At 67.3% G+C, this 56,868-nt stretch carries 53 protein-coding genes (1 of these 53 only partly in view); 34 read left to right on the top strand and 19 right to left on the bottom strand.

What is annotated here, in order from left to right; genetic code table 11:
* The 9 genes in view from pcaH to M2428_RS06105 are tightly spaced (at most 60 nt apart) and all read left to right on the top strand, a layout consistent with a single transcriptional unit that may run on beyond the window.
* Nucleotides 1-587: the 3' portion of a protocatechuate 3,4-dioxygenase subunit beta gene (gene pcaH, locus M2428_RS06145; RefSeq protein ID WP_277525514.1), read on the top strand. It extends 265 nt beyond the left edge of the window; the window shows 587 of its 852 coding nt (coding positions 266-852); its start codon lies beyond the left edge, outside the window; the stop codon is at nt 585-587.
* On the top strand, nt 580-1,164 hold the full coding sequence (gene pcaG / locus M2428_RS06140) for a protocatechuate 3,4-dioxygenase subunit alpha (RefSeq protein ID WP_277524647.1): 585 nt from the start codon (nt 580-582) through the stop codon (nt 1,162-1,164). Before pcaH ends, pcaG begins: the two co-directional genes overlap by 8 nt.
* A gap of 47 nt (nt 1,165-1,211) precedes the next feature.
* On the top strand, nt 1,212-2,696 hold the full coding sequence (locus M2428_RS06135) for a lyase family protein (protein WP_277525513.1): 1,485 nt from the start codon (nt 1,212-1,214) through the stop codon (nt 2,694-2,696).
* Nucleotides 2,689-3,507, top strand: a complete 819-nt coding sequence (locus M2428_RS06130; protein ID WP_277524645.1) for an alpha/beta fold hydrolase — start codon at nt 2,689-2,691, stop codon at nt 3,505-3,507. Before M2428_RS06135 ends, M2428_RS06130 begins: the two co-directional genes overlap by 8 nt.
* A complete protein-coding gene (gene pcaC, locus M2428_RS06125; protein WP_277524643.1) occupies nt 3,504-3,959 on the top strand; it encodes a 4-carboxymuconolactone decarboxylase in 456 nt (151 codons plus the stop codon). Before M2428_RS06130 ends, pcaC begins: the two co-directional genes overlap by 4 nt.
* Nucleotides 3,956-5,182: a thiolase family protein gene (locus M2428_RS06120; RefSeq protein WP_277524642.1), complete on the top strand. Its 1,227-nt coding sequence runs from the start codon at nt 3,956-3,958 to the stop codon at nt 5,180-5,182. Before pcaC ends, M2428_RS06120 begins: the two co-directional genes overlap by 4 nt.
* Nucleotides 5,183-5,185: 3 nt before the next feature.
* The gene (locus tag M2428_RS06115) at nt 5,186-5,875 is read left to right on the top strand and encodes a 3-oxoacid CoA-transferase subunit A (protein WP_277524641.1); all 690 of its coding nucleotides are present in this window, start codon (nt 5,186-5,188) and stop codon (nt 5,873-5,875) included.
* Between the two features lies 1 nt (nt 5,876).
* The gene (locus tag M2428_RS06110) at nt 5,877-6,587 is read left to right on the top strand and encodes a 3-oxoacid CoA-transferase subunit B (RefSeq protein WP_277524639.1); all 711 of its coding nucleotides are present in this window, start codon (nt 5,877-5,879) and stop codon (nt 6,585-6,587) included.
* A 60-nt stretch (nt 6,588-6,647) separates the two neighbouring features.
* Nucleotides 6,648-7,454, top strand: a complete 807-nt coding sequence (locus tag M2428_RS06105) for an IclR family transcriptional regulator C-terminal domain-containing protein (RefSeq protein ID WP_277524637.1) — start codon at nt 6,648-6,650, stop codon at nt 7,452-7,454.
* Between the two features lie 36 nt (nt 7,455-7,490).
* Here the strand turns inward: M2428_RS06105 and M2428_RS06100 are convergent, their stop codons facing one another.
* Entirely contained in the window at nt 7,491-7,727 is a 237-nt protein-coding gene (locus M2428_RS06100) for a hypothetical protein (RefSeq protein ID WP_277524635.1), read from the bottom strand.
* A gap of 174 nt (nt 7,728-7,901) precedes the next feature.
* On the opposite strand from M2428_RS06100, the gene M2428_RS06095 reads away from it, so the two are divergent.
* Nucleotides 7,902-8,867, top strand: a complete 966-nt coding sequence (locus M2428_RS06095; RefSeq protein WP_277524634.1) for a diacylglycerol kinase family protein — start codon at nt 7,902-7,904, stop codon at nt 8,865-8,867.
* 29 nt (nt 8,868-8,896) lie between these two features.
* On the opposite strand, the gene M2428_RS06090 is transcribed toward M2428_RS06095, so the two are convergent.
* Both M2428_RS06090 and M2428_RS06085 read right to left on the bottom strand, forming a co-directional pair.
* A complete protein-coding gene (locus M2428_RS06090) occupies nt 8,897-9,754 on the bottom strand; it encodes an ACT domain-containing protein (protein WP_277524633.1) in 858 nt (285 codons plus the stop codon).
* Nucleotides 9,755-9,837: 83 nt separating this feature from the next.
* Entirely contained in the window at nt 9,838-10,431 is a 594-nt protein-coding gene (locus tag M2428_RS06085; protein WP_277524631.1) for a DinB family protein, read from the bottom strand.
* Nucleotides 10,432-10,573: 142 nt separating this feature from the next.
* Here M2428_RS06085 and M2428_RS06080 point away from each other — a divergent pair, with 142 nt between their 5' ends.
* Both M2428_RS06080 and M2428_RS06075 read left to right on the top strand, forming a co-directional pair.
* Complete coding sequence (locus tag M2428_RS06080; RefSeq protein ID WP_277524630.1) at nt 10,574-10,990, top strand: hypothetical protein; 417 nt, start codon at nt 10,574-10,576, stop codon at nt 10,988-10,990.
* A complete protein-coding gene (locus tag M2428_RS06075) occupies nt 10,987-11,202 on the top strand; it encodes a helix-turn-helix transcriptional regulator (protein WP_277524628.1) in 216 nt (71 codons plus the stop codon). The genes M2428_RS06080 and M2428_RS06075 overlap by 4 nt, the downstream gene beginning before the upstream one ends.
* Here M2428_RS06075 and mscL read toward each other — a convergent pair.
* A complete protein-coding gene (mscL, locus tag M2428_RS06070; RefSeq protein ID WP_277524626.1) occupies nt 11,199-11,699 on the bottom strand; it encodes a large conductance mechanosensitive channel protein MscL in 501 nt (166 codons plus the stop codon). The genes M2428_RS06075 and mscL overlap by 4 nt on opposite strands.
* A 271-nt stretch (nt 11,700-11,970) precedes the next feature.
* Between mscL and M2428_RS06065 the strand changes: the two genes are divergently transcribed.
* On the top strand, nt 11,971-13,053 hold the full coding sequence (locus M2428_RS06065; RefSeq protein ID WP_277524624.1) for an FUSC family protein: 1,083 nt from the start codon (nt 11,971-11,973) through the stop codon (nt 13,051-13,053).
* Here the strand turns inward: M2428_RS06065 and M2428_RS06060 are convergent.
* Nucleotides 13,050-14,378, bottom strand: coding sequence for an aromatic acid/H+ symport family MFS transporter (locus M2428_RS06060; protein WP_277524622.1), 1,329 nt, complete (start codon nt 14,376-14,378; stop codon nt 13,050-13,052). The two genes, M2428_RS06065 and M2428_RS06060, sit on opposite strands and share 4 nt — an antisense overlap.
* A 132-nt stretch (nt 14,379-14,510) precedes the next feature.
* Between M2428_RS06060 and M2428_RS06055 the strand changes: the two genes are divergently transcribed.
* From M2428_RS06055 to M2428_RS06040, 4 genes are all read left to right on the top strand, one after another.
* On the top strand, nt 14,511-15,290 hold the full coding sequence (locus tag M2428_RS06055) for an IclR family transcriptional regulator (RefSeq protein ID WP_277524621.1): 780 nt from the start codon (nt 14,511-14,513) through the stop codon (nt 15,288-15,290).
* A 92-nt stretch (nt 15,291-15,382) separates the two neighbouring features.
* The gene (locus tag M2428_RS06050; protein ID WP_277524619.1) at nt 15,383-16,573 is read left to right on the top strand and encodes a 4-hydroxybenzoate 3-monooxygenase; all 1,191 of its coding nucleotides are present in this window, start codon (nt 15,383-15,385) and stop codon (nt 16,571-16,573) included.
* A 115-nt stretch (nt 16,574-16,688) separates the two neighbouring features.
* Nucleotides 16,689-17,081, top strand: a complete 393-nt coding sequence (locus tag M2428_RS06045; protein WP_277524618.1) for a nuclear transport factor 2 family protein — start codon at nt 16,689-16,691, stop codon at nt 17,079-17,081.
* Complete coding sequence (locus M2428_RS06040) at nt 17,078-18,178, top strand: FAD-dependent monooxygenase (protein WP_277524617.1); 1,101 nt, start codon at nt 17,078-17,080, stop codon at nt 18,176-18,178. The genes M2428_RS06045 and M2428_RS06040 overlap by 4 nt, the downstream gene beginning before the upstream one ends.
* On the opposite strand, the gene M2428_RS06035 is transcribed toward M2428_RS06040, so the two are convergent.
* The 5 genes from M2428_RS06035 to purB form a co-directional block, all read right to left on the bottom strand.
* A complete protein-coding gene (locus tag M2428_RS06035) occupies nt 18,117-18,551 on the bottom strand; it encodes a hotdog domain-containing protein (protein WP_079555099.1) in 435 nt (144 codons plus the stop codon). The genes M2428_RS06040 and M2428_RS06035 overlap by 62 nt on opposite strands.
* 95 nt (nt 18,552-18,646) lie before the next feature.
* Nucleotides 18,647-19,150 carry a GNAT family N-acetyltransferase gene (locus M2428_RS06030; protein WP_229991934.1) on the bottom strand — a complete coding sequence of 168 codons (504 nt, stop codon included), beginning with the start codon at nt 19,148-19,150 and terminating at the stop codon, nt 18,647-18,649.
* A 163-nt stretch (nt 19,151-19,313) separates the two neighbouring features.
* Nucleotides 19,314-24,167, bottom strand: a complete 4,854-nt coding sequence (locus M2428_RS06025; protein ID WP_277524607.1) for an NAD-glutamate dehydrogenase — start codon at nt 24,165-24,167, stop codon at nt 19,314-19,316.
* A gap of 140 nt (nt 24,168-24,307) precedes the next feature.
* Complete coding sequence (locus M2428_RS06020) at nt 24,308-24,979, bottom strand: histidine phosphatase family protein (RefSeq protein ID WP_277524605.1); 672 nt, start codon at nt 24,977-24,979, stop codon at nt 24,308-24,310.
* The gene (purB, locus tag M2428_RS06015) at nt 24,976-26,418 is read right to left on the bottom strand and encodes an adenylosuccinate lyase (protein ID WP_277524603.1); all 1,443 of its coding nucleotides are present in this window, start codon (nt 26,416-26,418) and stop codon (nt 24,976-24,978) included. Before purB ends, M2428_RS06020 begins: the two co-directional genes overlap by 4 nt.
* Before the next feature lie 161 nt (nt 26,419-26,579).
* Between purB and M2428_RS06010 the strand changes: the two genes are divergently transcribed.
* Both M2428_RS06010 and M2428_RS06005 read left to right on the top strand, forming a co-directional pair.
* Nucleotides 26,580-26,915: a hypothetical protein gene (locus M2428_RS06010; protein ID WP_277524600.1), complete on the top strand. Its 336-nt coding sequence runs from the start codon at nt 26,580-26,582 to the stop codon at nt 26,913-26,915.
* Nucleotides 26,915-28,432 (top strand): hypothetical protein, encoded by a 1,518-nt coding sequence (locus M2428_RS06005; protein ID WP_277524598.1) that lies wholly within the window; start codon nt 26,915-26,917, stop codon nt 28,430-28,432. The genes M2428_RS06010 and M2428_RS06005 overlap by 1 nt, the downstream gene beginning before the upstream one ends.
* On the opposite strand, the gene M2428_RS06000 is transcribed toward M2428_RS06005, so the two are convergent.
* Nucleotides 28,383-28,769, bottom strand: a complete 387-nt coding sequence (locus tag M2428_RS06000) for a phage holin family protein (protein ID WP_277524596.1) — start codon at nt 28,767-28,769, stop codon at nt 28,383-28,385. The genes M2428_RS06005 and M2428_RS06000 overlap by 50 nt on opposite strands.
* A 106-nt stretch (nt 28,770-28,875) precedes the next feature.
* Between M2428_RS06000 and M2428_RS05995 the strand changes: the two genes are divergently transcribed.
* The 4 genes from M2428_RS05995 to M2428_RS05980 all read left to right on the top strand — a co-directional run bounded on the left by M2428_RS05995 (nt 28,876) and on the right by M2428_RS05980 (nt 33,965).
* On the top strand, nt 28,876-29,994 hold the full coding sequence (locus M2428_RS05995) for a histidinol-phosphate transaminase (protein WP_277524595.1): 1,119 nt from the start codon (nt 28,876-28,878) through the stop codon (nt 29,992-29,994).
* A 147-nt stretch (nt 29,995-30,141) separates the two neighbouring features.
* Nucleotides 30,142-31,419 carry a thiamine pyrophosphate-dependent dehydrogenase E1 component subunit alpha gene (locus M2428_RS05990; protein WP_277524592.1) on the top strand — a complete coding sequence of 426 codons (1,278 nt, stop codon included), beginning with the start codon at nt 30,142-30,144 and terminating at the stop codon, nt 31,417-31,419.
* Nucleotides 31,419-32,399 carry an alpha-ketoacid dehydrogenase subunit beta gene (locus M2428_RS05985; RefSeq protein WP_277524590.1) on the top strand — a complete coding sequence of 327 codons (981 nt, stop codon included), beginning with the start codon at nt 31,419-31,421 and terminating at the stop codon, nt 32,397-32,399. The genes M2428_RS05990 and M2428_RS05985 overlap by 1 nt, the downstream gene beginning before the upstream one ends.
* 9 nt (nt 32,400-32,408) lie before the next feature.
* A complete protein-coding gene (locus tag M2428_RS05980) occupies nt 32,409-33,965 on the top strand; it encodes a dihydrolipoamide acetyltransferase family protein (RefSeq protein ID WP_277524588.1) in 1,557 nt (518 codons plus the stop codon).
* A gap of 228 nt (nt 33,966-34,193) precedes the next feature.
* On the opposite strand, the gene M2428_RS05975 is transcribed toward M2428_RS05980, so the two are convergent.
* On the bottom strand, nt 34,194-34,532 hold the full coding sequence (locus M2428_RS05975; RefSeq protein WP_277524586.1) for a hypothetical protein: 339 nt from the start codon (nt 34,530-34,532) through the stop codon (nt 34,194-34,196).
* Nucleotides 34,533-34,774: 242 nt separating this feature from the next.
* Between M2428_RS05975 and M2428_RS05970 the strand changes: the two genes are divergently transcribed.
* On the top strand, nt 34,775-36,397 hold the full coding sequence (locus tag M2428_RS05970) for an AMP-binding protein (protein WP_277524584.1): 1,623 nt from the start codon (nt 34,775-34,777) through the stop codon (nt 36,395-36,397).
* 4 nt (nt 36,398-36,401) lie between these two features.
* Here the strand turns inward: M2428_RS05970 and M2428_RS05965 are convergent, their stop codons facing one another.
* The 3 genes from M2428_RS05965 to M2428_RS05955 form a co-directional block, all read right to left on the bottom strand.
* A complete protein-coding gene (locus M2428_RS05965; protein WP_277524582.1) occupies nt 36,402-36,830 on the bottom strand; it encodes a universal stress protein in 429 nt (142 codons plus the stop codon).
* A gap of 144 nt (nt 36,831-36,974) precedes the next feature.
* On the bottom strand, nt 36,975-38,267 hold the full coding sequence (locus tag M2428_RS05960) for a PLP-dependent aminotransferase family protein (RefSeq protein ID WP_277524580.1): 1,293 nt from the start codon (nt 38,265-38,267) through the stop codon (nt 36,975-36,977).
* 179 nt (nt 38,268-38,446) lie between these two features.
* Nucleotides 38,447-39,010: an NADPH-dependent FMN reductase gene (locus M2428_RS05955; protein WP_277524578.1), complete on the bottom strand. Its 564-nt coding sequence runs from the start codon at nt 39,008-39,010 to the stop codon at nt 38,447-38,449.
* Nucleotides 39,011-39,136: 126 nt separating this feature from the next.
* On the opposite strand from M2428_RS05955, the gene M2428_RS05950 reads away from it, so the two are divergent.
* The 6 genes from M2428_RS05950 to M2428_RS05925 all read left to right on the top strand — a co-directional run bounded on the left by M2428_RS05950 (nt 39,137) and on the right by M2428_RS05925 (nt 47,325).
* A complete protein-coding gene (locus M2428_RS05950) occupies nt 39,137-39,769 on the top strand; it encodes a TetR/AcrR family transcriptional regulator (protein WP_277524576.1) in 633 nt (210 codons plus the stop codon).
* Between the two features lie 361 nt (nt 39,770-40,130).
* A complete protein-coding gene (locus tag M2428_RS05945) occupies nt 40,131-41,117 on the top strand; it encodes an ABC transporter permease (RefSeq protein WP_277524574.1) in 987 nt (328 codons plus the stop codon).
* Nucleotides 41,118-41,119: 2 nt separating this feature from the next.
* Nucleotides 41,120-42,124, top strand: a complete 1,005-nt coding sequence (locus tag M2428_RS05940; protein WP_277524572.1) for an ABC transporter permease — start codon at nt 41,120-41,122, stop codon at nt 42,122-42,124.
* Nucleotides 42,121-44,289: an ABC transporter ATP-binding protein gene (locus tag M2428_RS05935; RefSeq protein WP_277524570.1), complete on the top strand. Its 2,169-nt coding sequence runs from the start codon at nt 42,121-42,123 to the stop codon at nt 44,287-44,289. Before M2428_RS05940 ends, M2428_RS05935 begins: the two co-directional genes overlap by 4 nt.
* Nucleotides 44,290-44,374: 85 nt before the next feature.
* Nucleotides 44,375-46,072 (top strand): ABC transporter family substrate-binding protein, encoded by a 1,698-nt coding sequence (locus M2428_RS05930; RefSeq protein ID WP_277524569.1) that lies wholly within the window; start codon nt 44,375-44,377, stop codon nt 46,070-46,072.
* A 197-nt stretch (nt 46,073-46,269) separates the two neighbouring features.
* Entirely contained in the window at nt 46,270-47,325 is a 1,056-nt protein-coding gene (locus tag M2428_RS05925) for a Gfo/Idh/MocA family oxidoreductase (RefSeq protein ID WP_277524568.1), read from the top strand.
* A 95-nt stretch (nt 47,326-47,420) separates the two neighbouring features.
* On the opposite strand, the gene ald is transcribed toward M2428_RS05925, so the two are convergent.
* Entirely contained in the window at nt 47,421-48,539 is a 1,119-nt protein-coding gene (gene ald, locus M2428_RS05920; RefSeq protein WP_277524567.1) for an alanine dehydrogenase, read from the bottom strand.
* Between the two features lie 244 nt (nt 48,540-48,783).
* Between ald and M2428_RS05915 the strand changes: the two genes are divergently transcribed.
* A complete protein-coding gene (locus M2428_RS05915; protein ID WP_277524566.1) occupies nt 48,784-50,004 on the top strand; it encodes a PucR family transcriptional regulator in 1,221 nt (406 codons plus the stop codon).
* A 9-nt stretch (nt 50,005-50,013) separates the two neighbouring features.
* Here the strand turns inward: M2428_RS05915 and M2428_RS05910 are convergent, their stop codons facing one another.
* From M2428_RS05910 to ptsP, 3 genes are all read right to left on the bottom strand, one after another.
* Nucleotides 50,014-50,265, bottom strand: coding sequence for a hypothetical protein (locus M2428_RS05910; protein WP_277524565.1), 252 nt, complete (start codon nt 50,263-50,265; stop codon nt 50,014-50,016).
* 107 nt (nt 50,266-50,372) lie between these two features.
* Nucleotides 50,373-50,792, bottom strand: a complete 420-nt coding sequence (locus M2428_RS05905; RefSeq protein WP_277524563.1) for a helix-turn-helix domain-containing protein — start codon at nt 50,790-50,792, stop codon at nt 50,373-50,375.
* A gap of 93 nt (nt 50,793-50,885) precedes the next feature.
* Complete coding sequence (ptsP, locus tag M2428_RS05900) at nt 50,886-52,571, bottom strand: phosphoenolpyruvate--protein phosphotransferase (RefSeq protein ID WP_277524562.1); 1,686 nt, start codon at nt 52,569-52,571, stop codon at nt 50,886-50,888.
* A gap of 184 nt (nt 52,572-52,755) precedes the next feature.
* On the opposite strand from ptsP, the gene M2428_RS05895 reads away from it, so the two are divergent.
* Genes M2428_RS05895 through M2428_RS05885 form a run of 3 tightly spaced genes read left to right on the top strand, consistent with a single transcriptional unit; the run spans nt 52,756 to nt 56,670 of the window.
* Nucleotides 52,756-53,484 carry a TetR/AcrR family transcriptional regulator gene (locus M2428_RS05895; protein ID WP_277524561.1) on the top strand — a complete coding sequence of 243 codons (729 nt, stop codon included), beginning with the start codon at nt 52,756-52,758 and terminating at the stop codon, nt 53,482-53,484.
* A 58-nt stretch (nt 53,485-53,542) separates the two neighbouring features.
* Nucleotides 53,543-55,522 (top strand): PTS mannitol transporter subunit IICBA, encoded by a 1,980-nt coding sequence (locus M2428_RS05890; protein WP_277524560.1) that lies wholly within the window; start codon nt 53,543-53,545, stop codon nt 55,520-55,522.
* Nucleotides 55,522-56,670, top strand: a complete 1,149-nt coding sequence (locus M2428_RS05885) for a mannitol-1-phosphate 5-dehydrogenase (RefSeq protein WP_277524559.1) — start codon at nt 55,522-55,524, stop codon at nt 56,668-56,670. Before M2428_RS05890 ends, M2428_RS05885 begins: the two co-directional genes overlap by 1 nt.
* The last annotated feature ends 198 nt before the right edge of the window (nt 56,671-56,868 follow it).

Below are 56,868 nucleotides of genomic sequence, written 5' to 3'. Positions count from 1 at the left end.
TCGGGCACATGGACGTCCACGCGCTCGAGTCGGACCTCACCATCGCGCACAACGGCGAGCCGCTGGGCGAACGCATCATCGTCTCGGGCCGCGTGCTCGACGGCGACGGACGCCCCGTCGCCGGACAGCTCGTCGAAATCTGGCAGGCCAACTCCGCCGGCCGCTACATCCACAAGCGGGACCAGCACCCGGCGCCGATCGACCCCAACTTCACCGGCGTCGGCCGCTGCATCACGGGCCCGGACGGCACCTACAGCTTCACCACCATCAAACCCGGCGCGTACCCGTGGAAGAACCACCTCAACGCCTGGCGGCCGGCCCACATCCATTTCTCCCTGTTTGGCTCCGAATTCACCCAGCGGATCATCACCCAGATGTACTTCCCGGGCGACCAGCTGTTCCCGCTGGACCCGATCTACCAGTCGATCGTGGACCAGGACGCCCGCGACCGGCTCGTGGCCACCTACAACCACGAGCAGACCAAACCCGAATGGGCCATGGCCTACAACTGGGACATCGTCCTCACCGGGTCCAAGCGGACCTGGACCGAAAACGAGGCCCTCGGAGCGGAAGGCGACCATGAATAAGCCCACCCAACTGGCGCCGACACCGGCGCAGACAGTCGGACCATTCTTCGGCTACGCCCTGCCCTACGCCAAGGACCGCGAGCTCCTGCCCCCCGGTTCTCCGGGATCCATCCGGCTCCAGGGCACCGTGTATGACGGCGCGGGCCACCCGATCCCGGACGCGATCCTGGAAATCTGGCAGGCAGACGCGGACGGCAAGGTTCCGCATCACACGGGCTCCCTGGTCCGTGACGGTTACACCTTCACGGGATTCGGCCGCACAGCCGTGGGGAACACCGGCACGTTCACGTTCACCACCGTGAATCCGGGACCCACCGAAGCCGGGGCTGCGCCGTTCATCGCGGTGGCCGTGTTCGCCCGCGGCCTCATGAACCGCCTGTTCACCCGGGTCTACCTGCCGGAGGACGAGGCGGCCCTGTCCCGGGACCGGCTGCTCAGCTCGCTGGACCCGGAACGGCGCCGGACCCTGATCGCCCGCCGGGACCCCGACGGCGGCCTGAGCTGGGACATCCGCCTGCAGGGCGACGGCGAGACCGTGTTCCTGGATTTCAGGGACGCCGAGGGTCCCTCGACGTGACGTCCTTAGAAACCGACGGCGGCGCCGGCCTGGCCGGCGACTCTGGCCTGGACGGTGACTTTGGCCTGCTGAGTCCAGTGTCGGCGTCGCCGCTGGTGGCGGCGCTGACCGGGGACCGTGCGGTGCTCGCCGCCATCCTCAAGGTGGAGGCTGCCTGGGCGGCGGTCCTGGACGAAGCTGGTCTCGCCCCGGCCGGGTCCGCCGCGGTGGTGGCCGCCGCCGCGGACGTGCAGCGGTACGACGTCGCGGCCATCGCCGTCCGCGCCCAGGGCGGCGGCAACCCCGTCATCCCGCTGCTGGCCGACCTCCGGGAACAGGTCAGGAACCTGGACGCTGCCGGACTTGGCGCTGTACAGGCCGTTCACACGTCGCTGACCAGCCAGGACGTGCTCGACTCGGCCCTGATGGTGCTTGCTGCCGGGGCCGTGCGCGAACTGCTGACCGAGCTCAAGGGGGCAACGTCCGCCCTCGCCGGCCTCGCCGAGGCCCATGGGGCCACGCTTTGTGTTGCCCGCAGCCTGACCCAGCACTCGCTGCCCTACAGCTTCGGGCTGCGGGCCGCGCAGTGGTTCAACGGGCTCGCCGCCGCGGCAAGCCGGCTCGAGGCCCTCGAACTGCCGGTACAGACCGGCGGTGCCGCCGGGACCCTCGCCGCAGGCACGGTGCTCACTGCCGGCGCTGAGTTGTCTCCCTTGGACCTCGCCGACCGGCTCGCCGCCCGCCTGGGTCTCGCCACCGTGCCCGCCCCCTGGCACACCAACCGGCTGGCCGTGACCTCGCTCGGCGACGCGCTGGCGGCCGTAACGGATGCGGCCGGCAAGGTGGCCGCCGACGTCCTGTTCCTGAGCCGGCCGGAAGTGGCCGAGCTCGCCGAACCACGCGCCGCGGGGCGGGGCGTGTCCTCGGCCATGCCGCAGAAGCAGAACCCCGTGCTGTCCGTGCTGATCCGCAGCGCCGCCCTGCAGTCCCCGGCCCTGGCCGCACAGCTGCATCTCGCCGCCGCCAATTTCAACGACGAGCGCCCCGACGGCGCCTGGCACAGCGAATGGGCGGCCCTGCGCCAGCTGCTGCGCCTGGCGCTCGGCGCCGCGGCGCAGCTGCGCCAACTGGCCGAAGGGCTGGAGGTCTTCCCGGTGGCGATGCGCCGCAACCTGGACCTCGCCGGACCGCTGCTGCTCTCCGAAGCCGTCAACGCCGCCGTCGCGCCGCTTTTGGACGGGCGCAGCGCCGGGACGGGATCGGGCCGGACCGGGAAACAGCGGTTGCAGGCCGTCGTCGACACAACACTCCGGGCCCCGGCCGCGGAGCAGGCGGCCACCTACCGGGCATTGCTCCGCGCGGCTGTCCCGGACGAGCTGCTCACCGACGCCCGGCTTGAGGAGCTTTTGAACCCGGCCAACTTCCTCGGCCAGGCCGTCGACATCTCCCGACGCATTCTCGCGGCCTACCCGGAATACGCCGCCAGCCCGGCCTCACCTGAATATGACCGTGCCACCGCCCCCCACCTCCAGAATGGAGCCTCCCGTGGCTAGACCCACCGTCAAAGCAGTCCTGCTCTCGCCCCAGCGTGCGCTGGGCGAGAAACCCCTCCTCATCGTCGGGCCCTCGCTCGGAACATCCTCCTTGGTGTGGAGCCAGGCCGGCGCCCTGCTAGGCGTCGACGTCGACGTCGTCGCCTGGGACCTGCCCGGGCACGGCGTCTCGCCGGCGGCCCAGGAGACCTTCACGGTCGCTGACCTCGCAGACGCCGTGATCGGCCTGGTCGATTCGATCGCCCCGGGTGCGCGCTTCCACTACGCCGGGGTGTCCCTCGGCGGGGCCACCGGCCTGCAGCTCGCTATCAAGCACGGCGACCGGCTCAAGAGCCTCTCCGTGCAGTGCTCCGGCGCGAAGATAGGCACTCCCGAGGGCTGGCTGGAGCGCGCCGAAACCGTGCGCACCCAGGGAACCCCGGTGATGATCCAGGGCTCGGCGCAGCGCTGGTTCGCGCCCGGGTTCATGGAGAGCCAGCCGGAACTCAGCAGCCGGCTCCTGCACACCCTCCGGGACGCCGACCGCCTCAGCTACGCCTTCTGCTGCGAGGCCCTGGCCGGCTTCGACGTGCGGGACCAGCTGGGCACCATCCGCGTCCCCACCCAGGTTGTTGCCGGAGCCCTGGACGCCGTTGCTCCGCCGTCGATGGCAGAGGAAGTCGCCGGGGGCATCGCCTCCGGCGGCGGCACGGCCACGGCCGTCAGCCTGGAGGGCGTGGCACACCTGGCTCCGTTCGAGGCGCCGGGCCACATGGCCGAGCTCCTGAAGGGCCTCATCACTTGGACCGAGACCCAGGGAGCGGGCGCATGACGGGCCCCGAACGCAATGGTGTGGTCCAGCCAGGCGCGACCAGCCAGGAAATCTACGACGGCGGCATGAAGGTCCGCCGCGAAGTCCTCGGCGCCGCGCACGTGGACCGCGCCAACGCCAACAAGGATTCCTTCACCGAGGACTTCCAGGACATGATCACCCGGATCGCCTGGGGCGGCATCTGGACCCGGCCCGGGATCAGCCGGCAGATGCGCTCCGCCGTCACGCTTACGGCCATGGTGGCCCACGGGCACTGGGAAGAACTGGCCATGCACGTCAGCGCCGCCATCACCAACGGCCTGAGCCGGGACGAGATCAAGGAAATCCTGCTCCAGACCGCCATCTACTGCGGGGTCCCCTCCGCCAACACCGCCTTCAAGACCGCCCAGCAAGTGTTCCATTCCATGGACCAGGCAGAAATGGACAGCACTGAAATGGATAAAAACTCATGAACCAGGCTTTCATCTACGATGCTGTCCGGACCCCGTTCGGCAAGTTCGGATCCGGCCTCGCGGCCGTCCGCCCGGACGACCTCGCCGCCCACGTAATCGGTGAGATCGTCAAGCGCGCCCCGGCCCTCGACGTCGAACGGATCGACGAGGTGGTCTTCGGCAACGCCAACGGCGCCGGCGAGGAAAACCGCAACATCGCCCGGATGGGCACCCTGCTGGCCGGGCTGCCGGTCTCGGTTCCCGGCACCACGGTCAACCGGCTCTGCGGCTCCTCCCTGGACGCGGCGATCATCGCCTCCCGCCAGATCAACACCGGCGACGCCGAACTCATGCTGATCGGCGGCGCCGAGTCTATGTCCCGCGCCCCCTGGGTGCTGCCGAAGACCGAGAAGCCCTACCCGGCCGGGGACCTGACCCTGGCCTCCACCACGCTGGGCTGGCGGCTGGTGAACCAGGCCATGCTCACGGACTGGACCATCTCCCTGGGCGAGGCCACCGAACGGCTGGCCGAGAAGTACGGCGTGAGCCGGGAGGCGCAGGACGAGTTCTCCGCGAACTCGCACAACCTCGCTGCCGCGGCTTGGGACGAGGGGTTCTACGACAACCTCGTCGCCCCGGTCCCCGGCACGGACCTGGTCCGCGACGAGGGCATCCGGGCCGGCTCCTCGGCCCAGAAACTCGCCGGGCTGAAAACCGTGTTCCGGACAGAGAACGGCACCGTCACCGCCGGGAACGCCTCCCCGCTCTCCGACGGCGCCTCCGCGGCCTGGCTCGGTTCCGATGCCGCCGCCGGGATCCTCGGCCTGGAACCGCTGGCCCGCATCGCCGGCCGCGGCGCGCACGCCAACGACCCCCAGTACTTCGGCTACGCCCCGGTCGAGGCCGCGAACAAGGCCCTCGCGAAGGCCGGCATCGGCTGGGACCAGGTGGGCGCCGTCGAACTGAACGAGGCGTTCGCCGCGCAGTCCGTGGCCTGCATCAACGCCTGGGACATCGACCCGTCCATCGTGAACCGGCACGGCGGCGCGATCGCCATGGGCCACCCTCTCGGCGCCTCCGGCGGGCGGATCCTCGGCACCCTGGCCCGCAGCCTGCAGGCCTCCGGGCAGCGCTGGGGCGTCGCCGCGATCTGCATCGGCGTCGGCCAGGGCCTGGCCGTCGTGCTCGAGAACGTCACCTCCGCCCGGGGGCATAACCCGTCGGCACAACCAGTGAAGGGCTAGGCCATGCTGAATTTCATTGACACCGTCGGCGAGGCCGTGGCCGGCATCAAAGACGGCTCCACCGTGATGATCGGCGGCTTCGGCAACGCCGGGCAACCCTTCGAACTGATCGACGCGCTGCTCGACGGCGGCGCCACCGACCTGACCGTGGTGAACAACAACGCCGGCCAGGGCGACCAGGGCCTGGCCCTGCTCATCAAGGAAGGCCGGGTCAAGAAAATGATCTGCTCCTTCCCGCGGCAGTCCGACTCCTGGCACTTCGACGAAAAGTACCGCACCGGCCAGATCGAACTCGAACTCGTCCCGCAGGGCAACCTCGCCGAGCGGATCCGCGCCGCCGGCGCCGGAATCGGCGGCTTCTTCACGCCCACCGGCTACGGCACCATGCTCGCCGAGGGCAAGGAAACCCGCATCCTCGACGGCCGCGGCCAGGTCTTCGAGACCCCTATCCACGCCGACGTCGCCCTGATCAAGGCGCTGACGGCTGATGGCAGGGGCAATCTCGTCTACCGCAAGACCGCACGGAACTTCGGTCCCATCATGGCCGCCGCCGCGAAACACACCATCGTCCAGGTGTCCGGGATCGTCCCCACCGGCGGCCTGGACCCGGAAGTCATCGTGACCCCCGGAATCTACGTCAACAGCATCGTCCGCGTGGCCGCAGCCGCAGGCAAGACAGAAAGCGTGGCCTGAGATGAGCATCCCAACCAACGACCAGGCCAGTGTCCAGACCGGCAGCCAGGCCGATATCCAGGCTTCCGACAAGCCGCTGGGCCGTGACGATCTCGCCCGCCTCGTGGCCCGCGACATCGCCCCCGGATCCTTCGTGAATCTCGGCATCGGCCAGCCCACCCTGGTCTCCAATTACCTCGAGCCGGAGCAGAACATCACGCTCCACACCGAGAACGGCATGCTGGGCATGGGCCCGGAAGCCGCCGGAGAACAGATCGACGGCGACCTCATCAACGCCGGCAAGATCCCCGTGACCGAGCTTCCCGGGGCGTCCTACTTCCACCACGCGGACTCCTTCGCGATCATGCGCGGCGGCCACCTGGACATCTGCGTGCTCGGCGCCTTCCAGGTCTCGGCCACGGGGGATCTCGCCAACTGGCACACCGGCGCGCCGGACGCGATCCCCGCCGTCGGCGGCGCCATGGACCTCGCCACCGGCGCCAAGGACGTCTTCGTCATGATGACGCTCCTGACCCGCGACGGCGTGTCCAAGCTCGTGGAGGCGTGCACCTACCCGCTCACCGGAATCGGCTGCGTGACCCGCGTCTACACCGACAAGGCCGTCTTCCTGACCGGACCCGACGGCGTCCAGGTGCGGGAGACGTTCGGCTGCACGCTTGAGGAACTCCAGGCCATGGTCCCGGTGCCGCTCCGGGCCGCGGACCCAAGCTGACAGTCCTGCGGCCGGATGACGTGCGCCCCGCTAAAGTGATGCGGGACCGAGAGGCGAGAAATGATTGAGCCAGCCAAGAGCGGCGGCGCGCCCGCGGCCAGCGACCAGTACGTGCAGTCGCTGGCGCGCGGGCTCGCCGTAATCCGTGCGTTCGACACGGATCACCCAAAGATGACGCTGACCGAGGTGGCGGCGCGGACCGAGCTGACCCGGGCCACGGCCCGGCGGTTCCTGCACACACTCGCGGAGTTGGGCTATGTCCGTACCGACGGCAAGATCTTCGCCCTCACCGCCAAAGTGCTGCAGCTCGGCTACGCCTACCTGTCCGGGCTGTCCCTCCCGCAGCTGGCCCAGCCGCACCTGGAAGAGCTCTCGCTCGAACTGGGGGAGTCGACGTCGGCCGCGGTGCTCGAGGGCACAGACATCGCCTACATCGCCCGGGTGTCCACCCGGCGGATCATGACAGTCGGCATCACGGTGGGCACCCGTTTCCCCGCCTACGCGACGTCCATGGGCAGGGTGCTGCTCGCGGCCCTCCCGCCGGCGAAGCTGGAGGACTACCTCGCGGCCGCAGAGATCCGGCCCCTGACTCCGGGAGCCATCGGCACGAGGGCGGCCCTTCTGGCGGAGCTGGACACGGTCCGCGCCCAGGGCTGGTGCCTGCTGGATCAGGAACTGGAGCTGGGACTGATGTCCATTGCGGCGCCCGTCCACGACGGGCCCAAGGTGGTGGCGGCGATCAACGTCTCGCTGCAGGCCCAGACAGTGTCCGCGCAGGCCGACCCCGAGGCCTACCTCAAGGCCGTGAGTGAGGCCACGGTGGCCACGGCGGAAGTCATCTCCGAGGACCTGACCTCGGGACGGTGAAACACCGCCCTGACGGGCCGTCTGGGAAGAGAGCCGTCAGGGAGCCGGGTCTGGGATGGGATCTGTGGAAACTGTGATCGTGACGCCCCCGGGCTCGTCACTGATTTTCAGGTGCAAGTTCCTGCCCACCACCAGGGCATGAATGTCCTCGCTGCCATCGGGTGCGATCTGCTCGGCCAGCCGCGTGAGGGCGAGTGCCATCGCCCGGCCCCAGTCGTGGGGATCCATGCTGGATGATTCAGCCGTTGCTGAATACTTCTCTGGTTCAGTCATCTGCCCCCGCTTTCGGCGTCCGGAGTGCAGCCCCCGGAACATCACGAAGCCCAGTCTAGTGAGGAGGCGGAGCGCACGTCCACGATTTGCGCTGGCCCTGCGGAGGTTACGCGGGCACTGCGGCTAGGCTTTCAGTTCGGGTACTATTTCGCCCAATTGCCCCCTAAGGACGCCATGACAGAGAACAACACCGCGACTCCGGGAACCCCGAAGACCCAGGACAACGCAGCGTCCCGGCGCGCCGCCGTAGTTATCAACCCCGCCAAATCAGTTGGTCCCGCGCTCAAGGGCGCAATCTTCCGGCTGTGTGAGACGCAGGGGTGGGCAGAGCCGCTCTGGCTCGAAACCACGGTCGAAGACCCGGGAGTCGGCCAGGCACGCGAGGCCCTCGAAGCCGGGGTCGACGTGGTCATTGCCGCCGGCGGCGACGGCACCGTCCGTTGCGTGGCAGAGGTGCTCGCGGGCACCGGAACGCCCATGGGGCTGGTGCCGCTGGGAACCGGAAACCTCCTGGCCCGCAACCTCGGAGCGGACATCACCGATCCGTTATCCGCCTGCTTCGACGTCCTGAACGGCAGCGACAGATCTGTCGACGTCGTCAAGGCGACCCTTGATCGGTCGGATGTCGAGCAGGTGTTCCTGGTGATGGCCGGACTGGGGTATGACGCCGCCATCATGGCAGACACTGTGGACGTGCTCAAGGACCGGATGGGCTGGCTTGCCTACGTTGAGGCGGGCATCCGCAAACTCCCCGGCAAGCCGGTGAAGGCCAGGATCAGCGTCGACGGCGGGGAACCCGTCCGCCGCCGGATCCGCAGCGTCATGGTGGGCAACTGCGGCCGGATTATGGGCGGCATCGAGATCTTCCCAGAGGCGAAACCTGACGACGGCGTCCTTGACCTGTTGATCCTGTCCCCCCGTGGCCGGCTCGGCTGGCTCGGCGTGATTGCCGGCATCTTTGGCCGGAACAAGAACAAGAACGAGACCGAGTCCGTGGATTACTTCCAAGGGAAAACGGCCGAAATTACCCTGGAGCGCGAGCAGGAGTTTCAACTGGACGGCGACCATCTCGGCACCGGGAAGCACCTGGCCGTGACCCTGGAACCGGACGCGCTCAAGATCAGAATGGCCGCCGTCTAGGCGGACTCCGCTTGGCGGACCGGCCGGGGCTAGCGTGCCGCGGTCCGGTGAGCCAGGATCTCCGCGAGTTCGGCAAGCCGGTGCGCGCGGGCCGATTCGGCCGGCGTGAACGGCTCGCCGGGCCGGGAAAACGCAATGGGCCCGTGCCACGCCGTAGGGATTTTCAGGACCGTCCCGTCCCCGCCCGTCCGGGGTGGCACGTCGGCGTTGCCGGCGGCCGGTCCGGGGATGATCCGTGCCCGCAGCAGTTCCGCGACGGCCAGCGGCAGCTCTTCCGGACTGGCGGCGATCCGCGCGGCCAAGCTCAGTGCGCCGGTTTGTCCGTCGGCCATGGCCAGGGCGGTGGTCGGCCAGACGTGCGGATCCGCTCCGCCGCCTGCCCGCAACGCCCGGAGCAGCTCGGCTTCGCGCACTTCACCCGGTGCCGAGAGCACGAACTCGTCCAGCACGCCGCCGGCCACGGGGTGAACATGAATGCTGAGGATGTTCGTGTTCAGCCCGGCCAGGGCCTGCGTCAGTTTCTGCAGCGACCCGGGCTTGTCTTTGAGTACGGTCCGCGCCCGCCACAGGGCAGGCGCGGCGACCAGCCGTTTGCGGTGGCGGAGGGCCGGAGCATGCAGCCAGCCCTTGAGCATCCGGGCCGCCGAGGGTTCGGCCACCCAGATCACCAGAATGGTCGCGGTCATGGTCAGAACCAGGACCTTGGCAACGTATGGCAGGTGGGTTTCCACCACCGCTGCGTGCACCAGCAGTTCGATCGGAAGCATCACGGCGACATTGGCCAAGGTCAGCCGCGCCTTGGTCGGTTCGGGCATCTGGCCACACACTTCGCAGCTCAACTCGGAGGCGGCAGGGGACTGGGCTTTGCCTTGGGCTTTGCGCGTCATATTCCCATGATTCCGGTCAGCTGTTTCGGCCGGGTTGCCGCCGGGTGACAGTTTCGGACCGGATGGGGCGGGAGGCAGGCTCGCTACAGGCCTGGTCCACCCTCCGAGCCGCGTTGCAGCAAGTGGCGGTGCGCGTAGAGGTCTCGGAGCAGGGCGACCTCGGCCAAGTGATGGATCATCTCGCGGTTGATGTGCAGGACCAGGGCCGCCAGGGGGGCATCGGCATACGGACCTTCGGCCGGGCCGCAGGGCGCCCCCAAACCCGCCTCGTCGAGGCTTTTCACGCCCTGGATCCACCGGGCGTAATACTCGTCCAGCTGCCCCAGGGCCAGGGCCGCCGTGCCCGGGTAGGCGAAGTTCTGGTAATCCACGGCTGGACCGCCAAAGTGCGACGCCGTGCGCGCGCCCAGCACGCCGACCAATATGTGGCACAGGCGCCAAGCAATGGTCGTCACCGGAGCCGGAACGGGCTCCGGATAGCTGAAATCGATGGTGAAATCACCGGCACCTGGCGCGGTCGGGGGCGTTGAGGCGTCCTTGCGCCGGAGACTCCAGCCCGGAACGGGCTCCCAAAAATATTCGTCATCAGTTAACCCGTCCAGCCTCGGGCGGGCCTGATGGACAAAATGCCATTCCAATTGATCCACCAGCTCGTGGTTCCAATTAACATCCGGCATGGCGTTCCTCCTTGGCATCCAGGCTCGAGCGGCGGGGGTGTCTCCATCAAAGTACTCCGCACCTTCCGCCCGCCATAGGGCACGCAAGAATCAGTGACAAGCACCCTTGACAGGCGCAAGGGCCGGGTTCCAAGATGGAGCCATGACAAACAAACTTGACAGCAAGGATCGTAGCGAGGGCGACCGCGAGAAGTCCCGCGCATATCAACGTGAATTTTGGCCGGGCATACTCGCCTACACGGTGGTGCTCATCGGCGTGCTGGTGTGGGGGGACCTGGACGGCAATAGCCCGTGGCGATTCCTCTGGGCGGTCCTGCCGGTGATTCCGGCGTTGTGGATCGTGCGCGCCGTGCTGCGCCATGTGCGCCGGATTGACGACTACCAGCGGCTGCTCCTGCTGCAGGCGCTCGGGGGAGGTTTCGCCGTCGCCATGATTGCTTCTGTGACGCTGGCCTTCCTGGAGATTGCCGGGCTCAGCGTTCCCGGCGTCGGGTGGATCATCTACGGCGCGGGCATGCTCGGGTGGATTGTCTCCGGAGCGGTCGTTGGACGACGATGAAAAACCAGCTCAAGACCCTGCGGGAGGACCGCGGCTGGACCCAGGGCGCACTCGCTGACCGGCTCGGTGTCTCACGGCAGACCGTAAACGCCCTGGAAACAGGCCGCTACGACCCAGCTTTGCCCCTGGCCTTCCGTATTGCCCGGCTCTTCGGCCAACCCATTGAGTCCATCTTTACCCCGCCCGAGGAACAGGACGTCGCAGAGTCTTAAGCCTGGCGGCGGCTAGCGACTCCGGCAGGGACGGCCGACGGCGCGTTCCCGTCCGGGCGCTCCCCGGCGCCGGCGCGGCCGCCATCGGACGCCGGACCGGCCAGGGTGGCCAGCAGGTCGCGGATCTCGGCCAGCAGCGCGGTGTCGGCCGGGATCGGTTTCTCCTCGGGCTCGGCGGCGTTGAGCCGGTTCTTGACCATCCGGTTGATCCGGTTCATGGGGGCCACGAAGATGAAATACACCACCGCCGCGGTGATGAGGAAGGTCAGGAAGGCCGTCACCACGGCGCCGATGTTGACGAAGGTCTTGTCGTTGCCCGGCCAGACGTAGAAGCCCAGGCCGTGGGTCTCGACTCCGCCGGCAGCAGCGAGGATCGGGTTGACGACGTTCGAGGTGAAGGCACTGACCAGGGCCGTGAACGCGGTGCCCACCACGACGGCGATGGACAGTTCGATCACGTTGCCGCGCAGGATGAAATCCTTGAATCCTTTGAGCATGGGGAACCTCCGGTATGCGTTGCTGGCTTGCTTCAACCGATAGACGCTACCACTTCGACCGGTGTCCGGCCGATCCCGATCAACGGATTCCGATGCCGCCGCCGCGGCGTTCCGGCGTAAACTCGGTCGTGGATGCCAGCGCCGCCGTCGTACCACTCCGACCGTTGCGAAAAGGGGCCCCTATCCGTGAAGACACGCCCGTGAAGCCACGCCGTGAAGTCGTACCGCCGCGGAGCGGGCGCCGTGAAGTTGGCCCCGCGGAGTCGGCGCTGTGAAGCTGTTCTCCGAGATGTTCACCATCGCCCCGGGCAACAAGGACCACCAGGTCGCCTTCCGCTGCGCAGTGGGGGTCTTTGTTCCGCTGATCACACTGGTGCTGCTGGACCGGCTGGATCTGGCAATCTTCGCTTCCTTCGGCGCCTTCACCGGGATTTACGGCCGCAATGAGCCGCACGCCAGGCGGCTGACCCTCCAGGTGCGGGGCGGTGGGCTGATGCTCCTGGTGATGTTCCTGGCCGCCCTCACTGCGCGCGTGGACGCTCTTGCCGGGCTTTCTGCGGCAGCCACCACCTGGGTCCTGGTGGTGGCCACCACGGTGATCGCGTGGGCCTGCTCCCTGATTGTCGCGTGGTGGCGCCTGCGCCCCGCGGGTTCGCTGTTCCATATCTTTGCGTTCGCGGCTATCGCGTCGATCCCCAACCAGCCGCCGCTGTGGCAGTGCATGCTGGTCGCGGTGTTCACGGTCGCGTTCTCCCTGCTGCTCGGCCAGTCCTCGCGGGTGGCCCGGAACCGCCGGACCCCGTGGGTGAATCCGAAGCCGGCGGCCCTCAGTCCGGAGGAGAAGCGCACCGCGTGGCACGAAAGCTGGGGCTACCTCGTGGCGGCAGGCGTGGCGGGAACGCTGGGGACCCTGGCCGGGGAATGGCTGGGCATTGGCCACAATTACTGGGCGATGGTGGCCGCCGTCGTACCGCTCGTGGGTCACACCACCCGGCACCGCGTCAGCCGCGGCCTGCAACGAATCGCGGGCACCGCCCTGGGGCTGGTGCTGCTCGCCGGAATCCTGCTCCTGCAGCCGACGCCCTGGCAGACAGTACTGGTGATTGCCGCGTGCCAGTTCGGCGCCGAGATGTTCATTGCGCGGCAGTACATGCTGGCGCAGGTTTTCGTCACGCCGCTGGCCCTGACGTCCACACTCCTCGTGGCACCCGTGCCGCCCGCCCTCTTGCTCCGCGACAGAATCGTGGAGACGATCATCGGTGCCGCCGTCGGCATAGCCGTTGTGCTGGCGCCCGGCGCGTGGCGCCGCCTCAGGGGCCGCCGCGGCGCGAGGACCCCCGGGCGCCTCTCCTAGGAGTGCCCGACGCTGGCGCCGGTGCGGGACGTCGCCGCGACGGTCTGCGGGACGAAGGCGAGGGCGAGGACCGCCAGGACTGCGGCGGCGGCGAAAACGTAGAAGCCCCACGGATAGGCAATGCCGGCCGCGACCAGGGCGCCGGTGACGGCCGGGCCCAAAATGGCTCCTAGCCGGCCCACACCGGCGGCGAAGCCCAGGGCGGTGCCGCGGAGCCGGACCGGAAAGAGCTGGCTGACCCAGGCGTAGACCAGGACCTGGGAGCTGAAGACGAACACGCCGGTGACAAAGACGGCGGCGTAGAGCACGACTTCGTTCTGGATCTGGATGCTGAGTGCGGCGAGGAACACGGCGGAGAGGCCGAACCAGAGAAGGACGATCCTCTTGGTGCCGTGCCGGTCCGCCAGGACCCCGGCGATCAGGAGACCCACAACAGCGCCCACGTTCAGGACCAGGAGAAGGGCGAGGCCGGCGTTCAGGCTGTAGCCGGCGGAGGCCATGAGCTGCGGCAGCCAGGTGTTCAGGCCGTAAACCAGCAGCAGCCCCATGAAGGACGCCACGGCAATGCCGGCTGCGATCAGCGGGTAGGGCTTCCGGCCCAGATCCCGGAAGCTGGCGCGTTCCTCCGCTGCCGGAGCCGGGGCTGCGGCCGGCGCCGTCTCCGCGCGGACTGGACTGCCGGCCGGGGAGGCGGCGGCCGGAGAGATGCCCGCCGGGGACTTTGCGGTTGCGTGGATGTGGATGACCGGCGGGAGGGTTTCCGGGAGCTTGAACCACAGGAAAGGGACCAGGACAAGCCCGGCCAGGCCGCCCACCACGAACATGGTCCGCCAGCTGGGAATCACCATGAGGGCCAGGAACGCCGTGGCCACGGCGCCGACGTGGTAACCGGTCATGGTCCGGGTGGTGGACTTTCCGGCCGTCCCGGCCGGCGCGTAGTCGTTCATGTAGGCCAGCGCGGCGGGCAGGCAGGCGCCCAGGCCGAGGCCGGCGAGCAGGCGGAACGTGCTGAACCAGGCCACGTTGGGTGCGAAGACGACGGCGATCGTAAAGATGGAGAACCACGTCACGCAGGCCACCAGCAGGTTCCGCCGGCCGAGGCGGTCCGAGAGCGGGGCGATGAAGAGAGCGCCGAGTCCCACGCCCACCAGGGAGATGGTCGCCGCGAACGTCGCCCCGACTGCGTCGAAGCCAAGTTCCTGCGACTTGATGAGGGTGGGAATGACCGTGCCGAGCACCACCAGGTCAAAGCCGTCCAGCACCATGGCCAGCCAGCAGAGCCACACGGGCCACCGTGATTTGTTACCCAATGACGACATTGACATTGTTACCTCAGCGCTAGTATCTACGTGATTCCGTGCGCCCGGCCGTGGTGGCCGGACTCTTCCTATTGTGAGAGTTCTATCACTCGAGGGTGTTGCGTGAGACACTAAAAACCATTCAATGGAAGGTGGAATGTGGCCAATTCGAACTCCGGCGATTCGGTGGTGGACCGGATCCTGCGTCTGATTGCCGCCTTCCCGGAGGGTGTCACGGTACTGCAGCTCTCGGAGCTGGCGGCGCGGGCGGAGCTGCCGCTGACCACCGCGCACAGGCTGGTCCGGCAGCTGGCCGGGCACGGCCTGCTTGAGGTCGGTCCCGGCGGCTCCGTCAGCCTGGGCCTGCGACTCTGGGAGCTCGCCAACCGCAGTTCCCCCACGCTTGAGCTCCGCCAGGCCGCCCTGCCGTTTATGGAGGACATCCAGCAGGTGCTCCACCAAAACGTGAACCTCGCCGTGCTGGACGGCCGGGAAGCCCTCTTTGTGGAGCGGCTGTCCCGCCGCGGTTCGGTTGCCAACCGCGCGCAGGTGGCCGGCCGGATGCCCGTGCACGTGTCGTCCGCCGGGCTGGTGCTCATGGCCCACCAGCCGTGCGCCGTCCAGGCCGAGTACCTCGAAGGATTCACCGATCCGACCGGACGGCTGGTCCCCGAGGAGCTCCGTGCCCTCCTCGGCGAGGCCGCCCACCAGGGCTACGCGCAGCTCGCCGGCGTCGTAGACCCGGATACTTGGGGGATCGCCGTGCCCGTGCTCGACCGCAAGAAGCGCGCGGTGGCGGCCCTCGGCGTCGTCGTTCCCCTTCGCGAAGTGCGCCTCCAGGCGCTCGTTCCGGCCCTCCAGACGGCGGCCCGCGGGATCGGGCGGCGGCTTGGTGAGTCCCGCCCGAACCCCTCATTCCATTCAGCGGAATTGATGTAACGCACATCACGCCCCTGGGAGCACGCTGTTAGTCGGAAGACGAAAACGGCCCCGGGTCCCTGACCCGGACCCCGCAACGAAGCGAGACGCACATGGCACAGCGAAAAATCATCAACACGCAGGTAGCCATCATGGGTGCCGGCCCGGCCGGGCTCATGCTGTCCCACCTGCTGGCCAAGGCCGGCATCGAATCCACCGTCCTCGAGCTCCGCAGCCACCAGGAGATTTCCGAGACGGTCCGCGCCGGCATCCTGGAGCACGGCTCGGTCAACATGCTCGTCGACAGCGGTGTCTCCGACCGCGTGCTGCGCGACGGCGACCGCCATGACGGGATCGAACTGCGCTTCAACGGCGAAAGCCACCGGATCGACTTCCAGGACCTCGTCGGGGAATCGGTGTGGCTCTACCCGCAGACGGACGTGTTCCTGGACCTCTCCGCACGCCGGATGGCCGACGGCGGGGACGTCCGGTACACCGTCACGGATACCACCATCCATGACCTCGAAGCCAAGCCCAAGGTCTGGTTCACGGATGCGGACGGCGTCGAGTTCGAACTCCAGGCCGACTTCATCGCCGGCGCGGACGGTTCGCGCAGCCACTGCCGCCTCCAGATTCCCGAGGCGCAGCGCAAATGGTACTTCCACGAATACCCCTTCGCGTGGTTCGGCATCCTGGCCGAGGCGCCGCGCAGCTCCGACGAGCTGATCTACGCCAACTCGGAGAACGGTTTCGCCCTGATCAGCCAGCGCACCGAGACGGTCCAGCGGATGTACTTCCAGTGCGACCCCAACGAGGACGTCAACAACTGGGACGAGGACCGCATCTGGGACGCCTTCCGCAGCCGGGTCAACGGCAACGGCTTCGAGGTCAAGGAGGGGCCGGTGATCGACAAGACGGTCTTGAAATTCCGCAGCTTTGTCCACGCCCCCATGCGGCACGGCAACCTGTTCCTCGCAGGAGACGCCGCGCACACCGTGCCGCCCACCGGGGCCAAGGGCCTGAACCTGGCGCTGAACGACGTCAAGGTCCTGTTTGAGGGCTTCGACAGCTTCTACGCCACCGGCTCCACCGCGCTCCTGGACGCCTACAGCGGTCGTGCCCTGGACAGGGTGTGGAAGGCCCAGCAGTTCTCCTACTGGATGACCTCCATGCTGCACACCCCCGCCGACGCCGACGACTTCTCCCGAGCCCGCCAGCTCGGCGAGCTTCATTCCGTGGTGTCCTCCCGCCACGGCCGCGCCTACCTCGCGGAGGCCTACACCGGCTGGCCCGGCGCCAGCTAAGGCTCCGGCGGGGCCCCGGCCTGTGTACATATTTCCGTCGACGCGCAGCGGGACCAGGACTAGCCTTTAACCGTCCCAGCATGGCCCGACACAGATGACGGAGAGGTGCACGATCATGGGAACCGCAGAAAATGTTGAACTGGTCCGGAAGGGGTACGAGGCCTTCAACTCAGGGGATATGGCGACACTCAGCGACCTGTTCGCGGAGGACGCAGTCTGGTACGCGGCCGGAAGCGGCGTGCTGTCCGGGACCAAGCAGGGCCGGGACGCAATCATGAGCTATTTCGGCGAGCTCGGTGCCCGTTCCCAGGGTTCCTTCCAAGCGAACCTCCAGGACGTCGTCGGCGGGGAAAAATACACCGTGGGGATCCAACAAACCCAGGCCCAGGGAAACGGCAAGACCATTGACCTGGCCACCGTCATCACGTTTGTGGTCCGCGGCGGCAAGATCGCCGAAGGGCGGGAATTCTTCGAGGACACGGCCAAGGCGGACGATTTCTGGGAGTGACCGAACAGGCGCCGCCTGTTCCCGGCCGGCAGACGGTTTCCATCATCGGCGGCGGTATCGCTGGACTGGCCCTGGCGGCCCGCCTTGACCCCGCACGGTTCGACGTCACCGTCCACGAGCAACGCGACGGACTCCCGGCCGTCGGAACATCACTTGCAGTGTGGCCCGCGGCCCAGCGGGCCCTCGGCCGCCTGGGAATCCTGGACGCGGTCCGGGAGGCAAGCCCGGTGATCGAGGGCATGAGTGTCCGCGCGGCTTCCGGCAAGCCATGGACAGCGGCACAGGCGACTGGACTGATCGGCGTTTCCCGGATTGACCTCATCCGGCTGCTCGACGCCGCCGTCCCGGTCAGCGTGGGCCGGGCATCCGGCCGCATCGACGTCGTCCGGCCGGGCCCCGCCGGCCTTGTGGTGGGCGCCGACGGCGTCCACAGCTCGGTCCGCCGCACCTGCTGGGGCGCCCGGTCCGGGGCGCGGCCCACACCGTATCTCGCGGTCCGTGGCGTGGTTCCCGGACGGCTGTGGCGCGGGCACACGGGCGAATACTGGGGCCGGGGGCAGCTCTTCGGGATTGGTCCCGCGGCCGCCGGGACCAACTGGTACGCGGCGTTCCGCTCCGGGGTAGGACCCGGGAGCCTGGATGTCGCCGCCGCCCTGGCAGAAACACGCGCCCGCTACGCAGGCTACTCACCGGGGATCCTCGACGTCCTGGCCGCGGCAGTGCCGCAGACATCCCTGGTGCAGCGGGTCTGGACGACGCCGCCGCTTGGCAGCTACGTCCGCCGCCGGGTAGCCCTTGTCGGCGATGCCGCCCATGCGATGACCCCGAATCTTGGCCGAGGGGCCTGTGAAGCGCTGGTCGATGCCGTCACCCTTGCGGAGCTTCTCAATACCCGGCCCGTGGACGAGGCGCTGACGGCCTATAACCGGGCGCGCCACCTGCGCACGCAGGCGCTGCGGGCGGCGTCGTCGGCCGTGATGCGGCTGGCCCTGGCCGAACGCGGCCAGCCTGCAAGGGACGCGCTGCTGGGCTTGGCTAGTCCTGGTCCAGGGTCTCGGTCAGGTGGTGCGTGGGAATCCGGTCCCGGTCATAGGTGATTTCGGTGTAGCCGTGCGGCTCGGGCTTCCCGGACGGGCTCAGGTTAACGAAGACGATCTCATCAATGGTGAGGATGCTCCGGCGCGTGATCATGTTCCGGACTTCGGCTCGCATGGTCAGCGATGTCCGGCCGAAGCGGGTCGCGGTCAGGCCCATTTCGATCAGGTCGCCCTGGACCGCGGAGCTGACGAAGTTGATTTCGGAGATGTACTTGGTGACGGCCCGGCCGTTACCCAGCTGCAGGATGGCGTAAATGGCCGCCTCTTCGTCGATCCACTTCAGCAGGCTCCCGCCGAAAAGGGTGCCGTTGGCGTTGAGGTCCTCGGGCCGCACCCATTTGCGGGTACGGAAAGTGATGTCGGCCGATTCCATAGTGCGAGGTTAGCCGACTGCGTGACGGGCGGCGTTGTGTGACGCAGCGTCCTGGCACCGGCACCCGCCGGCGGCAGGCGCAGCGCCGCACCGCCTCAGGCCATGGCGGTGTGCGCGGCGCTGTGCGAATCGATCGGCTTCGCGTAGCAGTACGAGTGGACCACGCCGACATACGGCCCAAAGTTCGGCACGGACACAAAGCCGGAGTTCTCGTAGAACTGCCGGCCGTCGGTCTGCACCGAGCCGGCCTCCGCCGTCAGGGTGGTGATCCCCAGTGCGTGGGCGTGGGCTTCGAGGGCCGCAAGGATGGAGCTCGCCACCCCTGAGCCGCGGGTGTAGGGCAGCACATAGAGGCGCTTGATTTCGGCGGTCTGGGCGTCCAACATGCGAAGGCCTCCGCAGCCGACCGGCTGGCCTGAGGCTTTGTCGTGCGCCACCAGGAACACTGCCGTGTCCGCTTCCGACGGCGGCGGCCCGGGTTCGTGGTCGGGCCGTCCGAAGCGGGCCTCGAGTTCTGCCTGCTGGGCGGCCCTCAGGTCCGCGCCGACGGGGTTCGCCCAGGTGACCTGACGGATGTTGAGCCGCGGGTTGGTCTGCATGACTGCCTCGATTCGCCGAAGTGTTATGCAATCTAAGGCTAGGCGCCAGCCATTTCGGCCGTGTTTCCTGCCGGTAAGCGTCGGGAGAACTGTGGATTGATCGGTGGCAGTGCAGTTCCGGCTTTCGGCTCGGCTTCCGGATGGACCTGGCGAAGGCCACAGCCTAGCGGCGCACCAGTGTCCGCAGGAGTTTCAACGACACGGAGATCGAGGCGATATCCACTTGCCCCGGTTTGGTCGCTTCCGCGAAGGTGTCCTTGATCCGACCCAGCTGCTCCTGGTGCCCGCGTTCCCACGCCACTATGCGCTCCACGGCATCGGACGTGCCGGCGTCTGCGGCAGTAGGGCCCGCGGTGGTCTCCATCACGGAGACAGTCATGTCCGCTACGGCGGAATACACATCATCGCGCAGGGCGGCCCGCGCGAGGGCGTCCCAGCGGCTGCGCCGCGGCAGGTCGGTGATGCTGAGCAACAGGTTCGCGGCGCCGATTCGCTGAAACACCGCGTAGTACACGTCGGCGATGGTGGCGATCGGTTCGCGCACCTGTTCGGAGATCACGGAGATGTCCAGCAGCCCGAAACTCTCCAACAGATCCGAGGCGCGCAGGCCCACTTCACGGGGCATCCCCACGGCGTCCCAGTGCGCTAGCCTCTCTTGCACGCGGTCCAGGTCGGAGCCGCGGAGGTAGTCCACTGTGTGGGTCCTCAGCAATTCCATTGTGGGCTGGATCCTGCCCAAGGCCGCGTCCACCGGCTGGTCGCGATGGTCGTGCGTCACGTACCATCGCGTGGCTCGGTCGAGGACCCTGCGCATGTGCAGGGTCGCTTCGGCAACGTGTTCGTTGGGATATCCGGCGGGGAGTGCGGCCAGCCGGTTGACGATCCACGGCAGGTCGTAGGCTTCCCGCGCCACGACAAAGGCCCTGGCTAAGCCGGCGGCCGTTGCAGCGGTTTCCTCTATGGCGCGGAAAGCGAACGTGATTCCCCCGAGGTTGATCATGTCGTTGGCCACCACTGTGCACACAATCTGGCGGCGCAGCGGATGGGCCTCCAGCTCTGCTTCAAAGCGCTCGGACAGCTGGCGCGGGAAATAGCCGCGGAGGACGCGCCGGAACCACGGGTCGTCGGCAAGGTCGCTGGAGTTGAGCTCCTCTGCAAGTTCGATCTTGGCGTAGGCGGCAAGCACCGACAGTTCCGGCGCGGTCAGGCCCTCACCGGACCGCAGCCGTTCCCGGAGTTGTTCGTTGCTTGGCAGGCCCTCCAGCCTGCGGTCAAGGTCGGTGGCGTTCTCGAGCCAGTCCATGGTTCGTTCGAAGCCCGGGCTCCACTCCCGCACGAGGTGCCGGTCGTTTAAGAGCAGGACATTCTGGTCCGCGTTATTGGCCAGGACAAGACGGGCCACCTCGTCCGTGAGTGAATGCAGGAAGCCCGTGCGTTCCGGCGACGGCATCTTTCCCGCCGCGATCATCCGGTCCACGAAGATCTTGATGTTTACCTCATGGTCCGAGCAGTCCACGCCCGCTGAGTTGTCGATCGCATCGGTATTGAGCAGGACGCCGGACAGGGCAGCCTCAATCCGCCCGAGCTGAGTGATTCCCAGGTTCCCGCCCTCGGCGATGATCTTCGCCCGCACCTCATTGCCGTTGACCCTGACAGGGTCGTTGGCCTTGTCGCTAACCTCCGCGTTGGCCTCCGACGAGGCCTTGACGTACGTTCCGATGCCGCCGTTGTACAGAAGGTCCACGGGCGCCCGGAGGATGGCCTGAAGCAATGCGTGGGGTGGCAGCGACACCGTGCCCGGTTCCAGGCCGAGAGAGCTCCTGACCTGTTCCGTGATGCTGATGGACTTGGCCCGGCGGGAGTGGACACCACCGCCCTTGCTGATCAGCGCTGGATCGTAGTCCGCCCAGGATGAGCGGGGGAGCGTAAAGAGCCGCTGCCGTTCCTCAAAGGAGGCCCCCGCCTCCGGCGCCGGGTCAAGGAAGATGTGCCGGTGATCGAAAGCCGCCACCAGTCGGATGTGGCGGGAGAGAAGCATCCCGTTCCCAAAGACGTCGCCGCCCATATCGCCGATGCCGGCAACTGTGAAGTCCTCTTCCTGGCTGTCCATCCCGAGTTCGCGGAAATGGTGTTTCACCGATTCCCAGGCCCCGCGTGCCGTGATGCCCATCTGCTTATGGTCATAGCCCACGGTCCCGCCGGATGCGAAGGCATCGCCCAGCCAGAAGCCGTACTCCTCGGCCACCGCGTTCGCAGCGTCGGAAAATGACGCTGTTCCCTTGTCCGCCGCCACCACGAGGTAATAGTCGTCGACGTCCTGCCGCACCACGCCGGCCGGAGTCACCACTGTTTCGCCGTGCACGGTGGTGACCAGGTTGTCGGTGACGTCCAGCAGCCCGCGGACGAAGATCCGGTAGCATTCCAAGCCCTCCGTCAGCCAAGCGTCGCGGTCCAAGGACGGGTCCGGCAACTGTTTGGGATAAAAACCGCCCTTGGCGCCGGTGGGCACGATCACCGAGTTCTTTACGTTCTGCGCCTTGACCAGGCCAAGAACCTCGGTGCGGAAATCCTCGCTTCGGTCGGACCAACGCAGCCCACCCCTGGCCAGTGCCCCGAAGCGCAGGTGGACGCCTTCGACGCGGGGCGAGTACACCCAGATTTCGTATTTGGGACGGGGAAACGGCGCACCCGCGATGGCGGAAGGGTTCAGCTTGAAACTCAGGTGGGGCCTGGCCTGGAAGTAGTTAGTGCGGAGCGTGGATTCCACCAGGTTCATGAAGGTGCGCAGCAGCCGGTCGGCGTCGAGGACGGGAATGTCGTCGATCGCACCAAGCAGATCCCTCCGAGCCGTGTCGGTGTCTCCGAACCGGCGTGACGCCTCCAGATCGGGATCGAACTTGGCCCTGAATAGCGCTAGGAGCGCGTGGGTTGCCCGGACATTGCCCAGCAGGGTATCGGCCATAAAGCCGTATGAGGTCGTCGTGCCCAATTGCTGCAGGTACTTGGCATAGCCGCGCAGGATTGCCGCCTGGCGCCATTCGATGCCCTCCCGGAGGACGAGGCCGTCAAAGCGATCCGATTCGGAGTCCCCACGCATGGCAGCTCCGAAGGCATCCCCCAGCAGCCCGCTGGTCCGGGCCGGATCCACGCCGGCTGGGTACCGGACGCCAAGGTCATAGAGGAACAGAGGCCTGTCGCTCCCGCGCACCACATCGAAGGGCCGTTGGTTCAGCACCTCCAGCCCGAGGTTGTGGAAGAACGGCAGGATCCGCGTCAGGCTATGGGCCGCAGTCAGGTAAAGCCGGATCCGTGCGTCTTCGGCCAGCGTCGGGGAGGCATCGGCGCGGACATATACAGACAGGTGCGGATCATTCAGCGGCCGTCCGCCCATGCCGTCGAGATCGAACTGCTCGAACCGCCTGATGTCCTCAACTGCGTCCTCGACTTCGAAATCAGCCCGGTAGCTGGCTGGGAAGGCGGCGGACCACAGCGCCGACAACCGGCTGGCTTCCGCGGACGGCAACCTGTCACGGAGCGCCTCGTCCAGGCCCTCGGCCCAGCTCCGCGTCGCACTGATAAGTCTCCGCTCCACCGCAGCGGGATCGACGTCCGGCATCCTCCCGGCAGGCAGCAGTATCCGGAAGAACACGCGGGCCATAGGGGATTCACTGAGCCGGACTTCAAATTCGAGCGAGGAGGACTTGAAAGCCTGTTTGAGTTCGTGTTCGATCCGGAGGCGGACGGTTGTGCTGTACCTGTGCCGGGGGAGGAACATCAGGGCGGTCATGAAGCGGCCGTAGCTGTCAGAGCGCAGGAACACCCGTGTTTGGTGTTGGGCCTGCAGGAGCAGGATCTCACGGGCCAGCCCGGAAAGTTCATCCAGGTCCCGGTGGAACAGCTCGTCCAAGGGGAAGGACTCGAGGACGGTGAGAAGCTGTTTGCCCTGGTGGGAGGCCTCGGTGAAGCCGAAGCGTTCCTGGACGGCGCGTACCTTGTCCCGGATGACCGGGATGCGCCGCACGGACCGGCCCGTGGCGCCCGGGGTGAAGAGGCCCACGAACCGTACTTCTCCTGTGGCCGTCCCTGCGCTGCCGAAGGTCCGGACGAGGATTTCATCCAGGTAGGCCGGGCGGGGAACGGACGACCTCAGATCCGAAATGGAGAGCGTGAGAACCTGTGAATGGGGTAGCCCGGTGACGGGCTGGCGGGCCTCCGGCCGCCCGTCCCTGAGCAAGCCCAGCCCCGTGCCGGGCCGCAACGCCAGGTCCGTGCCCTCCGCCGTCGAATATTCATATTCGCTGTATCCCAAAAACGTGAAGTTGCCGCGATCCAGCCAGTCCAAGAGCTCACCGAGCTGCTCCGGAGTCGGAACCGTGCCGGCGGGCAGCAGGTCCAGGGAGTTGATGGTGCGGGCGAGCCGGGCGTGGATGGCGGGGGTGTCATCAGCGACCAACTGGACGTCCGCCAGGACACGCCGCACGTTCGCGGTGAGCTCAGCGATGGCCCGTGAGCCCGGCAGGCGGCCGATCTCTGCCGCCACCCACGTTTCGGATCTCCACCCCGGCGGGTCCTGGACGGTGCCAGTCGCCGCGGCGCCCGGGATGCCGGCAATTCGGCCCGTCGGTCCGGACTGCGAAGACCCATGCCGTACTTCCAGTAACTGATCAGTCCGCGTATCCCGCCGCACCAGAAAATTGGGATGCACCAGTAACCGAATGGACTCGTTTTGGCGGCCCAGTTCCGCGGTGAGCGAATGGATCAGTTGCGGTGTGGCGTCTGCAACCACCAGCAGGACGCTGGCGTCGCTTTCGTTCAGGATGTCGACGGCCGCAGTGCCTGCCGGGCGGCGGTCGGCCAGTTTGGCATGGTGCCTGGACCGCTGCTCGAGGTTTTCGGGACTGTAGCCTTGGAGGTCCTCCGGCGCAGCGTGCTCGTAGTAGGCCGCCAGGAACTGTTCATCGAAGCCGTGGAAGACGCTGGCGCGAGCATGCCCCGGGTGTACCGATTTGCGTGACATGCACCTGCGCCTCCACAGCGCGGGCTCAACCGCTTGCCGCGGCCGACCATCCTGTCCCCACGCCTGTTTTCATCATCGCCGCGTTCCGGTGGGCAGTCCAGTCCCGGCAGGCAAGTTCCGCCCCGCCGGGGACCGGCCCGCTACGCCGGACGGCCGGTGGGATCCTCCGCCGTCGGGTCCGCCAGGGCCAGGCCGCCCACGGGGCTGTCGTCCCAGTGGATGAGCTCCCAGCCGTTGTCGGGATCGCCGTCCAGCGCCACGATTCCGGTGTTGTCCAGCACATGCCTCATGGCAAAGTCCGGTTCGATGTTGCCCGCCCGCAGGCCGGCCCACACCCGGATGGCGGCACCGTGGCTGACCACGGCCACGGATTCTGAGTCTCCCGCTCCGTTGCCCCGGGCCGCTATTGTGGCGATCGCGGCGTCGTACCGGTCGAAGAAGTCCCGCCCGCTGGGACCGGCAGGCATCCGGCGGCCCAGGTCGCCGTCCGCCCAGGAAAAAATGGTGCCCAGGTACCGCTTGTGCGATTCGTGGTCCGTCAGCTTCTCCAGCGCCCCGGCTTCGATCTCGTGAATGCCCTGCAGCACCGCGGTTTCCAGCCCATGCACCCGGGCGAGGGGCGCGGCCGTGATCTGCGTCCGGATCAGGGTGGAAGCGTAGAGGGCATGGATCCGCTCGTTCGCCAGGGCGCGGGACAAGGCCTCAGCCTGCCGTTCGCCGAGCTCTGTGAGCCCGGGCCCCGGGTGGGCGGTGTCCAGCTGGCCGAGGACGTTCCCGGGCGTCTGCCCGTGCCGAATGAGCAGGAGCCTCACTTGAGGTGGTCCACCAGCTGGTCCGCGATGCCCGTGTACTTGCCCGGGGTCAGGGCCAGCAGCCGGGCTTCGGCGTCGGGGGACAGGCCGAGCCCCTGGACGAATTCCTGCATCCGGGCAGCGTCCACTCGCTGTCCTCGGGTCAGGTCCTTGAGCCGCTCGTACGGGTTCTCCATGCCTTCGACGCCGGCGATTGCCTCGGCGCGCATGACCATCTGGATCGCCTCGCCGAGAACTTCCCAGTTGGTGTCCAGGTCAGCGGCCAGCGCGTCCTCGGCCACCTTGAGCCGGTCCAGACCCTTGGCGACGTTGGAGATGGCGAGCAGCGAGTGGCCGAACGCCACGCCGATGTTGCGCTGCGAGGAGGAATCCGTGAGGTCGCGCTGCCAGCGGGAGGTGACCAAGGTGGAGCCCAGCACGTCCAGCAAGCCCGAGGAGATCTCGAGGTTGGCCTCGGCGTTTTCGAACCGGATTGGGTTCACCTTGTGCGGCATGGTCGAGGAACCGGTCGCGCCTGCCACCGGAATCTGCACGAAGTAGCCGATCGAGATGTAGCTCCAGATGTCGGTGCAGACGTTGTGCAGGATGCGGTTGAAACGCGCGACGTCGGCATAGAGTTCGGCCTGCCAGTCGTGGCTTTCGATCTGGGTGGTCAGCGGGTTCCAGGTCAGGCCAAGGCCTTCGACGAAGCCCTTGGCGACGTGCTCCCAGTCGGCGCCCGGGACGGAGGCAACGTGGGCGGCGTAGGTGCCGGTGGCGCCATTGATCTTGCCGAGGTATTCGGTCCGGGCAATCCGGTCCAGCTGCCGGCCAAGCCGGTGCGCAATGACGGCCATTTCCTTGCCCAGCGTGGTGGGCGTGGCGGGCTGGCCGTGGGTACGGGAGAGCATCGGCACCGCGCGGTTGTCCTCGGCCATGGCGCTGATCTGGGCAACCAGGGCGCGGGCCGCGGGCAGCCAGACGTCCTCCACTGCCCCTTTGACGCCCAGGGCGTAGGAGAGGTTGTTGATGTCTTCCGAGGTGCAGCCGAAGTGCACCATGGCGGTCAGGTGATCGATCCCGATGCCGGGCAGGCGGCGGCCGATGTAGTACTCGACGGCCTTGACGTCGTGCACCGTCACCGCCTCGATCTCGGCCAGTTCGGTGACCGAGCCAGCGTCGAACTCCGTGACGATCGCGCGCAGCTGCTGCTGCTGTTCCGCCGTGAGCGGGCCGGCCCCGGGCAGGACGCTGTTGCCGGTCAGGTGGATCAGCCACTCGACCTCCACGGCCACGCGGTCGCGGTTCAGGGCCGCTTCGGAAAGGTAGTCCACCAGCGGCGCGACGGCGGACTGGTAGCGGCCATCCAGCGGGCCGAGCGCGATCTGGTGGTCGGACGCGGCGAGGGCCAGGCGTCCGGACGGCGTGCGGGTATCAGCTGTGGAGGCAGTTTCAGGCATGTGCCGATTCTTTCACGAAGTGCCGCCGGGCCTTAAGCGCGCCTGTCCCATGACATTGCAGTGTGACTTTGCCGACCGGTACGGGATGGCTGTCCGGGGCGTTGTCCACATAGCCGGTCGGCGCTCTTCAGCCAGCCCTGGCGGCCCGTTAGCGTCGGTCCATGAGTAGCGGGATGACGCACGGACCGGCAGGCAGCGTGGCCGTTCTTGGCGTGACGGCCGCCGATGCGCTCCAGTGCGCGTCACGCAGTTATGAAGTCCAGCAGCTCGCTGCGCGCATTGCGAGGTGCGCCGATGAGGCGGACGCGGTGCTCGCCGCCCTCGCCCGCCTTGAGCTGCACACGTGGCAGTCGCCGGCCGGCCGCGCCTACCGGCTGGCCCTGTCCCTGCACGCGGCGGCGCTGCGTCGAAGCCGGGACTCGCTCCTCGATGCTGTTGCCGTGGTGCTCCGGCACGCCCGGAACGTGGCGCAGCCTGCGGACCGGATGGGCCCCTGATGGCCGACGTGACTCCGGCAGGTTCCGGCGGCACGCCGGGGGTTTCGGCGCCGCCAGCTGACGGCAGCCTGCGGATCCGGGGCGGAGTCGGCGGGGTGAGCTACCAGTTTGAGGAGCTGCTGGCAGGTGCTGCGGCACTGGACGGGCTGGTCCGGCAGCTGCAGTCGGTGGAAGTGGAGGCCGACGCCGCCCGGCGCGCACTTTTCCCCTATCAGTCCGATTCCTACACCAGCGGCAGCAACGCCATCATTGCCGTGGGGGAAGCCGGCCGGAACGTCGGCCGCGTCCGGTCACAACTCCAGCGCATCGGCGACGACGTCCGCGCCAGCCACCGCGAGTACGAATACGCCGAAGCCCGGAATGCCCTGCTGCTGCGGATGGGGCTTCACGGCTCCGAGTACGGCTCCGAATTCGGCGCAGCGCCGGAGCCCTTCGCCCTGCCGGGGGTACGCGGCATAGTTGAAGACTGGATCGCCAGGGCGCCCCGGAATCTCGCCGTGCTGCTTGGCCTGCCCGGACCCCTGGCCGCAGTCGCCGGAGCCCTGAGCGGGCCCACTGACGTCCGCCGCCTGGTCCGGGACGCCTCGGACGCGCCGGGGCTCATGTTCCTCAAGCCCCGGCCGGTCAGCATCGCGGGCCGCGAGACGTTTTCGGCCGACGTCGACCTCTCACCCGCCGGGCTGTTGCGGCGCGCCGGAGCGGTGGGGGAGCAGGGTGGCCGGATCGAAGTCATCGAGGTCGACGGCGCCACGCGGCCCGCGTGGGTGGTCATCATCCCCGGAACCCAGCAGGGCGGCCTGCCGGAAGGCACCAACCCCTTTGATCCCGCCGGAATCGCCGAGGCCCTGGGCTACGACTCGGCATGGACGGCAGCCGCAATCCGGCAGGCTTTGGAGCAGGCCGGAGCCGAGGCCGGCGATCAGCTAGTGGCTGTCGGCTACAGCCAGGGCGGGATCCACGCGATGAACCTCGGCCAGGACCGGGCGGTCCTGGCCGAGTACGATCTCAAGTTCGTGCTGACGGCGGGCTCGCCGGTGGGCGGTATCAGCCCGGGGCCGGGGATCCGCAGCCTGCACCTGGAACACGAGCAGGACTGGGTGCCGGGAGCGGACGGACTGGCCAACCCGGACACCAGGGACCGGGTGACCGTGACCCTCACCAACCCGCTGGCAATGCCGCCGCTGCAGGACTTCGGCCTGGGTCCCGGGCACCGGCTGGAGAATTACGCGGACGGTGCCGCGCTCGTCTCGGCAAGTCGGGACAACACGCTGCAGGATTCCACAGCTGCGCTGGCCGCAGTGGTGGGAACCGGCGGGGCGGCCACGGTGACCCGGTTCTCGCTCCGGCGCGAGGCCCGGCCGGCATCACAAGGAATGCCGGCACCGCTGGGAACATCCGGAGAGTCGGGAACATCCGCAGCCCCCGGACCGCCCGCGGCTCCGGGACCGCGGCACGGCCCGGGAGCCTCTAGCGGTCGAGGGCGGGAAGGAAGCTGGCCACGAGGGACACCGCGCTGATGATGATGGCGGCGAACACGGCCGTCCAGAAGAACGAGTCGATGGTGAAGTGCACGGTGGTGTAACCGCTGATCCAGGACGTCAGGTAGAGCATCGCCGCGTTGATGACCACCGTGAACAGGCCCAGGGTCAGGATGGTGATCGGCAGCGACAGGATGCTGACGATTGGCTTGACGAAGGCATTGACCAGGCCAAAGATCAGGCCGATGAACAGGTAGCCCAGGATGAGGCTGATGGTGCCGTCGCTCTGGGTGGAAATATCCAGCCCGGTGAGGATCCAGCAGGCGATTGACAGGGCCAGCCCGTTGATGATGACTCGTACGATGAATGAGCGCATGGCCCCATGCTGTCATACGCCCAGCGACGGCGGCAGGGACCATCTTCCCCCTTGCGGCAGCGGCCATCCCCCAACAGCACTAGCGACCCGAAGTAGGCTAGTTGGCATGACTTCATCAGAGAACCCGGCCGGGGGCATCAGGCCCCGTCCGGTGGTAGACCTCCTCCCCCGCTACGCGGCCGGAAAACCGCCCGCCCCCGTGGAAGGCCTGGTCAGCTACAAACTGTCCTCCAACGAAAACCCGTTGCCCCCGATCCCTGCAGTGCAGCAGGCCATCGCGGCGCAGACCGACTTCAACCGCTACCCCGATCCGCTCAGCAGCAAGCTGCGCGAATCGCTCGCCCGCTTCCTGGATGTTCCCGCCGAGGACATCGTCACGGGCGCCGGCAGCCTGGGCGCCCTCAACCAGCTGCTGGCCACCTTCGCCGGCCAGAACGACGACGGCAAGACCGACGAAGTCATCTACGCCTGGCGCTCCTTCGAGGCCTACCCGATCTGCGTTGGGCTGGCGGGCGCCGAGAGCGTCCGGATCCCGCTGACGGCCGAGGGGCGGCATGACCTGGACGCCATGGCCGCCGCAGTGACCGCCCGGACCCGGATGATCCTGCTGTGCACGCCCAACAACCCGACCGGACCCATCCTGACCACGGAAGAAACGGAGCGCTTCATCAACGCCGTTCCGGCCGACGTCGTGGTGGTCATCGACGAGGCCTACCAGGAATTCGTCCGGGCCGGCGACGCTGTGGACGGCATCGCGATGTACCGCAAGTACCCCAACGTCGTCGTCCTGCGGACGTTCTCGAAGGCGCACGGCCTCGCCGGACTCCGCGTGGGCTACAGCGTCTCCCGGCCCGACCTAACGCAGCACCTGCGGGTCGCCGCAACACCCTTCGCGGTCTCCCAAATCGCGGAAACTGCTGCCGTCACGTCGATCGAGCACTTCGCTGACGTTGTAGAAAGGGTACAAAGCCTGGTGGACGAACGGGACCGGGTCACGGCCGGACTGCGGGAGCTCGGATGGTTCGTTCCGGAGGCCCAGGGCAACTTTGTCTGGCTCAATCTGGGCGCAAACAGTGCGGAATTCGCCGCCCTGGCGGCCGAGCGAGCCTTGTCCGTGCGCGCCTTCGGCAACGAGGGCGTCCGGGTCAGCATCGGCGAAGCGGAAGCCAACACCCGGTTCCTGGAGCTCTGTGCAATCTATACAAAACCGCCACAGCGTTCCTAGCGCTTAACACGGCACGTTCAGTCCGCCCCGTGCGGATAAAGTAAGGACCAGTAAGCCAAAATATATGCCGGACTGGGAATGTATTCCCAGTCCGGCATATATCCCAGCGATCGCGGCGCATTCGGATGCGGCAAGCAAGGAGACGGTATGGGCGCCACACATCTGCCCTCTACCGAGTTCGACGGAACCGGGATGGATGACCAGCTCGAGGCGGAGGCGGAGGCCCAATTGGGCGCCCCGGCCGAACCGATGGTGCAGTTGCTGGCCCCTGACGGCACCCTGGGCTCGGACCCGGTTTTCTCGAAGTATGCCGAGAAGCTGGATCCAGCCACGCTGCGCGGGTTCTACGCGGACATGGCTAAGATCCGCCGTTTCGACGTGGAAGCCACCGCCCTGCAGCGGCAGGGCCAGCTGGCCCTGTGGGTTCCGCTCACGGGACAGGAAGCCGCCCAGATCGGCTCAGGCCGGGCCAGCCAGCCGCAGGACTACATCTTCCCGACCTACCGCGAGCACGGCGTGGCCCTGACGCGAAACGTGGACCTGGCCGAGCTCCTGCGTCAGTTCCGCGGCGTCTCCAACGGCGGCTGGAACCCGAAGGACACGAACTTCCACCTCTACACGCTGGTCCTGGCCGCCCAGACCCCGCACGCAGTCGGTTACGCCATGGGCATCCAGCGGGACCAGAAGCTGGCGGCCGCCAACGCCGTGGCCGGCGGGGAAGCAGGACAGGCCGTGGAGCCGAACGCCGCCGTCATGGTCTACTTCGGCGACGGCGCCAGCTCCGAAGGGGACGTCCATGAATCCATGGTGTTCGCTTCCTCCTACCAGGCGCCCGTGGTCTTCTTCTGCCAGAACAACCACTGGGCGATCTCGGTGCCCAGCTCCGTGCAGACCCGCATCCCTCTCGCCAACCGCGCCAAGGGCTACGGTTTCCCCGGCATCCGGGTGGACGGCAATGACGTGATCGCCGTCCACGCCGTCACCGAGTGGGCGCTGGAGCAGGCCCGCGAAGGCAACGGTCCGGTCCTGATCGAGGCGTTCACCTACCGGGTCGGGGCGCACACCACGGCCGATGACCCCACCAAGTACCGCGAATCCGCCGAGGAAAGCTTGTGGCGGGCCAAAGATCCGCTAGAACGGCTGGAGAAGTATCTCCGCGCCGAGGGCCTCGCGGACGACGCCTTCTTCAACCAGGTCAAGGCCGACGGCGACGAGCTCGCGGCCTACGTCCGCAAGACCACCTACGACCTCGAAACCCCGGACATCCGGACTGCCTTCGCCAATACCTATGTGGAGGCCCATCCGCTGGTGGCCGAGGAACTGGCCTGGTTCGAGGAATACAGCGCAGGGTTCGCCGACACCGAAACCGGACAGGCAAAATCAGATCCGGCACAGGCTGAGCAGAGAGACAGGGCGGCCCAGTAATGACCACTATGACCATCGCGAAAGCCATCAACGAGGGCCTGCGGGCCACGCTGAACAACAACCCCCGCTCGCTGCTGATGGGCGAGGACATCGGGGCCCTCGGCGGCGTCTACCGGGTCACCGACGGTCTGATCGCCGAGTTCGGCGCCGACCGTGTCGTGGATACGCCGCTGGCCGAATCCGGCATTATCGGCACCGCGATCGGACTCTCCCTGCGCGGTTACCAGCCTGTCTGCGAGATCCAGTTCGACGGCTTCGTGTTCCCCGGGTTCAACCAGATCACCACCCAGCTGGCCAAGATGCACTCGCGCAGCAACGGCAACCTTACCGTTCCTGTTGTCATCCGGATCCCGTACGGCGGCGGCATCGGCTCGATCGAGCACCACTCCGAATCGCCGGAGGCGCTGTTCGCCCACACGGCCGGCCTGCGCATCATCACGCCGTCCAATCCGCACGATGCCTACTGGATGATCCAGCAGGCCGTCGACTGCCAGGATCCCGTCATCGTTTTCGAACCCAAACGCCGCTACTGGCTCAAGGGCGAGGTCGACACCGAGACCCCCGGCGCGTCCGCGGACCCCTTCAAGGCCCATGTGCTCCGTGAAGGAACCGACGCCACCGTCGTCGTCTACGGGCCGCTGGTGCCCGTGGCCCTGGCGGCGGCGGAGGCCGCCGCCGAGGACGGCCACAGCGTCGAGGTAATCGACCTCCGCTCCATCTCGCCGATCGACTTCGACACCGTCACGGCATCGGTCCAGAAGACCGGCCGGCTGATCGTGGCCCACGAGGCCCCCACGTTCGGCGGCATTGGCGGCGAAATTGCCGCCCGGATCAGCGAACGGGCGTTCCATTCGCTGGAGGCTCCCGTCATCCGCGTCGGAGGATTCCACATGCCCTATCCCGTGGCCAAGGTCGAAGAAGACTACCTGCCGGACATCGACCGCATCCTTGAGGCGCTGGACCGCGCCCTGGCGTACTGACGAGGACCCATGACGCTCAACAAGTTCAATCTTCCCGACGTCGGCGAAGGGCTGACCGAGGCCGAAATCGTCGCCTGGAAGGTCAAGCCCGGCGATACCGTGGCCATCAACGACGTCCTGTGCGAGATCGAGACGGCCAAGTCCCTGGTGGAACTGCCCTCGCCCTTCGCGGGGACGGTCACGGAACTGCTGGTTCCCGAGGGAGTCACGGTGGATGTCGGCACGCCGATCATCAGCGTGAGCGACGCCGTCGCCGCCCCCGAGCCGACCACGCCGGCACCTGCTGCCCCGGCACCTGCCGCCGCGGCGCCCATGTACGGCACGCTGCCGGCTGACACGCCCGACGCCGGCGAAGCAGCCGGACGCCCGGCCGGCGGCCCGCTTGTGGGCTCCGGTCCCAAGGCCGACGCCGTCAAGCGCCGGAGGCGGATATCGGCCCCGGCGGCCACTTCGGCCGCCCGCAACGAAACCCACGTGGTAGAGCCTGGGGCCACGCCCGCCGGGTTCCCTGGCCGAGCTAGCGAGGTTAGGGAGCGGGTGGGGAGAGAGGCCCACGACATCTGGATCAGCCCGGCCGCCGTCGGCAACCCGGCTGCGGAGGCCGCCAGTCCGGCCGATTCCGTTGACCTGCGCCCCACGCTGGGCGGTGCCATCAGCGGCCTGGTCGGCAAGGTGCTGGCCAAGCCGCCGGTCCGCAAGATCGCCCGGGACCTCGGGATCAACCTGGCCGACGTCGTGCCCACCGGCGCCCGCGGTGAAGTGACCCGTGAGGACCTGGTGAGCTATCAGGCCCAGCGTGACGCCGAGGTGGACAAGGCGGACTCGTTTTGGGGCAAGTCCGGCCGCCCGCAGGACCAGCGGATCGAGCGGATCCCGGTCAAGGGCGTCCGCAAGGCCACCGCGAAAGCCATGGTCGAATCGGCTTTTGCGGCGCCGCACGTCAGCATCTTTGTCGACGTCGACGCCAGCCGCACCATGGAATTCGTCAAGCGCCTGAAGGCCTCCCGCGACTTCGAAGGCATCAAGGTCTCCCCGCTGCTGATCCTTGCCAAGGCGGTCATTTGGGCCGCGGCGCGAAACCCGAGTGTCAACGCCACCTGGGTGGACAATCCGGACGGCAGCGATTCCGCGGAGATCCACGTCAAGCACTTCATGAACCTGGGCATCGCGGCCGCCACGCCCCGCGGACTGATGGTGCCGAACATCAAGAACGCCCAGGACCTTTCGCTCAAGCAGTTGGCCTTGGCTCTTAACGAGCTCGCAACCACGGCTCGGGCCGGCAAGACCCAGCCCGCCCAGATGCGGGGCGGCACGCTCACCGTGACCAACATCGGCGCCCTCGGGATCGACACCGGCACGCCGATCATCAACCCGGGCGAGGTCGCGATCGTGGCGTTCGGCACTATCAAGCAAAAGCCTTGGGTCCTGGACGGCGAAGTCATTCCGCGGTGGATCACCACCCTCGGCGGCTCCTTCGACCACCGGGTGGTGGACGGTGACCTGTCTGCCCGTTTCATGGCCGACGTCGCCGCCATCCTGGAGGAGCCCGCACTGCTGCTGGACTGACACGGGCCGCGGACCCCAGCCCGCAGCGTTCCTTCCCAGTTACTTCGGCTCCCGCAGCCTGCACCGGCGGGATACCGCGGGTTCCCCGGCCGCCGCGACGTCCCGCGGCCGGCAACTGGGACGGAGCGTTGCACCCGGGCCGCGGCCAAGAGCGAAACGACGGAACCCCGCCGCTGAACCATTCAGTGGCGGGGTTCCGTCAGTATCGGACCGCTTGGCCCGGGCGGCTCAGTATCCCGAGTACGCGGTCAGCATCTGAACCATCGCGGGATCGCCGCTCATGCCTGCGACGGCGGCAGAGGCGGCAAACATCAGGCCCGCGAGCCCCGCACCGCACGCACTGATCGCGGTGAGGAACTTCCAGTCCTCACGGAGCACGCTGCGCAGGGTGTCGGGCATGCGCAGGCCCGGGGCAATCACGTTGGGGGCGCTGTCGGTTGATCCGTCGTCCAGGAACGCCACAACGCGGCCGGCGCTGCGGTCCACGCGCATGGCGCTGATGTGGTTGCCGTGCCGGGCCAGGAGGATGTCGTGGCCAACCAGTTGGCGGCGCTGAAGAGTGATCATGGGGTTCCCTTGGGTAGGTGGGTTCTCGGATGTCCGCACCATCGCAGGGCACTTCCCATTTTATCGAGCGGGTCCGTTCCGGACGGCCCAATGGGCGGTGAGGCTGCCCACGGGAGGGGGTGATCCTCGTCAAGTCCCATCACAGTCAAGTCCGTGCCGTCCTGTCCCGGAGATACACGCCGGCATTAGAGTGACACCAGCCGCCGACAGCCCGGGCGGACGCGGATCAAAGGAGATGTTGCGTGTTTTCAAGCCCGTACCCCGACGTCGAAGTTCCCAATCTCGGCATTTACGACTACCTCTTCGGCGCTCTGGCAGAGGAGGACCTGGACCGGGTCGCCGTCGTCGACGGCACCACCGGTGCGGAAACGACTTACCGGGCGCTGCGTGGGCAGATAGATGCCCTCGCCGGCGCTGTTGCCGCCCAGGGCCTCGGCGTCAACGGCGTGGCAGCCATTCTGTGTCCCAACGTCCCGGCCTTTGCGGCCGTCTTCCACGGCCTGCTCCGGGCCGGCGCCACGGTCACCACCGTCAACTCGCTGTACACGGCGGACGAGATCGCCATTCAGCTCACCGACGCCGGTGCCGGCTGGCTTTTTACCGTCTCGGCGCTGCTGCCGGCCGCACGGGAGGCCGCCCAACGGACCGGGATTCCGGCCGCGCGGCTCGTGGTGCTCGACGGCGCCGACGGCCACCCGTCGCTGGGTGACTTGCTGGCCCTGAGCGCGCCGGCGCCACGCGTCTCCTTCGATCCGGCCACGCATGTGGCCGTGCTGCCCTATTCGTCCGGAACCACGGGCCGGCCGAAGGGGGTCATGCTCAGCCACCGAAATCTGATCGCGAACGTGGAACAGGCCAGGGGGCTGCTCGGCGTCGGCCCCGAGGACCGGCTCCTGGCGCTGCTCCCGTTTTTCCACATCTACGGGCTGACCGTGCTGCTGAACCTCGCCCTGCGCCAGCGGGCCAGGCTCGTCACGATGCCCAGGTTCGATCTGCCCGAGTTCCTGCGGATCATCCAGGAGCACCGGTGCAGCTACCTGTTCATCGCACCTCCCGTGGCCGTGGCGCTGTCCAAGCACCCGCTGGTTGCCGAGTACGACCTCGGCTCGGTGCACACCACCCTCTCCGGCGCGGCGCCGCTGGACGGTGAGCTCGGCGCCCGGCTGGCCGAACGGCTCGGCTGCCGGGTCCTGCAGGGCTACGGCATGACCGAGATGAGCCCGGTATCGCACCTCATCCCGCATGACAGCCGCGACGTCCCCGTCAGCTCTGTGGGCCACACGGTGCCGAACATGCAGTGCCGGCTCGTGGACCCGGCCACGGGGGAGGACATCCCGGTTCCCGCGGAAGGAACCAGCGCGCCCGGACACCTGTTGTGCCGCGGGCCGAACGTGATGCTCGGCTATCTCAACCGGCCGCAGGAAACCGCGGACACCCTGGACGCGGACGGTTTCCTGCGTACCGGAGACATCGCCACGGTGCGGGCGGACGGGGTGGTGACGATCGTGGACCGGCTCAAGGAACTCATCAAATACAACGGCTACCAGATCGCCCCGGCGGAGCTGGAGGCCCTGCTCCTCACGCACCCCGGCATCGCCGACTCCGCGGTGATCGGAACCCTCGACGCCGACGGCCAGGAAGTGCCCAAGGCGTTCGTGGTCCGCCAGCCCGGCGCGGACGGCGATGCCCTCGACGTGGCGGGCGTCATGGACTTCGTGGCGGCCAAGGTGGCGCCGTTCAAGAAGATCCGCCGCGTGGAGTTCATCGAGGCCGTGCCAAAGTCGGCCTCAGGAAAAATCCTGCGCCGTATGCTCAAGCCGGCAGAGCAAGCTCCAGTGCCGGCCGCGGCGTCAGAGAAACAGTAATGCCTTAGTCGGCGTCGGTCTTGGCGATGTAGACGTCGCAGGGGGCGTTGTGGGCCACGCTGTTCGCAACGCTCCCCAGGACCCGGCCGATCCCGCTCATGCGGCGGTTGCCGACCACGATCATCCGGGCACCGGTCCGTTCGGCTTCCCGGATCAAGGCCTCGGCGGGCTTGCCCCGGGCGGCGGCATGGGTGACGGTCGTGTCCGGGCGGCGCAGGCCGTCGGCCACCGTCCGCGCCACCTTCTCCGCGTTGCCGGCGTCGGAAACGATCCACTCGTCACTGCCGCTGCCGAAGACCTGGGTCCTGTCGCTGTCAAAGGCGCTGACCACATGAAGTGTCGCCCCCATGGAAACTGCGAGGTCGCGCGCGGTCTGCGCAGCCCGCAGGGCAGTTTCACTGCCATCGACGCCGACAACGATAATTCCGGTCATGGACTGCTCCCCTTTGAACGAGTAATGCTGCTTAGTGTGCCTGTTCGATGGGCCCTGCTGTTCAACGACTAGTGCTGTTCAGGAACTAGTGCTGCTCAACAAGCCCAGCGAAACCTGCCGGTGTTCACGCTACAGTTCTTCAAACTACAGTGCGGCCAACGCTTCCCGCAGGACCGGCGCGAGCCGCCGCACGCCCTCACGGATCGCCTCGGGCGGCACCGCGCTGAACGCCAGCCTGATCTTGTTCGAGTTGTCATCCGACGGCGTGAAGGCCGCTCCCGGGATGAAGACGACGCCGGCGTCGATGGCCTTCTTCAGCAGCGGGTAGGTGTCCACGCCTTCGGGCAGCGTGACCCACACGAAGAAACCGCCGTCGGGTTGGGTCCAGCTCAGTCCGTCCGGCATGTATTCGGCCAGGGCAGCAAGCATTGCGTCGCAGCGTTCCTTGTACAGCCCGCGGTATGTCTCGATCTGGCCGCGCCAGTCGTACTCGCGCAGATAGGCCGATACCAGCATCTGGTTCAGGGTCGGCGGGCACAGGGTAACGGCCTCTGATGCCAGGTAATACCGGCGTTGCAGGTGGGCCGGGACGAGGGCCCAGCCGATCCGCAGGCCCGGGGCGAAGATCTTGGAAAAGGACCCCATGTAGATGACGTCGTCCGGGTTGGCTGCCCGCAAAGGGGTCAGCGGCTTGCCGTCGAAGCGGAGCAGGCCGTAGGGGTTGTCCTCCAGCACCAAGATATTCGCGTTTCGGCATATATCCACCACTGCCTGCCGGCGTTCTGCCGACAGGGTGATGCCGGACGGGTTGTTGAAGCTGGGGATGGTGTAGAGGAACTTGACGTTTCTGCCTGCGGTCTGGAGGGCGGCGATTTTCGCTTCCAGCAGGTCCGGGACGATGCCGTCGCCGTCCATCGGCACGGCCTCGACTCCCACCTGGTAGGCCTCGAACGTGTTGAGGGCGCCCACATAGGTGGGATCCTCGACGAGCACCACATCTCCTGGATTGCAGAAGACCTTGGCGGCCACATCCTGGGCGGACTGCGAACCGGCCGTAATCACGATGTTCGCGGGATCGGCGTCGAGGATCCCCTCTGCTGCCATAACCTCGCAAATCTGGGCGCGGAGTTCCTCGGTGCCCTGGCCGGTGCCGTACTGCAGGGCGGTCATGCCCTGCTCGGCGATGATCTTCGCGGCGGTCTGGCCGAGGCGTTCCAGCGGCAGGGACTGCAGGTAGGGGCTTCCGCCGGCGAGTGAAACGAGGCCGGGGCGCATCGAGATGTCGAAGACGTCCCGGACTGCCGACTGTTTGATATTTGCTGCGCGCTCCGAGAACAGGATCTCGTGGCGGTGGGCGGACGTAGCCGCACGTTCGATTGCGTCAATGGCCTCGGCCGGAAGTACTGCTGCGGCGGCATCAAGTGTTTCGTGGGTCACAGACCCAAGGATACTACCCATGTTGCACGGGAGGAAACGATTGTTTTCAAAGGTTCGTCGTCAAGCCGCCATCCGCGGCGCCGGCCGCGGGTGGTCCGGAATCCCCGAGGCCCCCGGCAGCTGCATGCTGCCGGGGGCCTCGGGGATGTGTAGAGCGGAGTCTGCGAGTTGCGGAGGGCCTAGGCGGCTGCCGCGGCGGGGGCTTCGGCCAGAGCGTCGAACACGCCCTTGATCTGCTCGACAACTTCGGCGTCATCCTTGGGGTGGACCTCGGCGAAGCGGACCATCGAGCCGGGGACTGCCAGCTTGACGTTCTCGAGGACCTGGGCGCCGGCGATGCCGACGGCCTTGCGGGCCTCGTCCTGGGCCCAAACGCCGCCGAACTGGCCAAAGGCGGTTCCGACAACGGCGGTGGGCTTGCCGGACAGGGCGCCGGCGCCGAACGGGCGGGACAGCCAGTCGATGGCGTTCTTCAGCGAGGCCGGGACTGTGCCGTTGTGTTCCGGTGTAACCAGCAAGATGGTGTCGGCGTCGTTGGCGGCGGCGCGCAGGGCTGCGGCGGCCACGGGCACCTGGCCTTCGATGTCGATGTCCTCGTTGTAGAACGGGATGTTGCCCAGGTTCTCGTGAATGACCACGTCCACCTGTTCCGGGGCGTTGAGCGCGATGGCCTCGGCCAGCTGCAGGTTGGTGGAGCCGGCGCGAAGGCTGCCGACGAGGGCGAGGATGGTCTGCTTGGACATGTGTACTCCTGTGCATCACGCCGCAGGATTGTTCCGGCGGCTGGTGGATCGTAGGGCTTTGGAAGCCTTCACCCATGCTAAACGGACTGCGGTCCGGTTATATTCCGGGGCGCTAGACTCAGCGGTGTGAGCCTCATCCCGATCCGTCCCGGTGCCCAGTCCGGGGGAGGGCGCCCCGCAGCGCCCGCCGCAGAAGCCGGGCGCCGTGACGCGGCGCGCAACAGGGAGCTGCTTCTCTGCGCCGCCCGTGAAATCGTGGAGGAATCCAGCGTCGACGCCCTCACCATGGACCGGCTGGCGCAGCGCGCCGGTGTTGGAAAAGGGACAGTCTTCCGTCGGTTCGGCAGCCGTGCCGGGCTGATGATGGCCCTGCTCAGTGATGCCGAGGCTGAGTTCCAGGGCCGGTTCATCTTTGGTCCGCCCCCGGTGGGTCCCGGCGCGCCGCCCCTGGAGCGGTTGATCGCCGTGGGTGCCGCCCGGATTGCCTGGACCTTGGAGTTCGGGGAGTTGGCCCGGGCCGCCGACGCGTCGGCCTACAACAGGTTCGATGTGCCGCCGGCCGTCCTGTGGCACCGCCACCTTGAGATGCTGCTGCGCGAAGCCGGTGTGACGGCGGACCCGTGGCTCATGGCGTCGGCCCTGGGTGCGGCGCTGGAGCCGGAACGGCTGCTCCATTCCGTCAGCGTGCACGGGATTGCGCCCGAGCGGCTGGCGGAAACCTGGCGGGAACTTGTCACGCGCGTAGTGGCCGGACAGTAGCGCGGTGTTGACGATTCCGCGAGTCAAAATCCACTCCACGGACTTATTCATAACGATCTGTAGTCGAGCCGCCGTGTCGCGGCCGCCGGGAGCGCTGCGCGGCGCGGCACATGTGATAGCTTCCTCTGGAATGTGACCCGCAACATAGTCCACAAGGACTCAGCCGCGAGGCCTGCGGGCGGCCGGAAACCAGCTGGCACATGATCCCGAACCGGTGGCGGAACCCGCTGCCGGATGGGGGACGACGGAAGGACCGAAGTTGTGAATAGACTTGTCACCCCGGCAGGCAGGCCGGCCCGTCCAGCCGCCGCCTTGGCGCCCGGATCCGCTCAGACAACGGCGATCCAGAACTAGCCGCTCCATGCTTCGATACCTCGCCAAACGTGCCGTCACGTATGTCTTCATGATCTTCCTGACCACCAGTGCCGGCTACCTCCTGGCGGTGAGCACACTGCAGCCGGCGCTGCTCGAGCAGGAGCGGATTCCGCGGCCCACCCCCGAACAGGTGGTCAACTCCTTCCGGCTCAAGGGGCTCGATCCGACGCTCAACCCGTGGGAGCGCTACGTCGACTGGCTCACGGGCATCCTCACCCGCTGGGACTGGGGGCGGAGCCCTAACGGCGCCTTCATCAACGCCGAGTTCGGCGACCGGGTCTGGATCTCGACCCGGCTCTTCCTGGCCTCGATCATCCTGACCCTGGTCATCGGCGTCGCCCTCGGCGTCTACACCGCCGCCCGCCAGTACAAGGCCTCGGACAGGGTCATCACCTCGTACAGCTATCTCATGTACATCGTCCCCGCCCCGATCGCCTACTTCCTGGTGCAGCTGGGCGCCATCAACATCAACGAGTCAGTCGGGGAGCGCGTCTTCTTTGTCACCGGCATCTCCACCCCGGGCCTCGACGGCGGCGGCTGGGCCCAGTTCGTCGACATGCTCGCCCACTACGCCGTGCCCACTTTCGCCATCACGGTTGTTGGCTGGGGCGCGTACCAGATCGCCCAGCGTCAGTACCTGCTGGACAACGTCAACGCCGACTTCGTAAGGACGGCACGGGCCAAGGGCCTGACCCGCAACCAGGCCATCAGCCGCCACGCCCTGCGGGTGTCCTTCATCCCCGTGGCGCAGAGCATCGCGTTCACCATCCCGGCCATCTTCGCCGGCGGCTTCTTCGCCGAGAAGATCTTCGCCTGGCACGGCGTCGGATCCTGGTCCATTGACTCGATCGCGCTGCAAGACGTCAACGCGGCCACCGCCACCCTCGCCTACGGCTCCGTCATCTTCGCGGTCGGGGCGATCCTCGCGGACTTCGCCACCACGCTCGTCGACCCGAGAGTGCGGGTGCAGTAATCATGACCAACCTCAACACAATTGACCCGGCCGCCATTCTCGACGAGGGAAAGATCGAAAACGACGACGTCGTGATCGGCAAGTCGCGGATCATCCTGCGGCGCTTCCTGCGCAACCGGACAGCCGTCGCCGGCCTGGTCATCTTCCTGACCCTGACCCTCTTCTCCTTCATCGGCGGCTTCTTCAGCAGCTGGGACAAGGAGACCATCGATCCGTTCAACATCGGCATGCCGCCCTCCGCGGAGCATCTGCTGGGCACCTCCCAGGCCGGGATCGACCTCTACGCCCTGACCGTCGAAGGCACCCGGGTGTCCATCCTGATCGGCGTCGTCGTCGGCCTCGTCTCGGTGCTGATCGCCGCCGTCTACGGCTGCACCATGGCGTACTTCGGCCGCAAGGTGGACAAGGTCATGCTGTTCATCCTCGAAGCCCTGATCATGATGCCGGCCCTGCTGGTGGTCGCGGTGGCAACGAGCGGCGGCGCCAACGGCCTGAAGAACACCGTACCCAGCTGGCTGCTGCTCATCATCGTGCTGCTGGTCTTCAGCTGGATGGGCACCGCGCGCCTGATCAGGTCCCTGTCGCTGTCGCTCATGCAGCGTGACTTCGTCAAAGCCGCCCAGTACATGGGCATCCCGCCGCGCCGGATCGTCTGGCGCCACCTCGTGCCGAACATCGGCTCCCTGCTGGTCCTGGAAGTCACCCGCGGGGTCACCGGCGCCATCCTCGCCGAAGTCGCGTTTTCCTTTATTGGCATCGGCATCAAGGTCCCGGACGTGAGCCTGGGCGTGCTGATCGGCCAGTCCACCTCCCAGGTCTCCACCTTTCCGTGGATGTTCTGGGCTCCCCTGATCGTGATGTTCCTGCTGACCGGCTCTCTGGCCATGATGAACGATGGCCTCCGCGACGCGTTCGACCCCAGTTCCAGCTCCGTTGGCCGCACCAAGCGGGGCGGCGCCCGAATCGGCCGAGCCGTGACGGGCAAGACACAGAAGACGAGCAAATGACCAGCAATACCACCGCCCCGGACACCGCCCAAAGCACCGCCGAGCGTCTCCGCGTCGCCGGGCTTCACGCCCCCACCGACGCAGTCCTCTCCGTCCGCGACCTCAACGTCCGCTTCAACACGGAAAACGGCGTGGTGCACGCGGTGCGCGGCATCGACTTCGACGTGTTGCCCGGCAAGACGCTGGGGATCGTGGGCGAGTCCGGCTCCGGCAAATCGGTCACGTCCATGGCGATCATGGGCCTGCTGCCCCCGACGGCGGAAATCAGCGGTTCCGTCCGGCTCAAGGGCAAGGAACTGTTGGGTCTCAGCGACAAGGCCATGTGCCGGCACCGCGGCAACGACCTTGCGATGGTGTTCCAGGACCCGCTGTCCTCCCTGACCCCCGTCTATACGGTCGGCACCCAGATCGTCGAGGCCCTGACCGTCCACAACCCGACCATGAGCAAGCAGGCCAAGGAGGCCCGCGCCGTCGAACTCTTGGGGTTGGTCGGCATCCCCAGCCCGAAGGACCGGCTCAAGGCCTTCCCGCACGAGTTCTCCGGCGGCATGCGCCAGCGCGTCATGATCGCCATCGCGATCGCCAACAACCCACGGGTTCTGATCGCCGATGAGCCGACGACGGCGCTGGATGTCACCATCCAGGCGCAGGTCCTCGAGGTGCTCCACGCCGCGCAGGAGGAGACCGGCGCCGCCGTCGTCATGATCACGCATGACCTCGGCGTCGTCGCCGGCATGGCGGACGACATCATGGTGATGTACGCCGGCAGGCCGGTGGAGACCGGCAGCGTCGACGACATCTACTACAGCTCGCGGATGCCTTACACCATGGGCCTGCTCGGCGCGGTCCCGCGCGTGGACATCGCGGAAAAGACCTCGCTGGTGCCGATCGAGGGCATCCCCCCGAACCTCGCCCATCCGCCCACCGGCTGCTCCTTTGCTCCGCGTTGCCCGCTGGCCAGCGAGGCCTGCCTCGACGGCGAACCGGACCTTCGGGAAGTGGCGTCCGGCACGGCGCACAGCGCCGCGTGCATCAAGACCGAGGCCCTTGCCGACGTCGACGCCCACGCGATTTTTGCGGCCCCGGCCGTGCCGGTCTCCCGCTTCGACCGCCTTCCGCGGCACGAGCGCAAGACTGTCCTGGAACTCCGCGACGTCAGGAAGCACTTCCCGCTCATGAAGGGCGCCCTGCTCAAGCGCAGGATCGGCACGGTGAAAGCCGTGGACGGGCTGAGCTTCGATATCCGCGAGGGCGAATGCTTCTCGATCGTGGGGGAGTCCGGCTGCGGAAAAACCACCACCCTGCTGGAAATCATGGAATTCCACAAGGACCAGGACGGCGAGGTGGTCATTGGCGGGCTCAGCAACAAGCATGCCGCCGACGCCAAGGCCAAGGGCGCCATGCGCAGGGAACTGCAGATGGTGTTCCAGGATCCCACCGGAGCGCTGGATCCGCGCTTCACCGTCTACGAGGTCCTGGCCGAGCCGATGGAAAACCTGGGCATGCCCAAGCCGGCCATCCGGAAGCGGATCATGGAGCTCATGGAGCTGGTGGGCCTGCAGGCGGACCACGTCAACCGTTTCCCCAACCAGTTCTCCGGCGGCCAGCGCCAGCGCATCGGCATTGCCCGCGCCCTCGCCGTGAACCCCCGGCTGGTAGTCCTGGACGAACCCGTCTCCGCCCTCGATGTGTCCGTGCAGGCCGGCGTCATCAACCTCCTGGACAAGCTCCGCGCCGAGCTGGGCCTGAGCTATCTCATGGTGGCGCATGACCTCTCCGTGGTCCGGCACATCTCCAACCGCGTTGCCGTCATGTATCTGGGCAAGATCGTGGAGATCGGAGACGTCGACGCCGTCTTCGACAACCCCCGCCACCCCTATACCAGGGCCCTGCTCTCCGCGATTCCGGTACCGGATCCGGAGCTGGAGCGCACCCGCGAGCGGATCATCCTCCAGGGCGACCTGCCCTCGCCGTTGGAGGCGCCGGCAGGCTGCAACTTCGCCACCCGCTGTCCCGTGTTTGCGGCCCTACCGCCAGCCAAGCAGGAGAAGTGCCTGACCCTGGAGCCCGCCCTGGAACTGGCCGCCGTCGACCAGCAGTTCGCTTGCTTCTACCCGGACGGGGAACTGGACGCGGACATGGTCGTGGTCCACGAAGACCACTGACTGCCCGACCGCCAGAACCCGGACCAGCAACCAATCCGCCAGACCACCATGCATCACACTCGCATGAAAAAATGAAGGGGATCTCATGAAAAATCGCACCAAGATCGGCGCCATCACCGCCGTCGTGGCGGCGCTTGCGCTGACTGCCTGCGGCAGCGGCGGCGCCTCCACCACGGCCGAGAGCGCCAAGGCACAGGATGCCTCCGGCGACCTCAGCAAGCTCGTCAGCGTCAACGCCAAGAAGGCCGCCGACTTGCAGCAGGGCGGCACCGTGACGCTGCCCCTGGGCAACATCGGACCGGACTTCAACGGCTTCTCCAACGCGGGCAACTCGGCGGACAACACGGAACTGCACTACCCGATCGACGAGGCCGGCTATGTGGGCTGCTGGAAGTACGATTTCGACGGCACCGCCAACCTCAACAAGAATTTCTGCGAAGACTTCAAGAGCGAAGTCAAAGACGGCAAGCAGACCATCACCATCAAGATCAACCCGAAGGCCGCCTACAACGACGGCACCCCGATCAACGCCGCCACGTTCGAGAACACGTGGAAGATGCTCAACGGCAAGAACAAGGACATCGACATTGTCACGTCCGGCGCCTACGAGTTCATCGACTCCGTCAAGGCCGGAAGCAGCGACAAGGAAGTCGTTGTGACCACCACCCAGCCGGTGTACCCGCTCAGCGACATCTACGGCGGGTTCATCCCGCAGGCCGTCAACACCCCGGAACTGTTCAACACCGGCTTCACTGGCGAAATGCACCCGGAGTGGATGGCTGGCCCGTTCAAGGTCGACAAATACGACTCTGCCGCGAAGACCGTCTCCCTAGTTCCTAACGACAAGTGGTGGGGCGAGAAGCCGGTCCTGGACAAGGTGATCTTCCGCCAGCTAGAGGCAAGCGCCGAGATCGCCGCCTTCAAGAACGGCGAAGTCGACATGGCGGACGGCCGCACGCTGACCAAGTACAAGCAGCTCGAAGGCACCAAGAATTCCGAGGTCCGCCGCGGCCAGCGCCTCTTCGCGGGTGGCCTGAACCTTAACGCCCTGAAGGCGCCGCTCACCGACGTCGCCGTCCGCAAGGCGATCTTCACCGCCGTCGATCGCCCCGCCATCCGCGCCGTCCGTTTCGGCGGCCTGAACTGGGACGAGAGCAGCTCGGGCTCGATGATGCTGATGCCGTTCTCGAAGTACTACCAGGACAACTACCCGGTCAAGGAAACCGGCGCCGATGCCGCCAAGAAGGTCCTGGCCGACGCCGGCTACACGGCCAACGCCAAGGGCATCATGGAAAAGGCCGGCATTCCGGCGTCGTTCAAGATCACCAACTTCGGTGACGATCCCACCGCCCTGGCCACCGTGCAGACGCTGCAGAAGCAGCTGCAGGCGGCCGGCATGGACGTTGGCATTGACCAGCGCGGCGACGCCGACTTCGGCAAGGTGGTTGGCAGCCGCGACTTCCAGCTCACCATCAGCGGCTACACGGTGGGCGCCGACGCCACCTCCGCCGTGAAGCAGTTCTACGACTCCGCCACCAACGAGAACAGCCTCGGCGACGCCGAACTGGACAAGGCCATCAAGGACCTCGCGTCCATCCAGGATGACGCCCAGCGCAACAAGGCCGCCATGGACGTCGAGAAGAAGCACATGGAAAAGTACTTCTCCATGGGCGTGATCATGAACGGCCCGCAGATCTACTTCGCCCGCACGGGCCTGGCCAACTACGGCGCCAGCCTGTTCCAGACCCCGGACTGGAGCGTCGTCGGCTGGGACAAGAAGTAAGCCCTGCCGACTAAGCAGTAATGAGCAGCCCTAAGCAATACTGAGCAGCACGGCCGAGGCCGGCGCCACCGGAAGCATCCGGGCGGCGCCGGCCTCGTTCGCTTAACCGGCCGCCCGCTCAACCGGTCTCCCGCTCAACCGGTCGCCCGCTTAACTGGACGGGTCCAACAAGCGGGCAGGGCGGTAGCCTAGGCACCATGAGCAACGATTCAACCCGGCCCATCCGCACCGCCGTCGCCGGTTTCGGCCTTTCGGGCAGCGTTTTCCACGCCCCGTTCATCGCCGCAAACGCCGCCTATTCGCTGGACGCCATCTCCACCTCCGACGCCGGCAGGCAGTCTGCCGCCGCGCAGAGCTACCCGGGGGCAAGGATCGTCGACACGCCGGCGGAGATCCTGGAGCTCGCCGGCGAACTGGACCTGCTGGTGCTCGGCACGCCGCCCGGCACCCACTACCCGCTGGCGAAAGCTGCGCTGGAAGCCGGGTTCGACGTCGTGGTCGACAAGCCGTTCGCCGTGCGCAGCGCGGAGGGACAAGAACTCATCGAGCTGGCCGCGCGGCTGGGCCGGGTGCTCACCGTGTTCCAAAACCGGCGCTGGGACGGCGATTTCCTCACGGTGAAAGCCCTCATGGATGCGGGAGCCTTCGGCACCGTGACCCGCTTTGAGTCCCGCTTTGAGCGGTGGTCGCCGGATGTCCCCAAGGCGTGGAAGGCGGCAGCCACGGCCGACGACGGCGGCGGGGTGCTCTTTGACCTCGGCACGCACCTGCTGGACCAGGCCGTGCAGCTTTTCGGGCCGGCCACGGTCACGCACGCGGAACTGGCGGCCCGGCGGCCGGGAGGTGTGGCTGACGACGACGTCTTCGTGGCCCTGCGGCACAGCTCCGGGGTGACCAGCCACCTTTGGATGAACATGCTCTGCGCGCAGCAGGGGCCGCGCTACCGGATCCTGGGCAGCGAGGGCGGCTTCACCAAGCACGGGGTGGACCCGCAGGAGCCCTACATCGTGGCTGGCGGAGGCCCGCTGGACGCCGACTACGGCGTGGAGGATCCGGACTGGGCCGGGCTGCTGGGGCGCGACGGGCATCTGGACCGGCTGCCCACCGACCGCGGCGCCTACCCGGAGTTCTACCGGATCCTGGCCGCAAAGATCGCCGACGGCGGGGCCGCCTCGGCGCTGCCCGTCCCCGTCGACCCCGCGGGCCCGCTCCAGGTGCTGCGGCTGATCGAGCAGGCCCGGTCCCTCGCTTAAACCACAATCGGCTGCTCCGTAACTGCCGTTCTGGGGGTCCAAAAGGGCGGTTACGGAGCAGCCGATGCAGTGTTGGCTACGCGGAGACCAGCTGGTTACGCGGAGACCAGCTCGTGCCAGTCGGCGACGAGGGGCAGGTTATGCGCCTCGGAGACCGAGCGGTGCGCAACCTTGCCGCCGGCGATGTTCAGGCCGGAGGCCAGGGCGGCGTCGCGCTCGAACGCAGCCTTGACGCCCAGGTTCGCCAGGGAGACGGCGTAGCGCAAGGTGACGTTGGTCAGCGCATAGGTGGAGGTGTTCGGGACGGCGCCGGGCATGTTGGCGACGCAGTAGAAGATCGTGTTGTGGACCTTGTACGTCGGTTCCTGGTGCGTGGTGGGGTGGGTGTCCTCGAAGCAGCCACCCTGATCCACGGCGATGTCCACCAGCACGGAGCCGGGCTTCATCCGGGACACGAGCTCGTTGGTGACGAGCTTCGGGGCCTTGGCGCCGGGGATCAGGACCGAACCGATGACGAGGTCGGCGTCGACCACGGACTTCTCGATCTCGTACTTGTTGGACGCAACCGTCTTCAGGCGGCCCTGGTACTGGGCATCCAGTTCGCGGAGGCGGTTGATGTTGATGTCCAGGATGGTGACGTCGGCACCCAGGCCCAGGGCCATGGCGGCGGCGTTGGTGCCGGCAACACCGGCGCCCAGGACAACAACCTTGGCCGGACGAACGCCCGGGACACCGCCGAGCAGCACGCCCTTGCCACCTGCCGGGGCCATCAGGGAGGTGGCGCCCACCTGCACGGACAGCCGGCCGGCAACCTCGGACATCGGGGCCAGCAGCGGCAGGGCGCGGCCTTCCTGGACGGTCTCGTAGGCGATTGCGGTGACACCGGCGTTGATGAGCGCCTGGGTCAGTTCCGGCTCGGCGGCCAGGTGCAGGTAGGTGAAGAGGATCAGGCCCTTGCGGAAGCGGTGGTATTCGGACTTGACCGGTTCCTTGACCTTCATCACCATGTCGGCGCGGCCCCAGACGTCGTCTACTTCGGCGACGATCTCGGCGCCGGCGATCGCGTATTCCTCGTCCGTGATGCCGGAGCCCAGGCCCGCGCCGCGCTCGACGAGGACCACGTGGCCGTTGGTGCGGAATTCGTGGACGCCGGCCGCGGTGATGGCGACGCGGAACTCGTTGTTCTTGATCTCTTTGGGTACGCCGATGATCATTTATTTGCTCCAGTGGGTGTTGGCCTTTGGGCCTGGGTGAGCGGGGGATTCGTACTTCCAGAATAAATCCCGCTGTGAGGCACGCGACAGGTCCCGCTGCCGGCCGCTGGGCGCCGGCCGCGTCATTCCGGGGTTTTTCAAATCCGGCGATAGACATTTGTCGAGGGAGCGGGCGTCAGGTGTCGGCTCGTGTCCGTCGCGGATGCATTCGCAGCGCGGCGGGCCGGGGCAGTAGTCTGGCAGGATGCAGCAGCAGGACGTGGAGCAGCTCGTGGAGCAGGTGGCGCAGCGGCTGGGCCGCGGCCTCTCCCTCGAGGACCTCGACGGTTTGCTCCTGGCCTACAGCTCCAACCAATCGCATGCGGACCGTGTCCGGGTGAACTTCCTGCTTAGCAAGCGGGTCCCCGTGGACGTCATCGCGTGGCAGCTCTCCCACGGGATTGCGACGGCGGTCCGGCCGGTGGTGGTGCCGGCCAACGAGGATCTCGGCATGCTGGGCCGTGTGTGCGTGCCGCTGTTGGTGCGCGGCTTCCGGGTGGGGTACCTCTGGGTCCAGCTCGACGCCGAGGAACCGAGCGCCGCGGCCGTCCTGGCCCAACTGCAGGACGTGGCGCCGGAGCTGGAGCAGCTGTCCTCCCTGCTACTCGATTCCAACACGGCCGAGTCCGAGTTCCGCCGCCGCCGTGAGCAGGAGTTCCTGGCCGCCTGCGTCGGCGAGGCCAACGCGGCGGCGGCCGTGGCGGGCTGGAAAGAGGTCCAGGGCAAGGGGCCCTGGCAGTTGGTGACCGTCCTGGACGCCGATGGCTGGGCCGGCGGCTCGGACCCCATCGCCGACACCCTTATTCACCGCTCCGCGGCACTCCAGGCGACCATCGGGGTGGACGCGGCCCTGTTCAGCGCCGGCACGGAGACCCACGCGGTGGTCCTCTTCAAGGAATCCACGGGACGCGCGGACCACGCCCAGGTTCTGGTGCACTACCAACTGGAACTCGCCAAACGCTCCGGGCGCACCGTCCGGCGGATCATCCTGGGCACTAGCGAGGGATTTGCCAAGCCGCGGGAACTCGCCGAGGCCTACCGGCAGTCACGGCAGGCGGCCCAGGCTGCGGCAGTGGACCCGCAGCTGGGCGAGCTCGTCGACTGCCGGGCCACCGGCGTCTACCAGCTCCTGGCCTCGGCCGGCGGCGGGGCGGGGGCCTGGGCGGACGCGGGATCCGTGTATTTCCGCATGCTCGAGGATCATGACCGCAACCGCGAACTGCTGCCCGTGCTGGAGCTGTTCTACGACAACGACGGCTCGGTCCAGGAAGTCGCGGCCAAGCTGCACCTGCACCGGAGCAGCATCTACAACCGGCTCGGCCGGATCCGCCAGCTGCTGGGCGTGGATCCGCTGAAGGGAATGGTGCGGCTGGAACTGCATGCTGCGCTCAAGGCGCGGCGCTGGGCGGGCCGGCCCAGAATCTAGCGGCGCGCTTTAGCCCTCGTGCTTGGAGGAATCCGCGTCGAGGGCCAGTTTCGCGTCCTGACCGGCATCGGGACCGGGATGGCGGACGGCGCTCCGGCGGCGGGAAATCCGGCTGTCCACCCAGAGTGAGACCGCAACGAAAGCGACGCCGCTGGCCAAATAAGTGGCGGTGATGTTCAGGCCCATCGCGGTTCCGAAGATGCCAGCGAGCAGCATGGCGGCGATGCCTGCCACGATGTGCCACCCTCTGAATTTACCCACAATTCAAGCGTAACCCGCGCGATATCAGCGTTTCCGCGCAGGAGCGGGATCGTTGCTTGATCCTTATCACTGCTTCATGAAGCATCCCTTCATGAAGCGTCTCTTCACTAAACACCGGTACCCTCGTCGTCCTCGCCAGCCGGCGACGCGGTGCCCATGCCGTTCTTCTTCTGCGTCTCGAGCCAGGCCATGATGTCGGCCAGCCGGATCCGTCGGTGCGTTCCGCGGTATTCGACCGGGATCTCGCCGCGGTCGGTCATGTTCCGCAGGTACGTGTGCGAAATCCCCGCAAGTTCCGCGGCCCGGGACGTCGTCAGCATCTCCTCGACGCTGCTGACGGTAACGGCCTCGCCGCGGCTGAAGCGGCCCAGCAAGTCGACGACGGCGTCCCGCGCCGCGGGCGGCAGCCGGTGGACGGTGCCGTCGACGAACACCGTGATGTCGTCACTGCCGTCGAGGGCGTACCGGAGTTTTTGCGCGTCCTCGGCCGGGAGGCCGGCCGTCACACGGGGAGCTATCAGTGCCATGAGTGCATCCTAGCGGCACCGGCGCAGCGGAAGGGCCTGTCGGTGGTCCGGCCGACGGGCCCACCGACTGCGGGCCCACCGGCTGCCGCGCGGTTACAGCCCAAGGTCCTCCAGAACCGGCAGTTTTGCCCGGACCCAGGCCCGGGCCTCAGTTGCGCTCGGCGCGGACAAGGCCAGCTTGGCCAGCTCCTGCGCTTCGGCCAGGGTGACAGTCTTCAGCACGGCGGCGACGGCCGCGATGGAACGCGCCGTCATGGACAGGGTGGTGACGCCCAGCCCCGTGAGGACGACGGCGAGGGCCGGGTCCGCGGCGGCCTCGCCACACACGCCGACCGGCTTGTTGTGCCCCTCGGCGGCCGAACCCTCTACCGTCAGGCCCACGAGCCGCAGTACGGCCGGCTGCCAGGGGGTGTTCAGGGCGGCCAGCGGGCCGAGCTGGCGGTCGGCGGCCATGGCGTACTGGGTGAGGTCGTTGGTGCCCAGGCTTGCGAAGCCGACTTCGCGGAGGATGGCCTCTGCCGTCAGGGCGGCGGACGGGACCTCCACCATGACGCCGGGGGTCTTGATCCCTGCCGTGGCGCAGAGCGAGGCAAAACGGGCCGCCTCCTCCGCGGTGGAAATCATCGGGGCCATCACCCAGACGTCGGCCTCGGATGCCTTCTCGGCCAGGGCGATTGCCTGCAGCTGGCGCTCCAGGACCCCCGGCGTGGTGAAATCTGTCCGGTAGCCGCGGACGCCCAGGGCGGGGTTGGGCTCGGTGGCGTCGGTCAGGAACGGCAGCGGCTTGTCCGCGCCGGCGTCGAGCGTGCGGAGCACTACCTTCTTGCCCGGGAAGGCGTCGAAGACGCCCTGGTAGGCGGCAGCCTGTTCTTCCACGGTCGGTTCGGTGTCCCGCTCGAGGAAACAGAACTCGGTCCGGAACAGCCCCACGCCCTGGGCGTTCAGGCCGGCTGCGGCCACGGCGTCCTTGGCGCCGCCGACGTTGGCGAGGAGCGGCACGAGGTGGCCGTCCGACGTCGTGCCCGTCCCGTCAAAGGCGGCCAACAGCGACGCCGTGGCGGCCCAGTGGGCTGCTGCCGCGCGCTGGGACTCATCCGGGTTCGCGGTGATGAAGCCGGCCGCGCCGTCCACATACACCTCGGTGCCATCGGCGAGCTCGTCGACCCCGACGGCGGCGACCACCGCCGGCAGGCCGAGCGAGCGGGCGATGATCGCCGTGTGCGACTGCGGCCCGCCGCCGGCTGTGACCAGGGCCAGGACCTTTTCCGGATCCAGGGTGGCAGTATCGGCGGGGGCCAGATCCTCGGCGACGAGGATGAACGGAGTGGAGGACACGGGAATGCCCGGCGCGGGAACCCCGCGCAGTTCCGCCACGATCCGGGACCGGACATCCAGGACGTCCGTGGCGCGCTCGGCCATGTAGCCGCCGAGGTTGTGCAGCATTTCCGAGACGGAGGCGCCAGCCTCCCAGATCGCCCGCTGCCCGGACGCGCCGCGGCCGATCAGCTTGGCGGCGGATTTGAGCAGCATCGTGTCGGTGGCCATGAGGGCCGTGGCCTCGAGGACGGCCTTGCCGTCGCCGGTGACGGTCTCGGAGCGGGCCTTGAGTTCGTCGTGGACGGATTTAGCCGCGGCCTTCAGTGCCGCCGTCGCGTCTTCTGCTGTGACGCCGGCGGGAAGCTGTTCTCCGGCGGGCGGTTCGCTGATCGGTTTGGGCATCTGGCGGATGGTGCCGATGATGCGTCCGGGGCTAACGCCTACTCCTGGGAAGTTCTGCACTGAAGGTCCTCATTCTCTGTCGTAGGCCAGTGGCCACTAAGGCGGTAAACCAGGTGCCGCGCTGACCCTGCTGATCATTTGTGCCTGCGGCTGACGGCTACGTCAACGGGCGGGTCACGGCACCTGCAAAAATTGTATGTGATGCAGTTCATATAGCGTTGCTATAGGTGCTAGGGTAGCGGTTATGAGTATCGATGGCCAGCTACCACCCAAGGCCCGGCTGCTGCGAGCGGCCGCCGAGCTGCTGGCCAACTCGGGCGGATCCGCAGTCTCGACCCGCCAGATCACACAGCTGGCCGGTGTTACGGCACCGACCCTCTACCACCACTTTGGTGACAAGGAGGGGCTGTTCGACGCCGTCGTCGCAGCAGGTTTTGACGAATATGTCGCGGGCGAACGTGACTTCGCGCCCTCTGGCCAACCGCTGGAGGATATCCGCAGGATGTGGGACAACCATGTCCAGTTCGGGCTGAAACAGCCGGAACTGTACCTCGTCATGTTTGGCAATATCCGCCCTGAGAGCCGTCCGGCGATCGTCGCTGATGCCGAGGCCCTCATGGAGGAGATGCTCAACAAGGCGGCGGTCTCCGGCCAGCTCAACGTCCCGCCCAAGGAGGCGGCCCGGTCCATCCTGGCGGCCAACGTGGGCGTGACCCTCATGCTGATCGCGGAAAAGGTACCGGAGCGGAACCTCGAGCTCTCCGCCATGACCCGCGACGCCATGATCTTTGCGGTTTCCACCGAGCAGGCCCGGGACAACGGTTCTGTTGACAGCGGGAAATCCTCAGTGGTTGTGGCGGCCATTGCATTGAACGCAGCACTCCAGGCGTCCCACTCGGACCAGCTCTCCAGCTCGGAACTCAAGCTCTTCCTCGAATGGCTCCACCGGATCTCCAACAGCTCCACCAGCTAGCTCGGCGAAATTATCGGACCATCCTGCAAAGCAGCGGGAACGACGGTTAGGAACAGACATGGCAACAGAGACAGTTGCGAAACCAAAGACCAGCGTGCGGGTACACGTTCAGAAATTCGGGACGTTCCTGTCCGGAATGATCATGCCCAACATCGGCGCCTTCATCGCCTGGGGCTTCATCACGGCGCTCTTCATCCCGGCGGGCTTCTTCCCCAATGCGGAGCTCGGCAAGCTTGTCGGGCCGATGATCACCTACATGCTCCCACTCCTGATCGGCTACACCGGCGGCCGGATGGTCTACGGCGTGCGCGGCGGCGTGGTGGGTGCCGTGGCCACCATGGGCGTCATCGTCGGTACGGACATCCCGATGTTCATCGGCGCCATGATCCTTGGCCCGCTCACGGCCTGGCTCATGATGAAGGCGGACAAGATCTGGGAAGGCCGCGTCAAGCCCGGCTTCGAAATGCTGATCGACAACTTCTCGGCAGGCATCCTGGCCGCCGCCATGGCGGTCGTCGGCATGCTGGTGGTCGGCCCCATCGTGAAGGCATTCAGCAATGGCGCCAGCGCCGTGGTCGAATTCCTCGTCCTCAACGGCCTGTTGCCGTTCACGAGCATCTTCATCGAGCCCGCGAAGGTCCTGTTCCTCAACAACGCCGTCAACCACGGCATCCTCACCCCGCTGGGCACGCAGCAGGCGCTCGAGCAGGGCAAGTCCATCCTGTTCCTGCTCGAAGCCAACCCCGGTCCGGGCTTCGGCATCCTGCTCGCCTTTTCAATCTTCGGCAAGGGTCTGGCCAAGGCGTCCGCGCCGGGCGCGGCAGTGATCCAGTTCGTCGGCGGCATCCATGAGATCTACTTCCCGTACGTCCTGATGAAGCCGATGACGATCTTCGCCGCAATCGGCGGCGGCATGACCGGTATCTTCACGCTCGTGGTCACCGGCGCCGGACTCCGGTCCCCGGCCGCCCCGGGCAGCATCATCGCGGTCTACGCCTCAACGGCACGCGACAGCTACGTCGGCGTGACGCTCTCCGTTCTGTTCGCCACCACGGTTTCCTTCCTCATCGCTTCGGTGATCTTGAAGGCCAGCAAGGCGCCCGCAGAAGACGACCTCGACCAGGCCACGCACCGGATGGAGGCTCTGAAGGGCAAGAAGAGCTCGGTTTCCGCGGCCCTGATCGGTGAGGGCGTGGGTGCCAGCGGCGTCGCTGTCCTCGCGACCCCGATCAAGAACATCGTCTTTGCGTGCGACGCCGGCATGGGCTCCAGCGCGATGGGCGCCTCGGTGCTCCGCAACAAGATCAAGGCCGCCGGTTTCCCGGACGTCAAGGTCACGAACTCCGCCATCGCCAACCTCACCGACACGTACGACGTCGTCATCACCCACCAGGACCTGGCCGAGCGGGCCAAGCCCGCGACCGCCAGCGCCGTGCATGTCTCCGTGGACAACTTCATGAACAGCCCGCGATACGACGAGATCGTGGAGTTGGTCGAGGCAAGCAACACGGAAGCAGACACGACGGACGCCGGCACTGCTGCCGCGGCCGCCGTCGGCACCCCGGTGGCCCCCGCGGAGGCCGAGCCGGACGCCGAGACGGGTCCCGCAGGCATCCTGGTGGCCGAAAGCGTCATCCTCAACGGCACCGCCACCACGCGGGACGCCGCGATCGATGAGGCCGGACAGCTGCTGCTGGACCGCGGCGCCGTCGACTCCGGCTACATTGACGCCATGCACGAACGCGAGGAATCCGTCTCCACCTACATGGGCAGCTTCCTCGCCATCCCGCACGGCACCAACGCCGCGAAGGACCACATCATGAAGTCCGCGGTATCGGTGATCCGCTACCCGAACGGCATCGACTGGAACGGCAAGGAAGTGAAGTTCGTGGTCGGCGTGGCCGGCGTCAACAACGAACACCTGCACATCCTGTCCTCGATTGCCAAGGTCTTCACCAACAAGGCCCAGGTGGCCCAGCTCGAGGCAGCCACCACGGTTGACGAAGTGCTGGCCCTGTTCGGAAAGGTCAACTCCTAGTGAAGGCTGTTCATTTCGGAGCCGGAAACATCGGGCGCGGATTCGTGGGCCTGCTGCTGCACGAGGCCGGGTATGAGGTGGTGTTCGCCGACGTCGCGGACGCCCTCATCACCCAGCTGGCCGCGGCGGACAGCTACCAGGTCCACGAAGTGGGAGAGAACCCCGCCGTCCGCACCATCGACAACTTCCGTGCGCTGAACTCCGGCACCCAGGAAGCCGACGTTGTCGCGGAAATCGCGACGGCTGACATCGTCACCACCGCCGTCGGGCCGCACATCCTGAAGTTTGTGGCGCCTGTGATCGCCAAGGGGATCGCGGCCCGCGCCCCCGGGCTGGCGCCGCTGCAGGTGATGGCGTGTGAGAACGCCATCAACGCGACCGATATCCTCAAGTCCGAAGTTGCGGCCCAGTGGGATCCGGCCGCCGGGTCCCTGGACGCTGCCGCCGTGTTTGCCAACACGGCAGTGGACCGGATCGTGCCCAACCAGGAAGCCGGGCAGGGCCTGGACGTCACGGTGGAGACGTTCTATGAGTGGGTGATCGACCGCACCCCGTTCACCGGGCAGGCGCCGGTGATCCCGGGCGCGACCTTCGTGGACGAACTGGAGCCGTACATCGAACGGAAGCTGTTCACCGTCAACACGGGCCACGCGGCGGCGGCCTACTTCGGTTTCGAGGCCGGCCTGGGCAAGATTTCCGAGGCCATGGCCGATCAGGACGTCGCGGCCGACGTGCGCGCCGTCCTGGACGAAACCAAGGAGCTGCTGGTGGCCAAGCACGGCTTCAACCGCGGGGATCAGGAGGCGTACGTGGAGAAGATCCTGGGCCGCTTCTCCAACCCGCACCTGCCGGACACCGTCAACCGGGTGGGCCGTGCCCCGCTGCGCAAGCTCAGCCGGCACGAACGCTTCATCGGCCCCGCTGCCGAGCTGGCCGAGCGCGGAATTGTCCCCGAGGCGCTGCTCGGGGCGATCGCCGCGGCCCTGCGCTTCAACGATCCGGCCGACGCCGAGGCCGTGGAGCTGGCGAAAATCCTCTCCGCGTCCACTCCGGACGAGGCCACGGAGACGATCACCGGCCTGGCAGCGGACCACCCGCTGTTCGCCGCGGTCTCCTCCCTCATCGAGGAAGCCAAGGCCGTCGTCTGATTAACGCCCTAGCTGGGCCGGCGCCGGAACTCACGCGAGTTCCGGCGTCGGCGTTTTAAGCCGTCACCCGCCCGTTGCGCTATCACCTACGGCTGCTACTCGCCGCCCAAAGTCAACTGGTGGGAGCAACGCCGGGGATTAGGCTGCGTGCAGCAGCTGGTTCAGCCGGCTGGCTGGGGTTTCGAGGTTGAGGGTGGG

Origin of the sequence: Arthrobacter sp. ES3-54, assembly GCF_029504395.1 — a bacterium.
Taxonomy (GTDB): Bacteria; Actinomycetota; Actinomycetes; order Actinomycetales; family Micrococcaceae; genus Arthrobacter.
Note: the sequence above shows the minus strand (reverse complement) of the source record. Positions and strands in the feature narration are given on the sequence as shown.

Bases quoted from the DNA above. Each gene is read 5' to 3' on its own strand.
- pcaG (WP_277524647.1), top strand. From the start codon at position 580: ATGAATAAGCCCACCCAACTGGCGCCGACACCGGCGCAGACAGTCGGA.
- pcaC (WP_277524643.1), top strand. From the start codon at position 3,504: ATGACGGGCCCCGAACGCAATGGTGTGGTCCAGCCAGGCGCGACCAGC.
- M2428_RS06120 (WP_277524642.1), top strand. From the start codon at position 3,956: ATGAACCAGGCTTTCATCTACGATGCTGTCCGGACCCCGTTCGGCAAG.
- M2428_RS06115 (WP_277524641.1), top strand. From the start codon at position 5,186: ATGCTGAATTTCATTGACACCGTCGGCGAGGCCGTGGCCGGCATCAAA.
- M2428_RS06110 (WP_277524639.1), top strand. From the start codon at position 5,877: ATGAGCATCCCAACCAACGACCAGGCCAGTGTCCAGACCGGCAGCCAG.
- M2428_RS06105 (WP_277524637.1), top strand. From the start codon at position 6,648: ATGATTGAGCCAGCCAAGAGCGGCGGCGCGCCCGCGGCCAGCGACCAG.
- M2428_RS06100 (WP_277524635.1), bottom strand. From the start codon at position 7,727: ATGACTGAACCAGAGAAGTATTCAGCAACGGCTGAATCATCCAGCATG.
- M2428_RS06095 (WP_277524634.1), top strand. From the start codon at position 7,902: ATGACAGAGAACAACACCGCGACTCCGGGAACCCCGAAGACCCAGGAC.
- M2428_RS06090 (WP_277524633.1), bottom strand. From the start codon at position 9,754: ATGACGCGCAAAGCCCAAGGCAAAGCCCAGTCCCCTGCCGCCTCCGAG.
- M2428_RS06085 (WP_277524631.1), bottom strand. From the start codon at position 10,431: ATGCCGGATGTTAATTGGAACCACGAGCTGGTGGATCAATTGGAATGG.
- M2428_RS06080 (WP_277524630.1), top strand. From the start codon at position 10,574: ATGACAAACAAACTTGACAGCAAGGATCGTAGCGAGGGCGACCGCGAG.
- M2428_RS06075 (WP_277524628.1), top strand. From the start codon at position 10,987: ATGAAAAACCAGCTCAAGACCCTGCGGGAGGACCGCGGCTGGACCCAG.
- mscL (WP_277524626.1), bottom strand. From the start codon at position 11,699: ATGCTCAAAGGATTCAAGGATTTCATCCTGCGCGGCAACGTGATCGAA.
- M2428_RS06060 (WP_277524622.1), bottom strand. From the start codon at position 14,378: ATGTCAATGTCGTCATTGGGTAACAAATCACGGTGGCCCGTGTGGCTC.
- M2428_RS06050 (WP_277524619.1), top strand. From the start codon at position 15,383: ATGGCACAGCGAAAAATCATCAACACGCAGGTAGCCATCATGGGTGCC.
- M2428_RS06045 (WP_277524618.1), top strand. From the start codon at position 16,689: ATGGGAACCGCAGAAAATGTTGAACTGGTCCGGAAGGGGTACGAGGCC.
- M2428_RS06035 (WP_079555099.1), bottom strand. From the start codon at position 18,551: ATGGAATCGGCCGACATCACTTTCCGTACCCGCAAATGGGTGCGGCCC.
- M2428_RS06030 (WP_229991934.1), bottom strand. From the start codon at position 19,150: ATGCAGACCAACCCGCGGCTCAACATCCGTCAGGTCACCTGGGCGAAC.
- M2428_RS06025 (WP_277524607.1), bottom strand. From the start codon at position 24,167: ATGTCACGCAAATCGGTACACCCGGGGCATGCTCGCGCCAGCGTCTTC.
- purB (WP_277524603.1), bottom strand. From the start codon at position 26,418: ATGCCTGAAACTGCCTCCACAGCTGATACCCGCACGCCGTCCGGACGC.
- M2428_RS06010 (WP_277524600.1), top strand. From the start codon at position 26,580: ATGAGTAGCGGGATGACGCACGGACCGGCAGGCAGCGTGGCCGTTCTT.
- M2428_RS06005 (WP_277524598.1), top strand. From the start codon at position 26,915: ATGGCCGACGTGACTCCGGCAGGTTCCGGCGGCACGCCGGGGGTTTCG.
- M2428_RS06000 (WP_277524596.1), bottom strand. From the start codon at position 28,769: ATGCGCTCATTCATCGTACGAGTCATCATCAACGGGCTGGCCCTGTCA.
- M2428_RS05995 (WP_277524595.1), top strand. From the start codon at position 28,876: ATGACTTCATCAGAGAACCCGGCCGGGGGCATCAGGCCCCGTCCGGTG.
- M2428_RS05990 (WP_277524592.1), top strand. From the start codon at position 30,142: ATGGGCGCCACACATCTGCCCTCTACCGAGTTCGACGGAACCGGGATG.
- M2428_RS05985 (WP_277524590.1), top strand. From the start codon at position 31,419: ATGACCACTATGACCATCGCGAAAGCCATCAACGAGGGCCTGCGGGCC.
- M2428_RS05980 (WP_277524588.1), top strand. From the start codon at position 32,409: ATGACGCTCAACAAGTTCAATCTTCCCGACGTCGGCGAAGGGCTGACC.
- M2428_RS05975 (WP_277524586.1), bottom strand. From the start codon at position 34,532: ATGATCACTCTTCAGCGCCGCCAACTGGTTGGCCACGACATCCTCCTG.
- M2428_RS05965 (WP_277524582.1), bottom strand. From the start codon at position 36,830: ATGACCGGAATTATCGTTGTCGGCGTCGATGGCAGTGAAACTGCCCTG.
- M2428_RS05955 (WP_277524578.1), bottom strand. From the start codon at position 39,010: ATGTCCAAGCAGACCATCCTCGCCCTCGTCGGCAGCCTTCGCGCCGGC.
- M2428_RS05945 (WP_277524574.1), top strand. From the start codon at position 40,131: ATGCTTCGATACCTCGCCAAACGTGCCGTCACGTATGTCTTCATGATC.
- M2428_RS05940 (WP_277524572.1), top strand. From the start codon at position 41,120: ATGACCAACCTCAACACAATTGACCCGGCCGCCATTCTCGACGAGGGA.
- M2428_RS05935 (WP_277524570.1), top strand. From the start codon at position 42,121: ATGACCAGCAATACCACCGCCCCGGACACCGCCCAAAGCACCGCCGAG.
- M2428_RS05930 (WP_277524569.1), top strand. From the start codon at position 44,375: ATGAAAAATCGCACCAAGATCGGCGCCATCACCGCCGTCGTGGCGGCG.
- M2428_RS05925 (WP_277524568.1), top strand. From the start codon at position 46,270: ATGAGCAACGATTCAACCCGGCCCATCCGCACCGCCGTCGCCGGTTTC.
- ald (WP_277524567.1), bottom strand. From the start codon at position 48,539: ATGATCATCGGCGTACCCAAAGAGATCAAGAACAACGAGTTCCGCGTC.
- M2428_RS05915 (WP_277524566.1), top strand. From the start codon at position 48,784: ATGCAGCAGCAGGACGTGGAGCAGCTCGTGGAGCAGGTGGCGCAGCGG.
- M2428_RS05905 (WP_277524563.1), bottom strand. From the start codon at position 50,792: ATGGCACTGATAGCTCCCCGTGTGACGGCCGGCCTCCCGGCCGAGGAC.
- M2428_RS05895 (WP_277524561.1), top strand. From the start codon at position 52,756: ATGAGTATCGATGGCCAGCTACCACCCAAGGCCCGGCTGCTGCGAGCG.
- M2428_RS05890 (WP_277524560.1), top strand. From the start codon at position 53,543: ATGGCAACAGAGACAGTTGCGAAACCAAAGACCAGCGTGCGGGTACAC.